Source organism: Streptomyces deccanensis (assembly GCF_022385335.1).
GTDB lineage: Bacteria > Actinomycetota > Actinomycetes > Streptomycetales > Streptomycetaceae > Streptomyces > Streptomyces deccanensis.
This window is the reverse complement of the sequence record NZ_CP092431.1, coordinates 9107204-9164874: the sequence shown is the minus strand read 5'-3', so window position 1 is coordinate 9164874 and position 57671 is coordinate 9107204. Positions and strand designations below refer to the sequence as shown.

Below are 57671 nucleotides of genomic sequence, written 5' to 3'. Positions count from 1 at the left end.
CTCGTTCACCAGCCGGTCCGCGCTGCTGCTGTGCGGGGGAAACGCCGGCGTGAACAGCAGGTGGGTGCCGTTCGCCGTGCCGGGCCGGACGTAGCTCTGGACCTGGCCCGGCCGGACCCACAACAGGGTGCCGGGGCGGCACGGGTAGGTGACGAAGTCGATCGCATGCTCCCCACTGCCCTCCGTGATCAGCGTGAGGGTGTGGAAGTCCACCCGGTGCACCAGGTCGGGCCGTCGGCCCCGCCGCCGCCGTCGATCGTGCAGCGTGGCGAGATCGATGATCTCGAAGCCCGGGACCCGCTCCTCGGGCGGGTGGAAGTCGAGCCGAAGAATGGCGCCACCGAAGGCGGGATCACCGTCGCCTAGGTCTGCAGGACGCATCGCGATCTCCAGATGTCCTCGAATTACCATCCTCCGTCCTCAGCGTATCTCGCCTGCCTGCGGTTTCACGGAGAGAGTGGAGGACGCCAAGGCGGCGCGAAGCCGCCCTCCACCTCAAGGAGATTCCCCATGAACGGCACGGTCACGGTCCTCGACAAGGGCGCGGTGCGCATCCACAGCTACATGTCGCCGGCGGACACCTTCCACACCACCACCCAGCTGATCGAGACCCCGGCCCGCGTCATCGCGATCGACGCCCAGCTGATCCCCGCCTACGCCGACGAGGCCGTCGCCTACGCCCAGGGCCTCGGCAAGCCGATCGACCGCCTCATCGTCACCCACGCGCACCCCGACCACTACAACGGCGCCGCCCGCTTCGGCGTGCCCGTCCACGCGCTGCCCCAGGTGCGCGAGCAGATCATCGCGCGCGGCGACAGCAACCTGCCCACCGGCCAGGTCATCCCCCTCAGCGACTTCACCCCGTCCGTGGACATCGCCCAGGGCACCGAGGTCATCGACGGCGTCCCGTTCGTCTTCGAGGCCGTCTCCGGCGGCGAGGCCACCGACGAACTGCTCATCAAGCTGCCCGAGCAGCGTGTTCTGGTCGCCCAGGACCTCGTCTACAACGACGTCCACCTCTACCTCGGCAACAACGACATCACCGGCTGGCAGCAGGCCGTCGACGCACTGGCCGCCGAGTCCGGCTACGACACGATCCTCGCCGGTCACGGCCTGCCCACCGGCCCAGAGGTCTACGAGGACGTCCGCCGCTACCTCAGCGACGCACGCGAACTGCTCGGTGATGACGGCGACGCCTACAAGAAGGCCATCGTCGACCGGTACCCCGCCCACATCGGCCCGTTCATCATCGACATCGCCAACCGCTCCCTCTTCCCCGTCGGCAGCTGAACGCCGTAGGCATGTGCCGCCCGCGCCGCGCGGATCCGGGGCAGTTCGCGCGGCCCGCCTCCCCTCTGCGCAACGCCCCGAGTTTGTTGATCACTTCCTCTTATTCGCTCACGCACTCGTGCACGGAGATCCGTCATGTCTCACACCCGCCTCCCCCGTTCCCGTGCCGCCGCCGCAGCGGTCGCCTCCCTCCTCGTCCTGGGTGGCGCCGCCCCGGCCCTGGCGGCCTCCAGCAGCGACCCGCACCATGCCGCCGCCTGGCATCACCGGGAACCGCTGCCGACCAGTTACACACTCCCCGGTGACAAGACCTATCCCGAGGGCATCGCCCGCCAGCAGGGCACGCCGTACTTCTATGTCGGCAGCACCACCGATGGCACCATCTACCGCGGCGACGTCCACCACAGTGCGACCAAGGTGTTCCTGCCCGGTGGCCAGGACGGACGTGCCTCCGTCGCCGGCATGAAGACGGACCGCGCCGGACGTCTCGTCGTCGCCGGCGGCGCCACCGGCAAGGTCTTCGTCTACGACACCCGAACCCGCGCCCTGCTGCACGTGTTCGACACCGGCCGCACCGACACCTTCCTCAACGACGTCGCCCTCGCCCCCAACGGCGACGCCTACATCTCCGACTCCATCCACCCCGCGCTGTGGCACATCACCGCCGCCGAGCTGAAGAGCAAGCAGGTCCAGCAACCGCTGCACGTGGGCGTCGACCTGACGCACTCCCCGATGGTCTACGACGACGGCTTCAACGGCAACGGCCTGGTGGTCACCGGCGACGGCCGCTACGTCCTGCTCTCCGACTACAACGACTACGCCTTCTACCGCGTCGACATCCGCACTCACCAGGTCGTCCCGATCGACCTCGGCGGCGCCCATGGCGTCTCCGGCGACGGCCTGCTGCTGAAGGGCGACACCCTCACCGCCGTCACCGAACTCGACCACCCCGAGGGCCAGATCAGCATCCTCAAGCTCAGCCACGACTGCACCAAGGCCAAGCTCATGCGCACGGTCCACGGCCGCGGCATGCACAGCCCCTCCACGGCCGCCGTCGACGGCCACGACCTGCTGATCGTCAACTTCCAGTTCCAGATCACCGACCCGAAGCTCCCGTTCAACGTGGTGCGGGTCCACGTCTGACAGCGGGCAAGCGCGGCAGGAAAGGACACCACTCCCATGCAGATCACCATCATCGGTGCCGGCAACATGGCCCGTGGCATCGCCACCCGCGCTCTGGCCGGCAGCCACTCGGTCACCATCACCGCCAAGGACCCCAGCAAGGCCGTACGACTCGTCGACGAACTGCGCGGGCAGGGACCCGGCGAGGGCCGGATAGCCGCCGCCGACGAATCCGCCGTGCAGAGCGCGGACATCGTGGTTCTCGCCGTCCCCTTCGACGCCGCCAAACAGCTCGCCGCGTCCTACGGCCCGCAGCTGAGCGGCAAGGTACTGATCGACATCAGCAACCCCGTCGACGCCTCCCTCGACTCGCTCGTCGTCGCCCCCGGCACCTCCGCCGCCGAGCAGATCGCCGAGGCGGCGGGACCGGACGTGCGGGTCGTGAAGGCCTTCAACACCACGTTCGCCACGACCCTGGTCACCGGAGCGGTGAACGGGACTCCGCTCGATGTCTTCGTCGCCAGCGACGACGAGGCCGCTCGCAAGCAGGTCGCGGACGTCGTCGCCTCCGGTGGACTGAACCCGGTCGACGTCGGCGCGCTCAAGCACGCCCGCGAACTGGAGGGCTTCCAGCTGCTGCACATGGCCCTGCAGATCAGCGAGGCGGGACACGGCTGGGCCAGCACGATCAAGATCGTCGCCCCCTGAGCGGCACGGACACGGCCCCACCGAGTCCCTGCCGGCCCGAAAGCCCCACGGGCCGGCAGGGGACCGTCAGCACCATCCCCACAGGAGATCCATCCATGCACATCCGCATCTTGTTGACCACGTTCGCAGCCGCCGCGGCCCTGCTGACCTCCGCGGCCACCGCCACCGCGGCGACCGAGCCCCTTTCCGCCCCGCACATCGCCAACCACTTCGACCTGGCGGCCTCGCAGCAGCCCGAGAACATCACGGTCGACCGCACCGGGGCGGCGTATCTGACCTTCTCCTTCGCCCGGCAGATCGTCCGGGTCACGCCGGGCGGCCGGCCGCACGTCCTCGCCACCCTGCCGGCACCCGCCACACCCAACACCCCCAACCTGGGCAAGGCGTTCGTCGGCGGCATCGCCCGCGCCGACGACGGCACCCTCTACGTCACCTACGCCACCGGCACCGCCGACCTCACCGGCATCTGGGTCGTCCGCCCCGGCGGCCACCCGCACCGCATCGCCGCCCTGCCCGCCGACGGGCTGCCCAACGGCCTCGCCCTGGACCAGCACGCCAAGAAGCTCTACGTCACCGACTCCGTGCACGGCGTCATCTATCGCCTGCCCGCACGCGGCGGGAAAACCACCGTCTGGGCCAAGGGCCAGAAACTCGAGCGCACCACCTTCGCCGGCGCCAACGGCCTGAAGCTGCACAACGGGGCCGTGTGGGCCACCAACCTGGACCGGGGCACCGTCCTGCGCATCCCGATCACCGCACGCGGCACCGCAGGAAAGACACAGGTCCACGCGACCGGCATGCCCTACATCGACGACTTCGCCTTCACCGGCCACGGCGACACCCTCCTCGCGGCCCGCGACGACAACCAGGTCGACCTCGTCCGCCCCGACGGCACCCACACCGCCGTCCTCACCGAGGCCGACGGCCTGCAGACCCCGACGTCCATCGCGGTCCACGGCAGCAAGGTGTACGTCCCCAGCGCCGCCTACATGACCGGCAAGGACCCCAACCTGCTCCTCGCCCACCTCGACCGCTGACGCGACCTCAAAGGGCGCACTCCATCAGGCCGGTGCCGCGCCGACCGCGCGGCACCGGCCCGTGCACGAACGGCAGACCAGCGGTCCGCACGCTCCTCTCTCCCCGACAGCCCTGGAACCGACATGTCCCCACCCTCCCTGACCGGATCCGCCGGGACAGCGGACACAACCCACCCCTCGTCCCCGGACCGCCGCCCACGCCGTCTCTTGCTCGTCCTGATCCTGGGCTCCCTGACCGCGCTCGGCCCGCTCACCATCGACCTCTACCTGCCGGCCCTCCCCCAGGTCAGCGCAGACCTGCACGTTTCCCAGGCCGTCACCCAGCTCACCCTGACCGCCTTCATGCTCGGCATAGCCCTGGGCCAGTTGGTCATCGGCCCGCTCAGCGACACCCTGGGCCGGCGCCGCCCCCTCCTGATCGGCCTGACGGTGTACGTCGCGGCGAGCGCCCTGTGCGCCCTCGCCCCGAACCCGGCGCTGCTCGTCTCCATGCGCCTGGCCCAAGGCCTGGCCGGCGCCGCCGGCATCGTCATCGCCCGGGCCGTCGTCCGCGACCTGTACGACGGGCTCGCCGCCGCCCGCCTGCTCTCCTCGCTGATGCTCGTCTCCGGTACGGCGCCGATCCTCGCCCCCGTGCTCGGCGCCCAACTGCTCCACCTGACCTCCTGGCGCGGCGTGTTCGCCACCCTCACCCTGCTCGGTCTGGCCGTCCTCGCCGCCACCGCCGCCCTGCTCCCCCAGACCCTCCCCACCGCACACCGTCGGCGCGGCGGCCTCCCCGACACTCTGCGCACCATGCGCGGCCTGATCAGCGACGGCCGCTTCTCGGGCTATCTGCTCACCGGCAGCCTCGGCTTCGCAGCGCTGTTCGCCTACATCGCCGGCTCTTCCTTCACCCTGCAGCAGGTCTACGGCGCCTCCCCGCAGACCTACAGCTTGCTCTTCGCCCTCAACTCGATCGGCCTGGTCGCCACCGGCCAGCTCAACGGCAAACTGCTCCTCGGCCGCTTGCCCTCGCACCACATTGTCGCGACCGGCCTGGCCGTTCTCGGCGCCGCGGGCACCGCCCTGGTCGTCCTGGCCACGACCACGCACGCGGGCCTGCCGTGGATCGCCTCCGCGCTCTTCTTCACGACCTATCCGGTCGGAATGATCCTGCCGACCACTACGGCTCTGTGCCTCCAGCGTGCCCCGCACGCGGCGGGCAGCGCCTCAGCGCTCCTGGGCACCACCCAGTTCCTCATGGGCGCCCTCGCACCGGCCCTGGCCGGCCTCGGCGGCCAGGACACCGCACTGCCCATGGCGCTGTCGGTCCTCGGCCTCGCGCTGGCCGCGACGGGCTGCTTCCTCCTCCTCTGCCGCCCGGAGCACCCCGCCCCGAACCCGCTGGCCCGGTGAGCCGCCACTCCAGGCCAAGCCAATCGCACTCGTTCGCGCACACGAACACATCACGAAACGAGTTTGCCCCATGCAAAACGCCCCCCTGTCGGCGGATATTCGGGCCTACGAGACCGTCGCACTGTTCGGCCGCCTGCTCGAGACGTCGGTGAACCGTGTTCTGCGGCAGCAATTTGATATCACCTGGGAGGAATACGCGTTCCTTTCCGCCCTCCACAGGTCTCCGCACCAATTCCTCCACATGACCGAGATGGCCACCGCACTCGGGTTCTCCAGAAGTCGCATGTCGCGCGCCGTCGCCCGCCAGGAACTCCGAGGGCGGGTCACCCGCTCGGCATGCCCCAGGGACGCACGCGCGACCCACGCGGCAGTCACCGTGCAGGGCACAGCCCTCCTCGACCGGATCAGCGACACCTACGAGACCGCCGTGCGCACCGGCTTCACCAGGCTCAGCATCGGAGTGGAGCAGGTGGAGCAGTTGGTGAAGCAACTCGAACCGCTTTCCGACCTACGTCTCCGGCCAGAATCCACCAACACTTGCGCGAGGCGCCGGTTCCCTGCCGCGCCCCCGTCATCACGATGATCACCCAGAGACGGGTTACCAGCGGGTCGCGTCACCGATTTACGACCGAGCGGACCTTTCTGACGGTTACACGCGTCACATTGGGGACTCGCTTTGTCGGTCGTCACCGCCCAAGTAAAGCCCCGGCCCGCTAGGTTGATGACCACGCCGCCGATACGCAAGCAGGCGGATCCCTCACCCTCACGGCGACGGCCCCACTTATGCCTTGACCAAGGCGTCGCCCAGATCTCCCGGAAGCCTCAGCCGCATGGTGCGCAACGTCGACCATGCTGCGCTATCCGGTATCCCCCTACAACTGGAAAGCGTACGCAAGTGATGAAATTGCTTCAGCGATTCAGCACCGGACTGGCAGTCTCCGCGATGGCAGTCGTGCTGAGCACGCCCGGACCGGCCTCAGCCGACGACACGGCCCGGAGCAGTGACTCCACGTACTACATCTCGCTCGGTGACTCCCTGGCGTCCGGCTATCAGCCGGATGTCGACAAGGACACCGGCATCGCCTACACCGACCAGCTCTACGCGCAGCTCAAGCAACACGACCCCGGGCTGAAGCACATACGCCTGGGCTGCACCGGCGAGACCACGACGTCGCTGCTCAAGGGCGGCACGTGCGACTACCCGCACGCCAAGTCCCAACTGGACGCCGCCCTGAAGACCCTGGCCCAGCACCACGGCAGGGTCGTCCATGTGACCCTCAGCGTGGGCGCCAACGACATCCAGGCATGCGTCGGGGCTGCCGGCACCCTCGACGGAGCGTGCCTGGACAAGGTGAGCCAGACGATGGGGCAGAACCTCGCCCGGATCGCGGGAGCGCTCCGCAAGGCGGGCACGAAGAACACCCAGTTCGTCGGCTCGACGTACTACAACCCGTTCCTGGCGACCTGGTTGCTGAGCGACGCGGGACAGCAGGCCGCCAAGGAGTCGGCTCCCCTCATCGACGCCGGCAACTCGGGCATCGCCCAGGTCTACAAGAGCGTCGGCTTCAAGGTCGCGAACGTGGCCGGGGCCTACCACTCGGACGACTTCGGCAACCCCGTCAACCTGCCCGGGGCGGGCGAGGTGCCTGCGAACGTCGCCGAGATCTGCAGGCTGACCTGGGCGTGCACGAGGCAGGACCCGCACCCCAACGCCGCCGGACACAAGGCCATCGCAGCCGCGTTCGCGGCGCAACTCTCAAAGATCCCGCAGGACCCCGCGCGTCCCACCCCGTCCCCCACACCCGGAGGCGCCGAGAACGCGGGGGCGAACAAGCCGACGACCAACGGGAACCTTGCCGAGACGGGCGCGCCGGGCAGCGCTCCCGTCCTCGCGGGTGCCGGTCTCGGGGTCGTGCTAGTCGGCACCGCCGCGGTCTACCTCGCGCGCAGGCGCCGTACATCGGCGCAGAGCTGACGGGGCAACAGCACCGCCATACCAGGAAGCGGGCCGCTCGCGATGTGTCGCGGGCAGCCCGCTCCTCTTGGAACCACAGTGCGGTCGGTCCTGCCCCTCAAGCCGCTCCCCAGCCCAACCTCACGGCGCGGTTGGCAGCCGCCAACCGGTGTTGCACGGCCTGCAACGAGACGATCTTCGTCCGGACCGAGCCCGCTCCCTGAGATGGAGACTGGTTCCCTGGTCACTCAGTGAATGTGGGATCCGCCATTGATGTCGTAGGTGGCCCCGGTGATGTACCCGGAGCCGGGCCGTGCCAGGAACGCGATGACGTCCGCCACGTCCTCGACGCCGCCGATCCGGCGCATGGGGATATCCGCTGTCATGGCGGCCTTGCGGGCCTCGTCCAGCTTGCCCTGCGTGATGTCGGTATCGATCAGACCGGGCGCGACGCAGTTCGCCGTCACCCCCGAAGGGCCCAGCTCGCGGGCGAGGGCACGGGCGAAGCCGAGGAGCGCGGCCTTGGCCGCCGAGTAGGCCACGCCACCGAAGACTCCTCCCCCACGCTCGGCGGAGACCGAGGAGAGGAACACGATGCGGCCGAACCCGCACTCGGCCATGCCCGCGGCGACGCGCTGGGTGACCAGGAAGCTGCCGCGGACGTTGACGTCGAAGATCTTGTCCCATTCGCCGGGGGTGACGTCGAGGAACGGCACGGGAGAGGTGATGCCCGCGTTGTTGACGAGGGCACCGATCGGCGGCAGCGCGGCTTCGGCCTGAGTGATCGCCGCGTCGACGGCGTCGGCGTCGGTGACGTCGGCGGCGAGGGCCAGGGTCTGCACTCCGTGACGGGCCGCGACCTGGCGGGCGGTGTCTTCGGCGGCTTCCTTGTCCAGGTCCAGGACGGCGATGTGGTAGCCGTCGGCGGCGAGCGCGTGGGCGGCGGCGCGGCCGATCCCGCGACGGGATCCGGCGCCGGTGACGAGAGCCGTGCGGGGGGTGTGCTGGGAGGCCATGCGAGCTCCGTATGTTGTGGGGCGGGTTGGTTCACAGCTCTCGGCGGACACGGTCCTTGATCGCCTCGACGGACAGGCCGTACCGGTCGTGCAGCGTGGGCAGCGCGCCCGCGGCGAGAAACTCGTCGGGAAGCCCTATGGGGACGATCCGTGCGGTGGTCCGGGCGAAAGCGAGGCTGGAGGCGACGCACTCGGCGAGGCCGCCGATGACGCTGTGGTTCTCCAGGGTGACGACCAGGCGTCCCTTGCCCGCCTCACGCACCACGGTCTCGCGGTCGAAGGGCTTGATGGTCGGCACGTGCAGTACCGCGACATCGATGTGGTCACGTTCGAGTTCCCGGGCCGCCGACAGCGCGCGAACGGTCATCAGACCGGTCGAGATGAACAACACGTCGCGCCCGCCGCGCAGTTCGGCGGCGCGCCCCAGCTGGAAGGTGTAGTCGTACTCGTCCAGCACCGTGGGCACCGCGCCGCGCAGCAGCCGGGTGTAGGTGGGGCCGGGATGCGAGGCCAGGACGGGCACGGCCTGCTCGATGTCGACCGCGTCCGCCGGGTCCACGATCGTCAGGCCGGGCATCCCGCGCAGGATCGCCAGATCCTCCGTGGCCTGGTGGCTGGGACCGTAGCCGGTGGTCAGGCCGGGCAGGGCACCGATGACGTTGACGTTGAGTCCGGGCTCGGCGATGTCCAGGCAGAGGAAGTCGTAGGCACGGCGGGTGGCGAAGACGGAGTAGGTGGAGGCGAACGGGGTGAGCCCGGACTCGGCGAGACCGGCGGCCGCGCCGAGCATGACCTGCTCCGCCATGCCCATCTGGAAGAACCGCTCGGGATGCACGTCACGGAAGACGTGCATGTCCGTGTACTTGGCCAGGTCGGCGGAGAGGCCGACGATGTCGGGGCGTTCCTCGGCGAGCCGGGCCAGAGCGTGACCGAAGGGCGCCTTGGTGGTGCGCTGGCCCTCCTCCGCGATGGACGCGATCATCGCCGAGGTGGTGAGCCTATGGCTGGGGGCGGTGGCGTTGGGGGCGGTGGCGCCGGCGGCGTTCATACGGTGTGCTCCTTGTCTGCGGTCGCTGCGGACCCACCGTTCGCGCTCGCTGCGGACCCGTCGCCCCGCCCGGCGCGAAAGCGCTCGGTCAGCTGGTCGCGGGCGATCTGCCACTCGTGCTCCTCGACCCGCATGAAGTGCGCCTTCTCGCGGCTCTCCAGCAGCGGCACACCGCGGCCGACGCGGGTGTCGCAGACGAGCACGGTGGGCGATCCCCGGTGGCCACGCAGGTCGTCGAAGGCGGTGACGAGCGCGTCGACGTCGTTGCCGTCGACCCGGATCGCGTGCCAGCCGAACGCCTCCCACTTGGCGGTGACCGGCTCGGTGCGCAGGACGCCCTGCGTCGGTCCGTCGGCCTGGAGGGCGTTGACGTCGACGATGGCGGTGACGTTGTCCAGACCGTGGTGGGCGCAGGCCAGGGCGGCCTCCCAGGTGGAGCCCTCGTCGAGTTCACCGTCTGAGAGGAGGTTGTACACCCGGGCCTCGCTGCCCTGGTGGCGCAGGCCGAGCGCGAGGCCGGTCGCGATGCCCAGGCCGTGTCCTAGGGAACCGCCGGAGATCTCCATGCCGGGGGTGTAGGAGGCCATGCCCGACATGGGCAGGCGCGAGTCGTCGCTGCCGTAGGTCTCGAGTTCGGCCAGGTCCAGGACGCCGGCTTCGGCGAGGGCCGCGTACAGGGCGATCGCGTAGTGACCGACCGAGAGAAGCAGCCGGTCCCGCTCGGGCCATCGCGGGTCTTGGGGGCGGTGGTTGAGGACGTCCTGGTAGACGACAGCGAGGATGTCGGCCACGCCGAGTGCCTGTCCGATGTAGCCCTGGCCCTGGACTTCGGCCATGTTCAGGGCGTTCAACCGAATGCGGTGGGCGGACTCCTTCAGGGCGCGCAGTCGCTGCGGCCGGGGCGGGGGTGGGCCGGTCCGCCGGTCGACGGCGAGGGCCGTGGTGGGGGTGGAGGTCACGTCGTTCCTTCTTCTCGGTGGTGCGTCAGTGGAGTTGGGCGGCCGGGACAGCGGTGCCTGCCGCGGTCTGTGCCGCGAGTTCGGCCTCCCGTCGCTCGGTCGGGCCCCACGTCTCCCGGGTCACCAGGGCGGCGACGAGGCCGAGGAGCCCGTAGAAGCTGAAGAGGAGGGCCGGGCCGGTCCACCCGACGGCGGAGTACAGGGCGGTGGCGATCATGGGTGTGAACCCGGAGACGACCGCCGAGAGCTGGTAGGCGAGCGAGGTTCCGGCGGTGCGGGTCCTGGTGGCGAACAGTTCGCAGAACCAGGCCCCTTGTACGCCTGCGAGCGAGTTCTGGCAGACCGCGTAGCTGATGACGAAGGCGAGCATCACGAGAGCGGCGGTCGCGGTGTTGACCAGCAGGAAGAGCGGGACGCCCCACAGCAGGGTCACGGCGCAGCCGAGCAGGTACACCGGTCGGCGTCCGATGCGGTCCGACAGCACGCCCCACCCGGCGGTGGCGAAGATGCCCAGCGCCGCGGCGGTCACCAGGGCGGTGAGGCTGACGGCGCTGGACACGTCGGGGGCATGATCGTCGTTCAGGTACGACAGGACGAACGTGACCGAGACGGCGTATCCGGCGGTCTCGGCGATCCGCAGGCAGAAGGCCCGCAGCACGCCGCGCCAGTCCTCGCGGAGTACCTCCCCCAGGGGGTTCTTCGCCACGTCGCCGGTCTCCTTCAGCTCCTCGAACTGGGGCGACTCGTCGATCTTGAGGCGGATGAAGATGCCGACCGCGATGAGGACGGCACTGAACAGGAAGGGCACGCGCCAGGCCCAGCTGTCGTCCAGGGTGTTCCGGCTCAGAAGGAAGGCGAGGTTGGCCAGCAGCAGACCGACCGGGAAGCCCGCCTGGGTGATACCGGTGTAGAGACCGCGTCGCTGCCAGGGGGCGTGCTCGAAGGTCATCAGAATGGCGCCGCCCCACTCGGCGCCGAAGGCGAGTCCCTGGACGACACGCACGGCCACGAGGAGTACGGGAGCCCACACGCCGACCATCTGGTACGTGGGCAGACAGCCGATCAGGACGGTGGCCACACCCATCAGCAGCAGTGAACCGACCAGAACCGGCTTCCGTCCGATGCGGTCGCCCAGGTGGCCGGCGATGATCCCGCCCAAGGGACGCGCGGCGAAACCGATGCCGAGCGTGGCGAAGGACAGCAGTGTGGCGGACAGAGGGTCGGAGTCGGGGAAGAACACGTCGCCGAAGTAGAGCGCGGCGGCTGTCCCGAAGCCGATGAAGTCGTACGTCTCGATGGTCGCGCCGACGCCACAGCCGACGGCGACTCTCAGCCGCTCGGGCGAGCCCTGAGCCGCCGACTGCCCCTGAGGTGGGGAAGCAGACATGTCGATCCTCCTTGATCGCTTACGGAGCGGTTCATCCCCACCACTCCCTGCTGTCTGTTGACTGTTAACAGTCGAGAGATGATGCTGGGGAGTGCGCGAACTCATGTCAACCCCTGGCGCCGAAAAAAAGATGGCCCACCGGGTCTCCCGGTGGGCCTGTGAGAAGGAGGGACGTGTCAGTCTTCGGCTGAAGCACCATCCGCCACGCCGAGCTGTTCGACGGCAGCGGCCATGTGAACGTGCAGCACGGCCTGCGCCGCCGCCGCGTCACCCCGCTCGATCGCCTCCACGACCGGCAGGTGAGCCGACGCCGCCATGGCCACCTCGCGACGGTCCGTCGAGGCGTTCATGATGACCACCCGGATGGGCCCTTCGAGCTGGCGCCAGGTACTGAGCAGGACCGAGTTGCCCGACAGCTCGCACAGCAGGAGGTGGAAAGCCAGGTCAGCGTCCACCTTGGCACTCAGATCGGCGCCCGACGCGACGGCCTCCCGCAACCGCGCCACGGCCTCCCGGAGCGCCCTGACGGCCTCCGGTCCACGCGAGGACTCGATGATCTGCCGGATCGCGAGACCCTCCAGGACCTCTCGGACCTGGAAGAGTTCACGGACCTCGACCGGCGACAACTGAGACACCCTCAGCATTCCCCGGGCTCCGGCGGTGACCAGCCCCTCCTGCTGGAGGTGCCGCAACGCCTCGCGCACAGTTCCGCGACTGACGGACAGTCGCTCCGCGATCTCCACCTCACCCAGATGATCACCTGGACGGTACTGACCACTGGTGATCGCCGATCGCAACGCCACGAGCGCCTGCTCACGCAGAGTCGTCGAACGGGCAAGACTGGAAAGCGCCGGACCAGTCACGGACGAGGCCTCCTTCGGGGCTCCAGGGAGACTCATCGTAACGGACCGCGTGTCATCTGTTGACAGTTGTCATTGGACTCCATGCACCGGACGAAACCCGTCCACGCGAGCGTTCGAACAGTCCCAGATCGGCCGGTTACCGGTGGAGTGGACCAAGATCCAGCGCAGCCGATGCACCGGGTCGCGTTCAGGCCGCCCGGTCATGCCGTGGACGTCCTACAAGCCCTCGTCGTCCAGCCCGCGTGGGCACTCGGCAGGGGGCAGGCAGAGCGCCCACGCGCCTCTCCAGCACGGGAGTCGGCTACACCCTCATCAACGAGCTGCGGCCGGTCGGGCAGCGGGCACATCGTCAGATCATCTGAACCTGCCGGGTGCGGAGCATGGGACCAGCTCATTCCGGGTCGCCCACCTTGAGCAGCAGTTTGCCGGGCTGTTTGCCGCTGAACATCGTCGGCAGCAGGGCAGGCGCGTTCTCGAAGCCCTCGACGACGTTTTCCGCGACGTACAGACGGCCCTCCTTCACCCACTGGCCGAGTTGCGCGGCCCCCTCGGCAAGGCGATCGGCGTAGTGGAACAGCAGGATGCCCCGTACGGTCAGCTGGTGGGTGGCGATTCGCATGTAGTTGGTGGGGCCCTGGAGTCTGACATCGGTGTAGCCGGACGACATGGCCCCGCAGATCAGCACCCGCCCCTGCGGTGCCATGCTCAGCAGCAGAGTGTCGAGCATGTCGCCGCCGACGTTGTCGAAGTAAGCGTCGACGCCGTCCGGGCACAGTTCCTGAAGCCGTTCGTCGAGCTTGTCGTTCTTGTAGTCGATGGCCGCGTCGTAGCCCGCCTTCTCGACCACCCAGCGGCACTTCTCGGGGCCGCCGGCGATGCCGATCACCTTCTTGGCGCCGAGCGCCTTGGCGATGCCGCCGGCCAGCGACCCGGTGGCACCGGTCGCTGCCGAGACCACGACGGTGTCGCCCGCTTTCACCCGCAGACCGTCGGTGACGCCGAAGTACGCGGTCAGTCCGCCGACCCCGAACACGCCGAGGTTCCAGGACACCGGGTGGTCGCCCGCGGGCAGGACCCGCAGGGGCATAGGGCCGTCGGCTCGTACGAGAACGTAGTCCTGCCAGCTCATGAAGCCCTCGACCAGGTCGCCGGGCTGATACGCCGGGTCGCGTGAGGTGATGACCTGGCCGATGCCCATGGTCCGCATCGGCTCACCCACCTGGATCGGCGGCATGTAGCCGCCGTCGTCGGTGAGCCAGATGCGCTGGCTGGCGTCGTAGCCGAAATACAGGGTGCGGACCAGTACGTCACCCTCTCCGGGTGTCGGCGGGTCCGACTCGGCGTGGCGGAAGTCCTCGGTGGTGACGGCGCCGACAGGGCGGCGGGCCAGCAGCCATTGACGGTTGACGGTGGGCAGAGCCATGGCTGGTTCTCCATCCGGGAAGTTGAGCACGGAAATTACAAGCCCAGGTCGCGACCGATGACCTCTTTCATGATCTCGTTGGACCCGGCCCAGATCTTCGTCACGCGGGCGTCCCGCCATGCGCGTGCGATGCGGTACTCGTTCATGTAGCCGTAGCCGCCGTGCAGTTGGACGCACTCGTCCAGTACGGCGTTCTGCGTCTCGGCGGCCCACCACTTGGCCTTGGCCGCGTCCACGTGGGTGAGTTCGCCCCGTGTGTGCGCGAGGACGCACTGGTCGACGTACGCCTGGGTCACCTCCACACGCGTGACCAGTTCCGCTATCCGGAACTTGTTGTGCTGGAAGGAGCCGATGGCCTCTCCGAACGCGCGGCGCTCCTTGGCGTACTCGATCGTTTCACCCAGGAGCCGCGTGACATGGCCGACGTTGGTGACGGCGGTCGACAGCCGTTCCTGCGGCAGGAGCCGCATCATCGAGACGAATCCCTGACCGACCTCCCCGAGGCGGTGGGTGTCCGGGACGCGGACGTCGGTGAAGAACAGTTCGGCGGTGTCGGCCTCCTCCTGTCCGACCTTGTCCAGCTTGCGGCCGCGTTCGAAGCCCGGCGTGCCGGCCTCGACGACGAACAGGCTGATGCCCTTGGCGCGCTCGCCAGGGCCGGTGCGGGCGGCCACGATGACGAGGTCCGCCTGGTGGCCGTTGGTGATGAAGGTCTTGGAGCCGTTGATCAGCCAGTCTCCGCCGTCCCGGACCGCGGTGGTCTTCAGCGCGGCGAGGTCGGAGCCGCCGGAGGGCTCGGTCATGGCGATGGCGCTGATCAGGTCCCCCGAGGCGATGCCGGGCAGCCAGCGCTGTTTCTGCTCCTCGGTGCCGAGTTCCACGAGGTAGGGCGGGCAGGTGTCGGTGTGCAGGGCGAGACTGGCCCCGACGCCGAAACTGAAACCGGCGAGTTCCTCGTCCGCGACGGCGTTGAAGCGGAAGTCGCCCGCGCCCGCTCCACCGTACTCTTCCGGGACGGACAGGCCGAGGATGCCCAGTGCGCCCGCCTCCTGCCAGATGTCCCGGGGAATGGACTTCTGCCTGAGCATCTCCTCGTGGCGGGGCGCGAGAACGCGTTCGGTGAACTGGCGGACGGCGGCACGGAAAGTGTCGTGGTCCTTGTCGAAAAGGCTGCGGTGCATGGGGTGCTCCGATCCTCAGATCTGCCGCTCGTGGCCGCGCCAGAAGGGTTCGCGGACGTCCTTCTTGAGGACCTTGCCGTTGGCGCTGCGCGGGAGTTCGGGCACGAACACGACCCGTTTCGGTGTCTTGATACCGCCGAGTCGTGGACGGCAGTAGGCGATGAGTTCCGTCTCGGTGAGTTCCTCGCCGTCGTTCAGTTCCACGACGGCGGTGACGGCCTCGCCCCAGTCCTGGTGCGGGATGCCGATGACGGCGCAGTCCTGCACGGCCGGGTGTTTCCAGACGACCTGTTCGACCTCGCTCGGGTAGACGTTGAAGCCACCCGAGATGATCATGTCCTTCTTGCGGTCGGTGATGTGCAGGAAGCCCTCGTCGTCGAGGAATCCGATGTCACCGGTGTGCAGCCATCCGTCGACGATGGTCTCGGCTGTCCTGGCGGGGTCCTTGTAGTAGCCCTTCATGACGAGATCGCCGCGTACACAGATCTCGCCGCTCTCGCCCGACGGCAGCTTCCGGCCCTCGCCGTCGAGCACCTCGACCTGTACGAGGGGGGCCGGGCGGCCGGCGGCCGACAGTCGGAAGTCACTGTCGTCGCCGGTCGTCAAGTGCTCCTCGGGGCGCAGGAACGCGATTCCCGAGGGCGCCTCCGTCTGGCCGTATCCCTGGAACATCACCGGTCCGAACACCTCGATCGCCCGACGCAGTTTCTCGGTCGACATGGGTGCGGAGCCGTACATGAGGTACTTGAGCGAGGAGAAGTCGCGTTGCTCGATGCCAGGGGTCTCCAGCAGGCGGTAGATGACGGTGGGCGGGAGGAAGAGTTCGGTGACCCTGTGCTTCTCGATCAGGTCGAGGAGCCGGAGGGGGTCGGGACGTGTCGTGACGACAACCGTGCCGCCGCGTGCGGTGCAGGGCAGCGTGAGGGTGCCGGCGGTGTGGGTCATGGGGGCGGCGAGCAGGTTCACGATCGGTTCGTCGGCCGAGTAGGGAGCGGCCAGCATCTGGTGGACCGCGCTCACGCTCAGGCCGCGGTGCGTGTTCATGACCCCTTTCGGGGCGCCCGTCGTGCCGCCGGTCGGCATGATGCCCGCCACCGCGTCGGGCCCCGGAACGTGGTCCGGAAGGTCGGTGGACGCGTCCTTGAGGAAGTCGTGGAGGGTGACGGCACCCGCCCGGGACGCCAGGCGAGGGTCCTCCCCCAGGGAGACCACGATGCGCAGCCCCTTCAGGTCGGCGCGTAGAGGCTCGACGAGAGGGAGTAGGACCTCGTGGCAGAAGAGCACCTCGCAGTCGAAACCGGCGAGGAGCCGGCCGATCTCGGCACGGGGGCCGGCCGGGTTGACCGGCACCCATGCGAGTCCGGCCCGCCATATCCCGAGTACGCAGGCCCAGCCGACGGGATCGTTGGTCGTCAGCACGGCGCCCTTCGCCTCGGGCTGGAGGCCCGAGGCGAAGAGAGCGTTGGCGACGCGGTGGGAAAGCTCTCCGATTTCCCGGTAGGTGAAGGTCCGCTCGTCCATGACGAAGGCGGTGCCCTCAGGCTGCGCACGCCATCCGCGGTCGAAGAAGTCAGTGATGGCCACAGCGATGTCCTTCCGTCCTGTGCGGGTCAGCCACGGAACCGGCCGTCCTGGTGCAGCAGGCTCGCCAGGTGCCCGAACTTCATGGTCAGCAGGTGGTTCTCGCCGTCCTCGATGCGCGCGGCACGGGCGTCGCGGAACAGCTTCTCGGCGGGGTACTCGCGGGTCAGCCCGTTGGCCCCCATGAGCTGCAGTGCCTCGTCGGCGACCTGGAACGCCAGGTCGGTGCACATGGCCTTGGACTGGGCGGTGTAGTAGGGGTGGCGTGCAGGGGTGAGCGCGGTGTACTCGGTGGCTCGGCGGGACACCGCGCGAATGGTCTCCACCTGGCTGCCCAGGCGGCCCAGCCGGTACTGGACGAGTTGGTGCTCGGCCAGCAGCGCACCGCCCTGACGGCGCTCGTGGACGTAGCCGAGTGCCATTTCGAAGGCGGCGCGGGCGAGCCCGGCCATCACCTGGCCCATCGCCGCACCGGCCGAGGACCAGGTCGCGGCGTGGCCGCGCCAGTAGCCGTCCCGGGCCGACAGGGCATAGCGCAGCGGTATCTTGACCGAGTCGAAGAAGATCTCCCCCTGGGGCAGGGCGCGCTTGCCGAGCTTCTCCAGCGGCTTGCCCCGACTGACTCCGGGCAGGTCCAGCGGAACGATCACCTCGATCCCGTGCGGGTGGCCTTCCTCGTCGTAGAAGCCCTCGCCGTAGTCGGCGCAGACGGACGCGAGGCCGACCTCGGCGACAGGACCGTTGGAGACCCAGGCCGAGCTCTGACCGTCGATGACGACTTCCCCGCCCCTCACCCTGGCGGTGAGGTTGCCCTTGTTGCCGTGCGTGGCGTGCGGGTGCCGCTCGTTCGGGTAGAGGCTCAGTCCGTCGGAGCCCCGGTCGGGCTGGCTTCCGATCCAACAGCCGAGCCGGCCCTCGCAGAGGTCGATGAGTTCGGCGTTGCCGGTGCGGCGGGCGAAGAGCGAGGGAAAGCCGCCAACGCCGAGGGAGACAGCCAGGCCCGCGTCGCCCCAGCCGAGTTCTTCGACGGCGATCGCCGTCATGCGGGCCCGTCTGTCCGGCGGCAGACTGTCGTCCTCCGCCTCGGGGCCCAGGCCGGACTTGGCGGCGATGGCGTGCACGTCCCAGAACGGGGAGCCCTGGCCGACGACCTCCTGGGCCGTCATGCCGTCCAAGGTGCGTCCGGCCGGCCGCAGGACGTCCACCGCGAAGGCGTGGACGGCCTGCTGCAGCGTCCGCTCCTCTCCGGTCAACTCCGGCTCGAAGCCGCTGAGTTCGGTATGCGGCAGGCCGGGACGCACGACCGACTCATTGCCCCGCAGGCTCATCAGGACACACCGGCGATCGTCGCCGGCAGATCCCGCTCGTGTTCGATGTCCTGGAGCTGTGCGAGCCTCTTCAGGCGTTCCATGACCGCAGGCACCGCAAGCAGGGTCCGCATGGCCTCGCTCTCGACGGCGAAGCCCGCGAACTGCGCGTCCGCGGCGCCGTCGAGGACTCGGGCCAGGACCTGGTTGACCGCCGCCACGGACTCAGCGGACCGGGCGGCGGACCGCTGGGCGAGCTCGTCGACGTAGGCGCGGATGTCGTCGGCGGGCAGGCAACGGTTGACGATGCCGTACGCGGCTGCCTCCTCGCCGGTGAAATCCCGTGCGCTGAAGATGACTTCACGGGTACGGGCGGGGCCGATCCGGAGCGCGAGGCGAGTGGTGCCGCCGCCGGCGGGCAGGAATCCGCCGCTGGACTCCGGGAGACAGAGCCTGCTCCGCGGGGTGGCGAAGCTCATGTGCGTGGCGAGCAGGAACTCCAGGCCGCCACCGCGCACGATGCCGTCGAGAACACCGATCGTCACCTGCGGCAGGGCTTCCCACATGGTGGTCAGCGCCTGGACGACGTTGATGTCCGGGTACTTGCTCTGCGGCACGTCCGGGTCGTTCATCGACCGGAACATGTCGTCGAGGTCGAAGTGGGCGAGGAAGAAATCGGGGTTGGCGCTGCCGAGGACGACGACGCCCGTGTCCCGGTCGAAGACCAGCTTCCCGGCGAGGTCGAAGAGTTCACCGACCATCTGGATCGTCATCAGGTTCAGCGGGCCGTTGTCGAAGTCGACGTACAGGATCCGGCCGTCGCGGCGGAGGGAGAGGTTCTGGTAACTCATCAAAGCTCCAAGAGGGTTGTTCAGGCACCGAGCAGGGTGACGGCTGCGACGGCTTCCTCGCCGGCGTACATGCCGCCGCCGTTCTCGGCGAGCGCGATCCGGGCGCCGGGCACCTGGCGGGTGCCGCACTCGCCCCGCAGCTGCCGGACGAGCTCATGGACCTGGGCGAGACCGGAGGCGCCCATGGGGTGGCCCTTGGACTCCAGGCCACCGGAGGGGTTGACCGGCAGTCGTCCGCCGAGGGTGGTGGCGCCGGAGTCGGCGAACTCGCCGCCCGCGCCGATCGGGCAGAAGCCCATCAGTTCGGTCTGGAGGAGCTCACCGAAGGCGGCGGCGTCGTGGACCTCGGCCACCGAGACGTCGTCGGGGCCGACCCCGGCCTCCTCGTACGCTCTCTGGGCTGTGAGGCGGCTGACGGAGGTCGCCCAGTCGGTCGGCTCGCGCAGGGTGCCGGTGCCGAGCACGCAGGCGAGCACACGCACCGCCCGCGCCCCGGTGAGGCGGCGCAGTCCGGCTGTGCTGACCACGACCGCCGCCGCCGCGCCGTCGGTGAGCGGGGCGCACATGGGCACGGTGAGCGGGTCGTTGACCGTGCGGGCGGCCAGGATGTCGTCGGCCGTCATGGCGGTGCGGTAGTGGGCGAGCGGGTTGTCGACCGCGTGAGCGTGGTTCTTGGCCGAGATCCGGGCCAGTTGCTCCCGGGTGGTCCCGAAGTCCCGCATGTGGGCGCGGGCGAGTGCCGCGTAGATGTCCATGAACCGGCTGCGCGGGACCGTGTTGTCCGGCACCTCGCCACCCAGTTCACGCAGGACCGCGTCGACGCCCTCGGGGTCGTGGACATCCATGCCGCCGTCGAAGAGGGAGAGCATGCGCTGCTTGTCGCCGGTGTTGGTCTTCTCGACGCCGACGGCCAGCACGGTGTCCGCCGCGCCCGAGCGGACATGCAGCACGGCCTGGTGCAAAGCGGTGGTAGCGGTGGCGCAGGCGTTCTCGACGTTGATCACGGGGATCCGCTCGAAACCCATGGAGCGCAGCGCCATCTGGCCGCCCACGACGTTCTGGCCCTCCAGGACGTCCTGGCAGGTGTTGCCGAAGTACGCCGCCTGTACGTCGCCGAGTTCGGCACCCGCGTCCTTGAGCGCCTCGGTGACGGCCTCACGGGTGAGTTCCTTGACCGATGTGTCGCGGCGCACGCCGAACGAGGTCATGCCCGTGCCGACGATCCACACCGGCTCGGCCGCGCTCATGCCCGGGACTCCTCGGTGATGCGGGCGAAGCCGTAGGACTCCAGGGCGCCCATCAGCTCACGGTGGCCGAGGAGCTCGGCGGGCGAGCGGAAACCAGTGCCGTGGTAGGTGTTGCCGAGCAGGCGCATGGCCGCGTACGCCTGGATCAGTCCTGTCATCTGGTAACCGGTGGTGCCGTGGATGACGACCCGGGCGGTGGCGGTGTTGCCGCGGGCGGTGCACCAGTCGATGGACCGCTGGTGCTGGCGGTTCTCGCGCGGCGGGCTGTCCGCCGTCATGCCGGACGCCATCTTGTCGAGGACGGGATAGAGGGCTTCCTCCGGCAGCCACTGGAGGGAGACCTTGAAGAGCCGTTCCAGGTCGACCACCCGTCGCCAGATGGTCTGGTTGCGCATGGCCACGAACATCCGGCAGTCCCGCACCCGGCGGTCGTCCCGGAAGAACACCGGGAGGGCGGTGCCGCCCCAGTTGGTGCCGGTGAGCACCATGCCCGAGCCCGGTACGACCACGTCCTGAACCACGACGCCGTCGTACTTCTTCAGCAGGCCGTCCTCCAGGTAGAAGGCGTCGGCCCGGATCACGTCGAAGATCGACTGGGTGGAGCCCACGGTGGGGATGGCGTTGGCGTACGACCCCAGCTCGAGCGTGTCGACTCCAGGTGTCTCGAGACAGATACGGGCGGCGATGTCGTGGACCGCGTACTGGACGGACATGGCGCTGGACGCGGCCCGGCCGACGGCGGCGAACCGGGGCCCCCACTCGTCGAGGAAACGCAGCATGTGTGTCTGCTCGCCGGCGGTGTCGATGTAGTGGCACCCGGCCGCGATGGCCGCCTCCACGACGGGGGGCGCATAGCGAAGGAACGGCCCCACCGTGTTGCAGACCACCGAGCGGCCCTCGAAGAGGCGAGTCAGGGACTCGACCGAGCCGTCCGTCTCGGCGATCTCGTAGTCGGCGGTCTCGATGCCCGGTACTCGGTCCATCACCTCCTGCAGCCGCGCCTTGTTCCGGCCCGCGGCGACGAAGGGAATGTCGTACTCGCGCAGATACTCGGCCACCAGTCGGCCAGTGGAACCGCTGGCTCCGTAGATGACGACCGGACGCAGGTCGGTCACGGCTGCTCCCTTCCGTGGTGTGCCGGGAGACCTGCCCCAAGGAGGCGACTCCGGCTGCTGTGACGGTGAGGAGAACAGTGCGTCACGCGGGGCCGTGGTGCTTGCACGGCAGCGCAACCGGCGTTGTTCATTCGTGCAAGGGGCGAGCCACGACGCTCGCCGACGGGTGGACCTGACACCGTTCATTGCGCGGAACCGGCCACTTGCGTTAACTAGGCTGCCTGGAGGTGGTGCGCGTGAACGCCACGGTCACATGGTCGACGCGGGGGCTGCCGTCGACATCGGTCCGGGACGCGTGGAGCGAGAAGATGGCCGAAGTCCATCTGCCGTGGAACCTGTCCTTCTCCCGGCGGGACCACCTCGACGCCACCGTCCGCTACCGGCAGCTCGACGCTCTGATCGTCTCGGAGTTCCGCGGCGGGGGGTACTCCGGGTACCGAAGTACCGAGACGGACGCCCGGCGCGGCGGCCCGCGGATCGGCATCATGATCAATCTCAGTGGTCGGCTGGTCTGCCGCCAGGGGGACGACACGCTGATCCTCGGTCCTGACCAGCTGCTGCTGTGGGACAGCGAAACGGCCGAGGGCTTCGAGGCAGTCGAACCTCGCCGCGAGCTGTCGCTGCTGCTCCCCCGGGAGCAAGCACCCCGCGCGCTGGCAGAGGCGGCGACGAGCGGTCGCGGAGCGGTGTCCGTCGCCGCGGGATCCGGACTGGCCTCGATAGCCGCCGACCAACTGCGCGCCATCACCCGCGAACTCGACCACCTCAGCGACGCCGGGCTCGCGATCGCGTGTCAGAGCCTCTTCGACACCCTGGACACCGCCCTGGCCCCGGCAGGCACCCGCCCAGCCGTCCGCGAAGCCCTCCTGGTGCGTCTGCGCCGGTACATCGAGGACAATCTCGACGACCCCGACCTGTGCGCCTCCTCCGTCGCCGAGGCCCACGACATCTCCGTACGCACGCTGCACCTGGCGTTCGCGGACACCGGCACCACGGTCAGCCGATGGATCCGCGCACGGCGGCTGCGGGCCGCCTACCGGCACCTCACCCGGCCCGGCAGCACGGCCACGGTCACGGACGTGGCGTTCCGGTGGGGCTTCAACGACGTGGCGCACTTCAGCCGTGTCTTCAAGCAGGCGTACGGCGCTACGCCCAGCAGTGTCCGGAGGGGCTCTGCCCGGTAGTGAGGTTCCCCTCGTGGCGCGGAGTCCATGACAGCAGGGGACGTTGGTTGTCACGGCGGAGAAGCGTCGCAGGTTCACGGCGGAGTTTCGTGAGGGGGCGGCACGCAAGGCCGAGAGGACCACGCCAAAGGACAGAGCGCGATGCCCTCAAACGCCGCATGGTCCAGTGGATGAGACAGCTGCGACGGACCCGGCCACCGTGGCCGGGATGATCAGCGACGACAGGACCGAGCACGGCATCCCGCACAAGGTCTCGTGCCGTGCCCCGGGCGTGAGCGAGTCATGGTTCCACAAGTGGCGCGAAGCCCACCCACTAGCTAACCCCGGGTCGTAGCACAAGGGGGTCGAGGAAGCGGGTGGCGAGGCGCTCGGTGAACCAACCTCGGAGGCGTAGTGGGAGCGTGAGTTGGTGTGCAGGCCGACCGCCGCCGCGGACACCCGCCGGGCGCGTTTGCGAGTGTCCGGTGGGCCGTCTGCGAACGGCCCACCGTCGGTCTTCACTTCTGCCTGTCGGCCCGTGTCTCCTCCCGAGAAGGAGGCATCGGCGCAGCCGTGCGTCGGCGTCAGGTGGAGGATGCCTGCCCTGCGGGTGCGAACAGACGCTCGTACTCCTCGCGTTGCGGGCGCTTGTGGAAGCGGCCGCCCTGCATGATGTGGGTGATCCGGTCGCGGTCGCGCAGGAGGGAGATGTCCTGGAGCGGGTCGCCGTCGACCAGCAGCAGGTCGGCGAGGTAGCCCTCGCGGATCAGGCCGAGTTCGTCACCCATGCCCATCAGTTGGCCGCCGTACATGGTGGCCGCGGTGAGCGCCTCGGCCGGGGTGAAGCCGTACAGTTCGACGAAGTACTGCAGGTCGCGTGCGTTGGCGCCGTTGGGGTTCCACAGGAAGCCGTAGTCCCCGCCGGGCAGCACGCGGATGCCCCGACGCCGCATCTCGGGAATGACCTTGCTCCAGCGTTCGAGTGTCTCCAGCAGTCCCTTCTCGGCGGCGGCCTCCTGGGTGACGCCGAACTGCTGGGCCTCGTGGGCGCCGGTGTAGATGACGCCGACCGCCGGTGCCACGAAGATGCGGTCCTTCGCCTCTTCGAGCAGGTCGAGGGCTTCCTCGTCGGCGTGCGTGCAGTGGTAGATGATGCGGAAGCCGCTGTTCACGGCCTGCTTGATCGAACCGGCGGCGTGTGCGTGGCAGGCGAGCCAGACGCCCGACTCCCTGGCCTGCTCCCCGGCCGCCTTGACCTCGTCGTCGGTGTAGAGGAGCTGCTGGGAGCCTCCGGGAACGAACGCGTCGTCGCTGGACAGCAGGAACTTGATCGTGTCCACGCCGTTGGCGGCCCACTTGCGGACGAAGTCGCGTACGGCCTCGGGGCCGCGGCGGTGGTCGTCCGCGTCGTGCACGTCCGGCACCGCGGTGTCGCCCTCCGGCGCCCGCTCGATGCACGAGGCGCGGAGCCTGGGTCCCGGCAGCCACCCGCCGTTGATCTCCTCACGCAGCGCGATCTCGAACCGCGGTCCGAGGGAACCGGCAGAGTAGGCGCTGGTGAACCCGGCGTCCAGCAGGATTCTGGCGTTGCGGGCGGTGATCAGCAGATGCTCCTCCACGGGCAGTTCCATCGTGGGGATCGGCCGGTCCACCGCAGACGGCCAGGAAATGTGCGCGTGCGCCTCGATGAGGCCCGGCAGCAGGGTCTTCCCGGCGGCGTCGACGACGTCGGCACCCTCCCGGCTGACCTGCCCCCAGTCGGCGGCCAGTTGGGTGATCCGGTCGCCCTCGACGCGCACTTCCCCTTCGAAGGCGTCGCTTCCGCTGCCGTCGAAGATCCTCGCGTTGGTGAACACGGTGGTCATCGGTTTCCTCCTGAAGGTGTGCCTGCGTACAGGCGCCGTCCGGCGAATTCGAGAGCAGAGGCGACGAGCGGCCCGGTGTCGTCCATGCCGAACCACCCGTGCTCGGCGCCGGGCACCGCGATCAGTTCGGCTTCGGCCCCGGCCCGGGTCAGTGCCTCGGCCAGCGTCCGGCTCTGTTCGAGGGGCACGAGTGAGTCCTCGGTGCCGTGCATGATGAGGAACGGCGGGGCGTCCGGGTGAGCGTGGGTGACCGGGCTGGCCGCGCGGGCCTCGGCGGCGCGTTCTCCTAGCGGGCCGCCCACCAGCAGGGCCTCACGTGTGTGCGGGTCGGCCGGGTCACCCATCGCCGACAGGTCGGCCGGGCCGAACCAGTCGACGACTCCCGCGATCGTCAGGCCCGTCGCCTGGGCGGGGGCGTCCTGTCCGGCGGGCGCGCCCAGGCCGGCCAAGGCCGCGAGGTGAGCGCCCGCCGACTCGCCCCAGAGCACGGCACCGGAGACGTCGAGGTCGAGTTCGGGGTCCTCGCCACGGGCGGCGAGCCAGCGCAGTCCGGCCTGGACATCGGCCAGCTGGGCAGGGAAGAGGGCCTCGCCGCTCAGCCGGTAGTCGAGGCACGCGAGCGCGAACCCGGACGCGGTGATCTCGGCCACCGGCAGCGAGTGTCTGCGCCGCGAACCCCGCGTCCACCCGCCTCCGTGCAGATAGACGAGGAGCCCGGCGGGGCCCGGGGGAGCCGGACGGTGCACGTCCAGCAGCAGCGGCCGGTAGCCCTCCGGGGCCTCGAACTCGATGTCACAGTAGGAGCGAGTTCCCGGGTACAGCGTCCGCGCGGCCGGGAGGGGCTGGCCGAGCGGGTCGGGCTGGACCGCCTCACGCAGTGCCGCGAGCAGTGCCGGAGTGATCACGACCGGCCTCCCCGAGCGTGGACGGCGTCTGCCATGACCGGCGCCTCCTGGCTGACACCGTCCGCCGCGTCGGTGTCCGTCATGGTGTGGGCCATTTCGCCCACACCCTCGATGCGGCTGACCAGCCGGTCACCGGGCCGCAGAAAGCGCCGCGGGGTGCGGCCGAGGCCCACGCCCGCGGGTGTTCCGGTGAACAGGAGGTCCCCGGGCAGCAACGGCAGCACTCGGGACAGGCGGGCGATGAGCTCTCCGACGCCGAAGAGCATTGAGGAGGTGCGGTCCCGCTGCATCACCTCGCCGTTGACGGAGCACTCGAGGGCGAGATCGTCGGGGTGGGGGACGTCGCCCGTGCCGACCACGTACGGCCCCACCGGGCTGAATCCGGGCGCGGACTTGGCCAGGCTGAACTGCGGGGGCGAGTCGGTGAATTGGCGTTCCCGGTCGGACAGGTCCTGGCCGACCGTCAGGCCGGCCACGTACTCCCAGGCCCGCTCCGCGGGAACCGACCGGGCGGTGCGTCCGATCACCACGACCAGTTCGATCTCCCAGTCCACCGACGTGCTGGTCAGGGCGACGGAGCCGGTCGGGCCTGTGAGACTGGAGGCGTATTTGGTGAAGACCATCGGTTCCTTCGGCGGTTCCACTTCTGCCTCGTCCGCGTGCGCCCGGTAGTTGAGGCCGATGGCGAAGACTTGCCGGGGCATGGGCACCGGGGTCAGCAACTCCTCGGTCCGGAAAGGCCGCCCGTCGCCGAGGTCGCGTCCGGCGGTCCAGTCGGTCAGCTCGTCCCAGCGGGCGTAGAGGGCCTGCGGATCCGGTGAGAAGCGGCCGGCACTGGCCTGTTCGAGGTCGAAGCAGAGTCCGGCGGCGATCAGGTGCGCCCGCCCGCCGATGTTGGCGAACTTCATGTGCTTGGGTCCTTTGCTCCTTGGGGGCCTTTGGCGGTATACGGCGAGGAGGTGGGCCTCCGGTCGGCGTGGTGCCGCGACGGAGGCCGCGGGTTCGTCACGAAGGGTTCAGTGGCCGACCGCAGCGGTGGCCGGCTCGCCGGGGGACGGTGCCAGCGGGTCGTTCTGGCGGCGCAGGCCCAGCAGCACCGTCGCCGCGAGCAGGGCTGCCAGGACCGCCAGGACGGCCAGAGCCGGCCGGAGGCCTCCGGCCGCGGCACTCAGCCCCGCGACGACCAGAGGGCTGAAGAACTGCCCGAGGGTCAGCGCGCCGCTCCACCAGCCCGTGCCCCGGCCCCGCTGGGAGTGGCTCAGCCGATGGACGGCCCACACCAGCAGAGTCGGCAGCAGGACCCCGGTGCTGAATCCGGTGATCACCGCGCCGACCACGACCACGGGCAGCGCCCCGGTCGCGAAAACGGTGGCCAGGCCGATGGCCACACCAGCGAACTCAAGGGGAACGAGTACCCGCGCCGGTCTGCCGGCCAGCCGGGGGAAGAGTGCCGAACCGGCGGCCGTGGCCAGCGCCATGACAGCGGAGACGGTACCGACGGTGGCGCTGGAGCGGATGCCGATCCCATCCAGGACGAACGGCAGTTCCACGACCAGGACAAAGAAGTACACTCCGCCGACCAGCGAGATGAGGCACGGAACCAGGACCAGACGGCGCGGCAGCGGCTCCAGACGCGTCTTGACACCCGGGGCACCGGTGCGGGGCGGCTGCCACAGCAGTCTGGCCATCGGCACCAGCAACAGCAGCGGCAGCACGTACATCCAGAACGGGGTCCGCCAGCCCGACACCCCGAGAAGCCCGCCGATGGCCAGGAAGACCGTCGCGGCGAGCGAGGTGGCCAGCGTCGATATGGACAGGTACCTCGCCCGCCGCGCCCCCGTCCAGTAGTCGCCGATCAAAGACGTGCAACAGATCAGGATCACTCCCTCGCAGGCCCCCAGCAGGACCCTGCTGATGTTTATCGCCATCAGCGAGTCCAGGAGGAGCGGGGCGCTGCCGACCACGGCATAGAGGGCCATGGCGATCAGCAGGAGTGTTTTGCGGTTGGTTCGGTCGGCGACGAAACCGAGGAGCGGGGCGAACAGGGCGAGGAACAGTCCCGGCAGGGCGACCACCATGGGGACCATGACATCGCTGCCCGGTGTGTCATGGAAATGCCGTTGCATCTGCGGCAGCACGGGCGCGATCAGGGCGGAGCCGAGCACCGGCATGCAGATCCCCGTCACCAGCAGCGCCAACTGGGCACGTCCTGCTGAGCGTCCGGCCGGCATGTGGACCGCCTGGTCCGGTGCGGTCGCCTGGTCCGGTGCGGTCGCCTGGTCCGGTGAGGTCGGCGACAGCTCGGTCTGCGGCCGGTCACGGTCGATGGCGTCGGTCATGATGACACACCTCCTTGTGATGTCACGAGCGGGGGACGTGGGGGGGCTGTTCGGTGGCGGCCGTCACCGGCAGGCCGGCGACGGCCGTCGGGGACAGTGGCTCAGAGCTTCGCCACCGGAAGGTCGTCCGGAACGAACTCGGGTTCCTGCGCCCGCGGGTCGGACGCGGCACGCAGGATCGGGAAGACCTCCGCCCGCATCTCCGCCTCGTACGCGGCGATCGCCTCCAGCAACGGCGTCTCCCCGCGGGCGACCCGGCTCAGGGTCTCGGTCAGGGCGGCGGCATCGCGCAGGGTGGTGTTGGCGCCGGTGCCGTAGGTGGGCGGCATGCCGTGGATGGCGTCGCCGAGCAGGGTGACCCGGCTGGTGGGCCAGGGATCGGCCGGCTCCAGGTGCCGCACCGCCACGGGGAAGACGGTCGACCGGTCGGCGCGCTCCACCAGGGCGGACAGGCCGGGATGCCAGTCCTTCACGACATCGCACATCAGCGCGTGGCGGGCCTCACTCGTGGCCTGACGCAGTTCCTCGTCGCCGAGGAAGAGATCTCCGTGCGGCGGAGCGAACAGACCGGCCATCACATACGGTCCCACGGGGTCCACAGCCGCGCCGGGCGCCAGCTCGGCCACGGCCTCGGCGATCGGCCTGCGCGGCTGGTAGACGCCGGCCACGAGCACCACCCCGTTCGGGGCGGAGGCCATGGAGAACCCGTCGAAGACTCCTTCGGGCAGCGCCGCCGCCAGCGCGTCGGTGAGCGGGGCGATGGCGTACAGGCCCCGCAGGCCGGAGTCCACGACCGGTACCTCGGGAAGCAGTTGTCCGCGTACGACGGAGTTGATGCCGTCGGCGGCGACGAGCACGTCTCCGGTGGCGGACGAGCCGTCCTCGAACAACAGCCGTACGCCGTCTTCGTCGGCCTCGAACCCGGTTGCCGTGTGGCCGAAGTGGAGCACGTCCTCCAGGCCGACCGCCATGATCTGGCGCAACGTTCGCCGGTTCACCGCCGTGTGGGGGCGCACGGGGTCGTTGGGCGGGTCGATGTGGGGGCGGGTGCCCACTTCGTTGCCCAGGTGGTCGAAGTGGACCATGAGCGGGCGGCGAGGGGCGACGCGCGAGGTCTGGGCGTACAGCTCGTACAGCGGCTCGGGCAGGCACCGCTGCAGGGCCCGGCCGCCGTCACTGTTCATGTGCAGGCGGTACCCGGTTTGCACGATGTCCGGAGCGCTCTCGTACACGGCGCAGCTGACACCGGCCTTGCGCAGGCCCTGGGCCAGGCACAGGCCACCGATGCCGCCTCCGGCGACGATGACGTGGAACGACGGCATGGACAGCTCCTCGGCAGATGGGTGGGCCGCGCGGGTCCGCTGCCCGGTCGGCCTGATCGTCCTCAGGACGCGGAAAACGCGGACCAACCGCACCGGCGGGTGACATCACGAGGGGGGCGGTCCAGAGGGTTTTCAGCGGCTCACGCACAGTTCTAGCCGCGAGCCGCGGTATCGGGGAATATGCAATCGCCGATGGCGGTCATCGGTGAAACCGATAACGCCGCGGAGGCCGCACGCCATGAGTCTGGACCTGAACCTGCTGGTGTCGCTCAACGCCCTGCTGCAGGAGCGCAGCGTGACCCGGGCGGCTCTCAGGCTCGGCCTGAGCCAGCCCACGCTGAGTACCGCGCTCGCCCGGCTGCGCCGCCACTACGGCGACGACCTGCTCACCCGGGTCGGGAACTCCTATGAACTGACACCACTGGCCGTGCGCCTGTCCGAACGCACGGCGCAGGCGCTCGCGCTGGCCGACCGGGTCTTCCAGACCGGCCCCGGCTTTGATCCCGCCCACGCCGAGCACCAGTTCACCCTGGTGGGTACCGACGCCCACCTGGCCCTCTTCGGCCGAACGCTGACCGGCCTGATGCGCGAGGTCGCGCCGGGAGTGCGGGTGCACTTCCAGCACCTCACCTCGCAGATCGTCCGACGGGCCCAGGAAGACCTGCGCAACGTCGACGGCATACTGCTCCCGCAGGGCCTGCTGGCCACCGTCCCTGCCATCGACCTGTACGAGGACCGCTGGGTCTGCGTCCTCTCCTCGAACTCGTCGCGACCGACGACCCCCGCGGAACTCGCCGCGCGTCCCTGGGTGATGCCGTACAACGCGCCGGGGTACGCCCTTCCGCCGCTGAACTGGCTGCGCGCCCGAGGAATGGAGCCGCTGCTGGAACTGACCAGCGAGAGTTTCCTGACCGTGCCCCACCTGGTCGCCGGGACCGACCGGGTGGGCGTGGTCCCGGAACGCGCCGCCCGCCTGTTTCCCGATGGCGCCGGCACGGTCATCATCGACCTGCCCTTCGAGGCGGGGCCACTGGTGGAGTCCCTGTGGTGGCATCCCCTGCACGAGCGTGAACCCGCGCACATGTGGCTGCGGAATATCGCCTCCGAGGCGGGACAGTTGGTTGCCGCGAGGTGACATCGCATGGGAGACGCACTCGGCCTGGTCCGCGAGGGATACGTGGGCGCCGGTGTAGATGACGCCGATCGCCGGCGCCACGTGGTGATCGGCCGTGGCGAACTGACCGACCAGATCGAAACCGTCGGCAGTGCCCGTGAGGTACTGGAGAGCGCGCTGGACGTCTTGGGACGGGGTCAACCCGTCGCTCTGTGACCGGCGTTCGAGGGGCCCGTACCGCGGTGCGGGCACCTCGACATGTCCTGGTGGGAGGTCAGCCGAACAGGCGACGCTGGATCTCCCGCCGGTAATCCTCCAGCGTCCGGTCGAGGTGTACGGCCGTGGCCTCGGCGGCTTCGTCGGGCCGGCCGTCGCGAATGGCGCGGTAGATCGCCTCGTGCTCCTCCACCGCGGCCGCGGTGCCCTCTCCGAAGGTGTTGTGTATGCCGATCGCGCTGGACTGGCGCTGCAGCCGGCGGGCGTCACGGACTGCGCTGCCGAGGAAGGTGTTGTGCGAGGCCGCGGCCAGTGCCGCGTGGAAGTCGTCGTCCGCCTGGTTGAAGACGTCGACCTCACCGTGGAGGTACCCGTGCCGGCACTGCTGCATGGCGACCTCGATGGTGCGCAGTTCGGCGGGCGTGGCACGGGTGGCCGCCAGTCTGCTGGCGGCCATCTCCTGAACCCTGCGGAACTCGAACAGCATGAGCACGTGATCGAGGTCCACGGGCCGGAAGAAGCCCCCCCAGCGGCTGGTGATCAGCATGCCGTCGTCGTCCGCGACGAACAGCCCGCGCCCCTTGTGCGCACGGACCCGGCCGAGCGCCGAGAGGATCTTCACGGCCTCCCTGACGACTGCGCGGCTGGTGTCCAGCTGCTGGGCCAGGTCGTTCTCCGTGGGCATCCGGTCGCCGGCGACCAGGCGCGACTCCGCGATGAACTCGAGGATCCGCTCCGCCACGACCTCGTAACCGGGCCGGTAGTCGCGCCGCTCGTCCGCGCCGTTCACCACTGCCGTCACGGCGGGCGTGTCCTTCATGTGTCCTGCCTCCGGGTGACTGCGACGACGGTGACCGATCGGCCCTGAAGCCGTGCCCATCGTACCCCAGGCCCTAATGAGTCGTACTCATTAGGCAGACCTTGATCACGAATCCATAGGCAGGTTCGGAGGGTAAATGACAGTTTCCATAGATTTATGACCTACAACTGTCGCCTTGACATGCACGCCACGCCTCAGAGAAAGACCTACACACCCTCTTGACTCACCCTTCGATATGGCGGCTAATTTCATCCGCAGCGGTAACGCCAGAGCCGTCAGAAGCCCTCACGCACACCCAGTGGAGTCGCTCATGTCCGTCTACAAGCCTTCGGCCGCCCAGGAGACAGGGACCAGCAGGAGACGTGCCGCGTTGCTGGCCGGCTGCGCCGCCACCGTGCTGTTCACCGTGGCCGCCTGTGGCAGCGGCGGCGGTACCGCCAGTACGACCACCAAGGACGGTTTTGCCCAGGCGCCGCAGAAGGACGGAGCGTTGACCGTCTGGGTGGACGCGACCCGCATGGACGCCGCGAAGCAGTACCAGCAGCTGCACCCGGGCGTGAAGATGAACATCGTCAGCTACGACGGCAACGCCAACGGCTCCAACTACCTCCAGACGAAGGTGCAGCTGTTCAACCGCACGGGCAAGGGCTGGCCGGACGTCGTCTTCAGCTCCCAGAACAACGAGGCGAGTTGGGCAGTCGACGCCGGCTTCGCGGCGCCGCTGAACAAGGGGCTGATCCCGGACGCGACCCTCGGCGGGTTCGCGAAGGGCGCCAATGACGTCTGCACGGTCGACGGGACCCTGTACTGCCTGCGCAACGACCTCTCCCAGGCGGTGCTCTGGTACAACGCGCCGCTGATGAAGAAGTTCGGCTACACGGTCCCGACGACCTGGGAGGAGTACCAGAAGCTCGGCGAGAAGGTCGCCAAGGAGCACCCCGGCTACCTCGTGGGCGACGCCGGCGACTCCTTCACCCCCGAGATCTACCTGTGGGCGAGCAAGTGCGGCGCCAACGACATCACCGGCCCCAAGTCCGTGTCGGTCAACACCACCAGCGAGGCCTGCACCAAGATGGCCAAGCTGCTGGACGTGCTGATCAAGAACAAGTCGATGTCGATCAGCGGCGTCTTCAGCACCGACTTCGCCAAGAACGAGGCCGACAAGGTCCTGCTCATGCCCGGTCCGGCCTGGTTCGGCGGCGCGGTGTTCAAGGACGGCCTCAAGACCCCGGCCAAGCAGATCGCGGTGGCACCCATCCCGCAGTGGAAGGGCGAGACCTCGCCGTCCACCGGCAACGTCGGCGGCGGTACCTGGCTGCTGTCCAAGCACTCCGCTCACATCAAGGCGGCCACCGACTTCCTGAAGTGGGTCACCACCGACGACGCCTACCAGGGTGAGAAGGCCCCCGGCTTCCCTGCGTACGCGCCCGCCGCCGAGAACTGGCTGAAGGCGCAGGCCGCCTCCGGGTACTTCGCCGGTGATCTCACCGCCCTCAAGGACGCCTCCTCACAGGTGTGGTCCGGCTGGGGCTCGGGCCAGTTCAGCCAGGAGGCGATCTGGGCCGCCACCGTCAAGCCCGGCATGACGCAGGGAAAGACCATCGAATCGCTGCTGCCCGCCTGGCAGGACTCGATCGTCAAGTACGCCAAGTCCAACGGATACAAGGTCTCCCAGTGACCGTCGCGCACTCCTCGGCCGGCTCTGTCCGGGGGCGCCCTCGCGGCACCTCCCGGGAGAGCCGGGCCGGCGTGGCATTCGTCGCCGGCTACGTACTGCTGCTGATCGCCTTCGGCGTCCTTCCGACCTGTTACGCCATCTACTTCGCGTTCACCAACGCCGGAGGCGCGTTCACCGGGTTCACCAACTTCGTCACCACGGCACAGGACTTCCGCTTCATCGACTCCCTGGGCCACGTGGCGCTGTACCTGGTCTTCTGGCTCCTGTCGCTCGTGGTGTTCGTGGTGGTCCTGGCGCTGCTCCTGCACCGGCTGTCCTCCGGGCCGGTCAGCCAGGCACTGCGCTTCCTCTACTACATCCCCGGAGCCCTCGCCGGCGCCGCGAGCGTCCTGGTGTGGCTGTTCATGCTCGACCCGACGGTCAGCCCGGTCAGCTCCCTGCTGGAGACGCTCGGCTTCCACACCTTCGGTGAGGTCATCGCCCCCGGGAACCTGGCGCTGCTGTTCACGATCATCGCGTTCTGGACCGGCGCGGGCGGCTGGATCGTCGTCATGTACGGCGCGCTCAACAACATCCCCAAGGACGTCATGGAGGCCGCCCGCATCGACGGCGCGAACGGCTGGCAGACCGCCTGGCGGGTGCAGATCCCGATGCTCCGCAAGTGGATCGTGTACATGGTGATCCTGGCCTTCGCGGGCGGCGCGCAGCTCTTCGTCGAGCCTCAGCTGCTCTCCCTCGCCAGCACGGGCGTGGCCGGCCGGGACTACTCGCTCAACCAGCTGACGTACGACTTCGCCTTCCAGATGAACAACATCAACGGGGCCGCCGCGGTCTCGGTGGAGCTCCTGGTCATCAGCATGTCGGTCGCCGGTGTCTTCGTCGCACGGTCGGGGTTCTTCGATGCCGACTGAGACACGGCCGACTGAGAGTCGACCCACTGCCCTTGCCAACGTCCCACGTACGGAACGGGATCCGAACGTCATGAGCCGAACCCGACACGGGGATCCACGGCAGCGCAGGCTGCCCCCGCGGCACATGGCGTCCCGGCTGCTGGCGGGCTCGGTGCTCACCGTGTTCGTGGTGTTCTTCGTGCTGCCGGTGCTGTGGCTGCTGCTCGCGGCGACCAAGACCGACCAGCAGCTGGTCCACGACAACCCCCTGTCCTTCGGGTCCTGGGACGCGCTCACGGCCAACTGGCACGCGCTCACGGCCTTCCAGGACAACGCCATCCTGGTGTGGCTGCGCAACTCCGCCGTCTATGCCTCGATCTCGCTGGTCATCACGCTCTGCCTGGCCATTCCGGCCGGATACGCGCTGGCGATGACCGAGTTCCGCGGCCGGCGCACGCTGCTGATCGCGACCCTCGTCGTGATGCTGATGCCGAACGCCACGCTGGTGGTGCCGCTGTTCCTGGAGATCAACGCGGTGCACCTGATCGGCACGATGTGGTCGATCATCCTGCCGTACTCGTTCTACCCGTTCGGGGTGTACCTGACGTACATCTACTTCACCACCGCCGTGCCCAAGGACCTCCTGGCCGCGGCACGGATCGACGGCTGCTCCGAGTTCGGCGTCTTCCGCCATGTGGCCCTGCCGCTGGCGACCCCCGTCATCGCACTGGTCGGGTTCTTCAGCTTCGTCGCCAACTGGACGAACTACTTCCTGCCGTACGTGATGCTCCCCGAGAGCGACCAGATGCCGATCCAGGTGGGCGTCGGCAGCCTGCTCAGCAATGTGCCGTCGTTCAACCCGACCGTCGGTTCCCTCGCGATCGAACGCCCGCAATTGGCACTGGCGACGCTGGTGGCCATCACACCGGTGCTCGTCGTGTTCCTGTTCGCCCAGCGCTTCCTGGTCAGCGGAATGCTCGCCGGCGCCACCAAGGAGTGACAGCCCTCATGCCCTTCAGCCCTGAGCCCCACGTTTCCGGCGACGACACCCCGGACGCCGACCGGCCTGCAACCGCGCCAGATGTCCAGGCCACGGTGCCGCTCCTCGAACCCCCCGGCTGGGCGGTCGCCCAGCGCTCGCTGTTTGAGCTGCTCGACCACGCCTGGCGCCGCTTCGAGCACAGCTTCACCGGCCCCGACGGACGGCTGAACTACAACGACCGGCTCACCAGCCGCGACGGTGTGGACGACTTCTACGAGGTCTTCTTCAACTGGCCCCAGCTGTACCTCCTCGGCGGCGCCGACGACCTCCTGCCCGCCAGCGAGCGGCACTGGGAGGGCGTCACCCGGCAGCTGACCGAACTGGACATGCTGCGCGACGAGTACGAGCGCGGTTACGACTGGTTCCACCAGGGCGAGAGCCTGCTGCTGCTCTACTTCCTGTGCATGGCCGCCCCGGACCGCTGGGCCGAACGCGCGCTGCGCTTCGCCGAGTTGTACGTCGACCCCGCCAAGGGCAACTACGACCCCGAGCACCGCATCATCACTCGCCCGCACAACGGCAGCGACCCCGAGCGCACCGGCCTGTTCGACGCAGACGTGTACCCCTGGCTACAGAAGGAGGCCGAGACCTACGGCTTCCCGCTCGACTGGCTGCCCGAGGCCGCCGACGGACCCTTCCCGCTGTCGGCGGACCCGCGGCTCGGTGACCAGATGCGGGACCGGATGGGCGTCGGCGACACCGCGCTCAACCTCGCGGCGGCCGGACTGGTGCTCAACGCCTGGATCCTGACCGGCGAGGAGCGCTACCGCGACTGGATCGTCGAGTACGTGGGCGCCTGGCGCGAGCGCACCCGGGAACAGGGCGGACTGATCCCGGACAACGTCGGCCCGGACGGGGTCGTCGGCAGTCTGCTGGAAGGCCGCTGGTACGGGGGCCACTACGGCTGGTCCTGGCCGCACGGCTGGCACAGCGTCGGCCACGCGGCCTGTGTGGCGGCGCTCGCGGCGGCGACGGTCACCGGGGACGACGACTACCTCTCCATGGTCGCGACTTCGCTCGACGCCCTGATCGACCGCGGCAAGGTCATGCCCAACACGGAGGCGGACTCCAGCCTGCCCTCCAAGTGGGTGGCGGAACTCGGCCCGGACCGCGACACGCCCACGCTCCACCTGCCGTTCCGGCACAACGACTCGGGCTGGTTCGACTACAACCCGGCCACGCCCCCCGTTCCGGTTGCCCTGTGGCACCACACCTCCTCGGAGGCCGACCGCGCCCGGCTGGAGCGGCTGCGCGAGGCCGACGGCATCGACTGGCGCACCGTACGGCCGTTCCGTGCCAAGGAGGAGTCCGGTCACGAGAAGGCGTGGTTCGCCTTCCTCGCCGGTGACGACCCCGGCTATCCGGAGCGGATCCTCGCGGCGGCCCAGGCCCAGGTCCGGCACCGGCTGCGGCGCATCGACCGCTACGGCGACCTGGACGTGCCGGAGGCGGACATCCACGTGTGGCAGCAGTGCAACCCGGTGGCCACCGAGGCCCTGGTGCAGCTGACCTGGGGAGGCCCGCAGGTCCTGTACAACGGGGGCCTGCAGCAGGCGAGGCTGCGCTACCACGACGCCGACGCCCGCCGGGCGGGTCTGCCGACGGACGTCGCCGCCCTGGTCACCTCCATCGATCCCGAGGCGACCACCGTCGAGCTGGTCAATCTCTCCCCCGGCACCGACCGCACGGTCGTCGTCCAGGCCGGCGCCTTCGCCGAGCACACCATCACCGGCGTCCGGTACACGACCTGCGCGGACGACGGCTGGATCGGAGACCTGTACGACTACGGACACACCGAGCCGGTGATCTCCGAGGCCACTGTCCCGTGTGACAGTGCGTTCCTGACGGTCCATCTGCCCGCCTCCACGCGTATTCGGCTCACCCTGCGGCTGGGGTTGCGCACGCGCACTCCCAGCTATCGCACGCCGTTCGACGCTGCGGCCGACCGGCCCTCCGCGGGCTCGCACTCCACCGAGACGAAAGGGGAATCGGCGTGAAGCGCATCGCCCAGACCATCAGGCTCCGCCCCGAACACCGCGAGGAGTACCTCCGGCTCCACTCGGCCGTATGGCCCGGAGTCGAAGCCGCTCTGCGCCGGGCGAACATCCGTAACTACAGCATCTACCTCCACGGTGACGTGCTGTTCGCCTACATGGAGTACCACGGCGAGGACTTCGAGGCGGACATGGCGTCCATCGACGCGGACCCCGAGACCCAGCGCTGGTGGACGCTCACCGACCCGTGCCAGGAGCCCTTCCCCGACCGGGGCGAGGGACGCCAGTGGACCGAGCTCCCCGAGGTCTGGCACCTCAGCTCGCTCGACGACGACGCCACCGCCTGACCCGGCCCGCACCAGCCCGACCCGACTTGGATCACCTCGTGAACGCACCCGTGCTTGTCGACGCGCACCACCACCTCTGGGACCTCGCACACCGTCCGCAGCCCTGGCTGGACGACCCCGGCGTGGCATCGATCCGCCGCACTTTCACCCCCGATGACCTGCGCTCCACGGCCACCCGCCCGATCGCGGGCCGGCGGCTGCACGGCACCGTTGTCGTCCAGTGCATCGCGGAGGTCGCCGAGACCGAGGACCTGCTCGAACTCGCCGAGCGGGAGGCTCTGATCCAGGCCGTGGTCGGCTGGGCCGACCTCACGTCCCCGGCCATCGGTGGCGTGCTCGACCAGCTGCTCGCCGGGCCGGGTGGCGGGTACCTGCGCTCCCTGCGGCACCTCGTCCAGGGCGAGACCGACCCCGACTGGCTGCAACGCCCGGACGTGGAACGCGGGTTGGAGGCGGTCCGGGATCGAGGACTGCGCTACGACGTGCTCGTCCGCGACCACCAGCTCGACCAGGCGGCCCGGCTCGCGGAACGCTTCCCCGAGCTGCCCCAGGTACTCGACCACGCGGGCAAGCCGGACATCGCCCGGCAGGACATCGCGGACTGGGAACGCGGAATGCGGCAACTGGCCGCACACCCGCAGGTGGTCTGCAAGGTCTCGGGGCTGATCACCGAGGCCGACCACGCCCACTGGACCACCGCCGACATCCGCCCCGCCTGGGACGTACTGGTCTCCGCCTTCGGGCCCGAGCGGCTGATGTTCGGCTCGGACTGGCCGGTCGCCAACCTCGCCGGCGGCTGGAACCGGTGGGCCGCCACCGTGGACGAACTACTCACCGGCTGGAGCGACAGCGAAGTCCACGCGCTCCTCGCCGGCACCGCGACCGCGTTCTACGGCCTTCCTACCGGCGCCGGAGAGGGCGACACCGCCACCCGGGCGATCTGATCAGCTCCCCTCCCGCGGCTGGAGCCACCGCCGCGGAACGACACTCCACCGCACGAAACCAGCGCGGGACACACAGCCACGGATGCCGAGCCACTCGGCATCCACCGGCACCGATCCGCGCCGAAGGGACCCTGACCCCCATGACGCTAGCCGCCCGTTATCTGTCCGCCCGCACCCTGGACACGGCCCCTGCCCTCAGCGCGCCGCCGGGACCCGGTGAGGTGGAGTTGGCCCCCGCCTACGTCGGTATCTGCGGTACCGACCTGCACATCTTCCACGGCGACATGGACGCCCGCGTCACCGCGCCCGCCGTCCTCGGGCACGAGATGTCCGGACGGGTGGTCCGGGTGGGCCCGGACGTCGAGGGCTGGGCACCCGGTGACGCGGTCACCGTGATGCCGTTGCGCTGGGACGACACCTGCCCGGCCTGCCAGGGCGGCCACCAGCACATCTGCCAGCACCTGGACTTCATCGGCATCGACTCCCCCGGTGCCATGCAGCAGCGCTGGACCGTGCCCGCCTCCACTCTCATACGGCTGCCCGAGTCGCTCCCGCTGGACCGGGCCGCGCTCGTCGAGCCCACCGCGGTCGCGGTGCACGACGTCGGCCGCGCCGGGGTGGGCGAGGGCGAGCGGGTCGTCGTGGTCGGCGGTGGCCCGGTCGGCGTCCTGATCGCGCTGGTCGCGCAGGCCGCCGGCGGGGACGTGCGGGTGGTGGAGCTGAGCGCCCATCGGCGGCTGCTCGCCCGGGAGTTGGGGCTGACCGTGTGGGACCCGGCCGCCAAGGACCTGGCCGAGCTGGTCGGTGAGTGGACCGGCGACGCGGGCGCGGACGTCGCCTTCGAGGTGTCCGGCGCCGCGGGAGGCATGGACACCGCGGTCGAGGTGCTCGGCGTGCGCGGCCGGCTGTGCCTGGTCGCGATCCACTCCCGCTTCCGCGAGGTGAACCTGCACCGCTTCTTCTGGCGCGAACTCACCCTCGTCGGGGCCCGGTTGTACGACCGCTCCGACTTTGAGAAGGCGGTGGCGTTGGTGGCCGACGGCACCATTCCCGCCGACCGGCTGATCAGCAAGGTCGTGCCGCTCACCCAGGCACCGGCCGCCTTCGAGGCGCTGGAGGGCGGCGGCAACGTGATGAAGATCCTGGTGGACTGCACCGACGAGGCTCAGGAGGCCGCCGTATGAACGCCTTCGACCTCACCGGACGGCTCGCCGTCGTCACCGGCGCCCGGCGCGGGATCGGGCGGGCCATGGCTCACGCGCTCGCCGAGGCCGGCGCCGACGTCATCGGGGTGAGCGCCTCGCTGGAGGAGTCCGGCAGCGCGGTGGAGAAGGACGTCACCGCCGCCGGCCGTACCTTCGAGGCGATTCGTACCGACTTCGCCGACCCCGAGGCCGTCCGGGCCCTGGGCGCCGACCTCGCGGGCCGGGAGCGCCCGGTGGACATCCTCGTCAACAACGCCGGCACGATCCGCCGGGCCCCCGCGGCACAACACCCAGACGCGGACTGGGACCTGGTCCTCCAGGTCAATCTGAGCGCCCAGTTCACGCTGGCCCGCGCGGTCGGCGCGTCGATGGTGGCGCGTGGCCGGGGGAAGGTCATCTTCACGGCCTCCCTCCTGAGCTTCCAGGGCGGCATCACCGTCCCCGGCTACACCGCCGCCAAGCACGGCGTCGCCGGTCTCACCAAGGCGCTGGCCAACGAGTGGGCGCCGCACGGCGTCAACGTCAACGCCATCGCGCCGGGTTACATCGCCACCGACAACACCCAGGCTCTGCAGGACGACCCGGCGCGCAGCAAGGCGATCCTGGACCGGATCCCGGCCGCGCGTTGGGGCAGCGCCGACGACCTCGGCGGCGCCACCGTGTTCCTCGCCTCGGACGCGGCCGCCTACGTCCACGGCACCGTCCTCCCGGTCGACGGCGGATGGCTGGGCCGATGACCGCCCACCTCACCGACCTGCTCGCCGAGGCGCTGATCGTGCCGGTCCTGACCGTGCCCGACCCCACCACGGCCGCCCCGCTGGCCCGCGCGCTGTCCGCGGGCGGCGCCCGCTGCGCGGAGGTCACCTTCCGCACCCCGGACGCCGAGCAGGTAGTGAAGGCGATGGCCGCCGAAGGCGGTCTGATCGTCGGCGCCGGTACGGTGCTGACCGCCGAGCAGGCGGAGCGGGCCGTTGCGGCCGGGGCACGCTTCCTCGTCTCGCCCGGCCTCGACGACGAAGTCATCGACGCGGCAAGGGCGTTGGGCATCCCGGTCGCGCCAGGCGTGGCAACCGCCACCGAGTTGATGCGCGCGGTCAAGGCGGGCATCGACACGGTCAAGCTGTTCCCCGCCGAACCGCTCGGCGGCCGGGCGATGCTGCGGGCACTCGCCGCGCCCTTCCCCGGGGTGCGGTTCATGCCGACCGGCGGGATCGACGCCGCCGCTCTGCCCGGCTACCTCTCCGAACCGGCGGTCCTCGCCGTTGGCGGCAGCTGGATGGCCACACCCGACCTCCTCAAGAGCGGCGACTACGCGGAGATCCGCCGGCTGACCGCCGAAGCCGTGGAGCGGAGCATGCCATGGCCGACGTGATCGCCCTCGGCGAGGTCATGCTGCGCCTCGACCCCGGTGAGGGCCGCATCCGCACCGCCCGCAGCTTCCAGGTGTGGGAGGGCGGCGGCGAGTACAACGTCGTACGAGGCCTGCGCCGCTGCTTCGGACATCGCACCGCCGTCGTCACCGCGCTGGCGGACAACGCGGTCGGACGCCTCGTGGAGGACCTGATCCTCCAGGGCGGGGTCGACGCCTCGATGATCTGCTGGATGCCCGACGACGGCATCGGCCGCACCGCCCGCAACGGTCTCAACTTCGTCGAGCGCGGCTATGGCATCCGCGGCGCGCTCGGCGTCAGCGACCGCGCCCACACCGCCGTCTCCCAGCTACGCAAGGGCGACGTGGACTGGGACACGGTGTTCTCGGCCGGGGCACGCTGGTTCCACACCGGTGGGATCTTCGCGGGCCTGTCGGAGACCACGGTCGACGTCGCCGACGAGGCCATGGCGGCCGCGCGCCGGCACGGTGTCACCGTCTCCTACGACCCCAACTACCGCTCCAGCCTCTGGGCCGACCGCGGCGGACCGGAGCGGGCCCGCGAGGTCGACCTGCGCCTGGCCCGGCACGCCGAGGTAGTAGTGGGTGCCCTCGGCCTCGCGGGCGAGCATCCGGGCGCCGTGCGGTTCGCGGCCGACGAGGTGCCGGACGCGCTTGCCGCGGTCGCCGACCTGCTGCCCGGTGCGGGGGTGCTCGCGACGACCCTGCGCGAGGTTCCCTCGGCGGGTGTGAACGACTGGAGCTCGGCCGCCTGGTCCGCCGAGACGGGCTACGTGCCCGGTCCCCGCATGCCCGGACTGCACGTCCTGGACCGCATCGGCTCCGGCGACGGCTTCGCCGCCGGACTGATCCACGGCCTGCTCGCCGGTCACTCCCTGGAACGTGCCCTCGCCTACGGCACGGCCCACGGTGCTCTGGTCATGACCACTCCCGGCGATGTCTCCATGGCCACCCTGTCCGAGGTCGAAGCGCTCATCGACGGCGGCTCGGCCCACGTCCGACGCTGACCGGTGTCCCCCACCCCTGTCCCCAGGAGCACGTCTTGCACCACCGGAAGATCCACCACACGCCGGTCGCCGTCACCGAGCTCGGCTTCGGCGCCTCGGTGATCGGCAACCTGTACCGGGTGACCGCCCCGCAGGCCGCGTCGGCCGCGATCGACGCCGCCTGGGACGCGGGCGTCCGCTACTTCGACACCGCTCCCCACTACGGCCTCGGCCTCTCCGAACGCCGGCTCGGCGCCGCCCTGCGCGAGCGGCCCCGCGACGAGTACGTCGTCTCGTCCAAGGTGGGCCGGCTCCTCGTCCCCAACGAACACCCCACCGGGGTCGACAGCGACGGGTTCGTAGTCCGGGACGACCTGCGCCGCCAGTGGGACTTCAGCCGCGACGGCGTACTGCGCTCCATGGAGGAGACGCTGGAGCGCACCGGCCTGGACCGCCTCGACATCGTCTACCTCCACGACCCCGACGACCACTGGCAACAGGCCGCCGACGAGGCCATGCCCGCCCTGGCCGAACTGCGCGACCAGGGAGTGATCGGCGCGATCGGCGCCGGCATGAACCAGTCCGCCATGCTCGCCCGCTTCCTGCGCGAGACCGCCGCCGACGTGGTGATGCTGGCCGGGCGCTACACGCTGCTCGACCAGTCCGCCCTCGACGACGTCCTGCCCGCCGCGCAGGCCCACGGCAAGAGCGTCGTCGCGGTCGGCGTCTTCAACTCCGGCCTGCTCTCCCAGGACAGGCCAGCCGAGGGTATGAAATACGACTACCAGGACGCCCCGAGCGACCTCGTGCAGCGGGCCCTGGCCATCGCCGAGGTCTGCGAGCGGTACGGCACCACGCTGCCGGCCGCCGCCATCGCCTTCCCCTTCGCACACCCCGCCGTCGTCAACGTCACCCTGGGCATGCGTTCCCCGGAACAGGTCCGGCGCAACGTCGAACTGCACGCCCAGCGCATCCCCGACGGACTGTGGGACGAACTGCGTGCACAGGCCCTGATCAGGGCCGACGTGCCCACTGCGGGCGGCGACGGTCGCCCGCCCCGAAACCCTCAGAGCCTAAGCGCTGAGTGATCCGACCAACCCGTGACAACAACTCCCTGGACCGCATCAACCGAACACCAGCACCCCCGTGGAGCCGCCCCATGTACACCAGTCCGAGCACCAGAACCACCAGGAGAGGCAGACACCCCGCCTCCTCCGTCCGCCGTCTCCTGCCGGCGACACTCGCGGCGGCGGTCTCCGCCGCTCTGCTGACCTCCCTCACCACGCCGACCCCGGCCGCGGCCGCCACCCAGGCGACGTACTACGTCTCCCCCAGCGGCAGCGACACCAACTCCGGGACGATCTCGGCGCCGTTCAAGACCCTGCAGCACGCCCGGGACGTCGTGCGCACGGTCAACGACGACATGACCGGAGACATCAACGTCTATCTCCGGGGCGGCACCTACCCGGTGAGCAGCACCATCAACTTCACCTCGGCCGACTCCGGAACGAACGGGTACCGAGTCGTCTACGCCGCCTATCAGAGCGAGAAGCCGGTCCTGGACGGAGGCGTTCCGGTCACCGGCTGGACACAGCACAGCGGGAACATCTGGAAGGCCACTCTCAACCGCGACAACAAGCTCCGCGCTCTCTACGTCAACGGCAAGCGCGCCGAGATGGCCTCGAAGACGATCAGCTCGGCCGGATGTTACGGGGAGAACTACAAGGTCCAGACCCCCTTGCCCTCCTGGGCCTGGGAGACGGGTGAGGCGTGCGACGCGGCCAAGTACAGCCTCTCCGCGCTGCCGGCCATCGCGTCCAACCAGGACGACGTGGAGATCAAGACGGCGACGACCTGGACCACGGCGATCGTGGGCGTCAGGGAGGTCACCACCAGCTCGGACGGGGCCAACCGCGTGGCCAAGTTCCAGCAGCCGGGCGCGGCGATAGCCCAGTTCGCGTTCAACGGCGACTTCCAGGCCACCGGTACCCAGACGTTCATGAACGCATACGAGTTCCTGGACCAGCCGGGCGAGTTCTACTTCAACAAGACCACCGACACGGTGTACTACTACAAGTCCAGCTCCGAGGACATGACGACGGCGGACGTCTTCGCGCCGAACAACGTGTCCACCGTCCTCAAGATCGCCGGCGCGTCCAGGACCGACCACGCGCGGAACATCACGTTCTCGGGGCTCACGGTCGAGCACTCCGACTGGAACCTGGTCCAGGTGGGGGACTCCGTCTTCCGGCAGGGCCAGCAGGGCAACGTCAGCGCGAACGTGTTCGCGGATGACAACTTCCACGCCTTCACGTACCGCAACGTCGACCTGCACCCGGCGATGATCCAGATCGAGAACGCCGACGGGATCAGCCTGCAGCGCAACACAGTGCAGCACACCGGTGCCGACGGGATCACCCTGGCCAACGACGTGACCGACTCGCAGTTGACCGGTAATTACGTCAATGACATCGCCGGGTCCGCCATCACCGTGGGTCACCCGCAGCACGTGTACATCGGGGACCACACCTCGACCAACCACGAGAAGTACCCGGTGAACGTCGAGGGTGTCTGCAAGAACATCACCGTCAGGAACAACTACATCTACGACAGCGCGGTGTTGTTCAACGGCTCCAACCCCGTGTCGGCGTACTTCGTCGAATCACTGGCCGTGGAGCACAACCGGATCGAGAAGTCCCCGTGGGCGGGCATCTCGCTCGGCTGGGGCTGGTGGAACTTCAACGGAGACTCGGACTCGGTCGTGCCCGGCACGCCGACCACCACGGCGAAGAACAACTCCATCAGGTACAACGAGATCGTCGACACGATGCAGACGCTCGCCGACGCAGGTCCCATCTACACGCTGGGCAAGCAGCCGGGAACGGAGATCAGCGGCAACTACATGCAGGGTGTTCCGGCCGGCCACAAGTACGGCATCCACCCCGATGAAGGCTCCGCCGGCATCAACTTCCACGACAACGTGCTCGACGTGGACCCGGGTCTCACGTCCACCATCCACTCCGGCGAATGGGGCCGCCAGAAGGACCTGACGATCACCAACACCTACGGCACCGTCAACAAGATCTTCGACCAGACCGTCACGTCCAGCACCATCCAGGACGTGCGCGCGTACTCGGACAACGTGTGGCCCTCCGAGGCGTACGGCATCGCCCTGGACGCGGGCCTGGAAGACGCATACAAGGATCTCGTCCCCCGGAGCAGGGTGGCCCTGCAGGACTACGTGCTGCCCGCCAGTACCTTCGCCGGCAAGGGTGTGTCGTCCGTTCCCGTCCGCGGCACGGGTGACTCGACCAAGACCCTCTGGCTCGCTCCGTCCGGTACGACCACGTTCGCTGTCGGTCCCACGATGACCAAGGCGAGCGGAACCGCGACGGCTATCGCCGTTCCCGGGACGGCCGGTGACTACCGCCTCTACGTCGTGGACGCACAGGGCAACGCGTCCGCCGCGTCGAAGGCGCTGGTGCGGCAACGCTGGGCCTACGTCGACGACAAGGCCGCGAGCGTGACCTACTCGGCCGGCTGGTCGAACTGGAACGACACGCAGGACTTCGGCGGGTCCGAGAAGTTCACGAGCGCCTCGGGCAACTCCGCCGAGTACTCCTTCACCGGCACGGGCATCCGCTACCTCGGCATGAAGCAGCCGAACATGGGCAAGGTGGACGTCTACCTCGACGGCGCCCTCGCACAGGCGGGTATCGACGCCTACGCCTCGACGGTGACGAAGCAGGTGCCACTGTTCGAGAAGACGGATCTCGCCGCCGGCCCCCACACGATCAAGATCGTGTGCACCGGAACGAAGAACGCGTCCTCTTCCAACACCGTCTGCGCACTGGACGCGTTCGCCCACATCTCCTTCCCCGCCAAGAACGCCTTCTACAAGATGCTCAACAAGAGCAGCGGCAAGGCGGTCGACATCAACGGCGGATCCAACGCCGACGGAGCGAACATCATCCACTGGAGCGACAACGGAGCCCAGAACCAGCGCTGGCGGTACGTCCCGGTGGGTGACGGCAGTTACGAGATCGTCAGCCAGGACACCGGCAAACTGCTGGACGTCAAGGACGGGCTCACCACGGACGGCGCCGGCATCGTCCAGTGGACCGACAACAACGGTGTGAACCAGCACTGGACACTGGTCGCCGCCGGCAACGGGTACTACAAGATCAAGAACATGAACAGCAGCAAGCTGCTCACCGTGTCCTCCGGAGGGACTCAGCTCGTCCAGTCCACGGACACGAACGCCGACAGCCAGCTGTGGAAGATGGTGAACGTGGACTGACACCTCCACCGGAACCACTCGGCGGCCGCACCGTGAACGGTGCGGCCGCCGAGTGGTTCCGGTGGAGGTGTTCAGCGGGCCGGCAGCCACGCATCAATGACGGCCGCGAGTTCATCCTGGCGCTGGAAGACGTGCCCGTTCAGGCCGACCGCCTGTGCCGCGTGGACGTTCTCCTCGCGGTCGTCGACGAAGAGGAAGTCTGCGGGCGCGGACTGTAGGGCGACGACGCAGTACTGGAAGGCGGCCGGGTCGGGCTTGGCCGCCCCGATCTTCCCTGAGAACGCCACGTGGTCGAGGTCGTGCAGCCAGGACTGGGCGGCGAGGAAGGCGTCCGCGTGGTCCGCCGGGATGTTGGACAGCAGGGCGACCCGGGCGCGGTCCCGCAGGTCCCGTACGTAGGAGACCATGCGGTCGTCGACGCGGGACCAGCTGTCGATGTCGGTGAGCCGCAGCTCCTCGATCGTGTCGGCGTCGGCGGGCCGGGACAGCGCGGACAGCACGTCGGTCCAGTACGCGGACGCGGTCCGCCGGCCGGCGTCGTAGGGCGGGCGGTGGGTCCAGTAGGCCGTGGTGAAGGCGTCGGCGGAGGCCTGGCAGCGGGCGGCCATCTTCTCCAGGGCGCCCGGGCGCTGGTGGCGGGCGATGACCCCGAAGAGGTCGAAGAGCACGATGCGGCGGCGGTCGGTGGACATGAGGGTCGGTTCCCTTGCGGTCGCGGGGCGTTCGGGTCAGTGCCGGTGGGGCAGGGCGCGGGCGAGCGAGTCCAGTGCGGCCAGGCGGTCGGGGCCCGCCGGGGCGAGAACGACGCTGGTCGCGCCGGCGGCGTGGCGCGCATCGATCGCCGCGCGGGCCTGGGCCGGGGTGCCGGCGATGCTCAACGCGCGGATCCAGTCGGCGGGCATCGTCCGGGCGAAGTGCTGGGCGTCGGGGCTGGCGGCGCGGTGCGCGCGCAGTTCCTCGGCGAAGGGCAGGGGGTCGATGTGCGCGGCCCACTGCGGCTCACCGACCGATTCCAGGACGGTGCGGACACGGGCCAGGGCGGCTTCTTCGGCGTCGTCCACGGCCGCGGCGTCGTAGACGACGATCTCCGGGGCGTTCGCGGAGGCGGAGGCACCCAGGTTGCGCAGCGACGCTTTGATGTAGCCGGGTGCGGCGGGCTCGGCCAGGAGGAGACCGTCGGCGACCTCGCCCGCGACGGCCTGCGACTTGGGGCCGCGGACGCCGAGAATCACCGGGGGGACGATGTCCGGGATCTCGGTCAGGACCACGCCCTCGCAGCGTACGTACCGGCCGTTCGCGGGAACCGGCTTGCCGGCGATGAGCAGGCGGAGTGCTCTCGCGTACTCCTTGATGAGCGTCAGGGGGCTGGCGGGCCAGGACCCGACCTGGCGCATCCAGGCGGGCATGCCGTGGCCGATGCCCGCGATGAGCCGGCCGGGGTGGAGCTGGGCGAGGGTGGCCAGCTCCATCGCGGCGAAGGCCACGTTGCGGGCGCCGGCGGGCATGATGCCGATCCCGACGGTGAGGTTCGTCGTGGAGGCCAGGATCGTTGCGGCCTGGGCCACACCGCCGCGCCAGCCGAGGTCCTCCACGACCCAGACCTGGTCGAACCCCAGCTCCTCGGCACGCCGGACATAGGGCAGCACCTCGCCGACGGGGAGGTCGAGCGGCAGCATGACACCGACACGGCCGCGGGCGGGCACTGCGGGGGACTCGGACATCGGGGCTCCTTCGGTCAGGCTGAGGGCTTTTCCCGGCCCTGGTGACCGGGGAGGGAAGGGCTTGTGCGGCACGGTTGTCAGGGACCGTGCCGCACAAGCGGTCATGGGCTGCTGGCTGACGTCTCGCGCTCGCGGGTGCGGTCGGCCTCCCTCTCGCCCTGACGGACGAGGACGGGGTCGGTGCGCAGGACGCGGGCGCCCACGGCGGTCGTCACGCACAGCAGGGTCAACAGGACGAAGGCGTGGTTGAGGGCGACGAGGTGGGTCAGCCAGCCGATGACGGCAGGGCCGGCGAGCATGCCGACGTAGCCGAGTCCGGCGACGCGGGAGACGTTGGCACCGGCCGCCGAGGGGTCGGCGTGCCCGGCCGCGCTGAACAGTTGCGGTACACACCCGGACAGGCCCAGGCCGAACAGTGCCCAGCCGGTGAACGCGGTCCACATCCACGGGCCGAGGGCCACGAGTGTGCTGCCGACGGCGGCCATGGCCGCGCCGTAGCGCAGGATCGCCACGGAACCGAGCCGGGTGACGAGGCGGTCGGTGAGCAGCCGGCCGATGGTCATGGCCGCGGCGAAGGTGCCGTACGCGAAGGCCGCCGTGCCGGCGGACGCGCCCAGGACGTCCTTCAGGTGCAGGACGCTCCAGTCGTGGGCGGCGCCTTCGCACAGCATGGCCATCAGCGCCAGGACGGCCAGCAACCAGACCCGGCCCGTGGTGCCGCTGTGCTCGACGGCCGGTGACGTCCCCGTCTCCTCCGTGGAGCTGGGGCTGTCGACGGCGGGAGCGGCAGGCAGCAGGGAACGGGCCGAGGTCAGGGTGATCACGACGCCCAAGGCCCCGATGGCGGCCATGCTCGCGGCCGGGTGCAGGCCGGCGCTCGCGGCGCCCGCTCCGGCGAGTGCGGCGAGGACACCGCCGACGGAGAACGTGGCGTGGAAGCCGGACATGACGGGGCGGCCGTACGCCTTCTCCACGTGCACGGCGTGGGCGTTCATGCTCACGTCGAGGCAGCCGTTGCAGAGGCCGAAGACCAGCAGGGCGGCGGCCAGCGTCCACGGATCGTGGGCGAGACCGGGCAGGAACAGGGTCGTGCCGCAGAGGACACCGCCGGCGGGCACCACGACACGGGTGCCGAGGCGGTCGGTCAGCGGACCCGCCACCTGCATCCCTACGAAAGCCCCGAGCCCGAGCACCACCAGCAGGCCGCCGAGCGCGGCGTGGCTGATGCCGACGCGTTCCTCGATCGCGGGGATGTGCACCACCCAGGTGCCCAGCAGGGTGCCGTACAGGACGAAGTAGACATAGGTCGCCACGCGGGCGGCTCGCAGGGAACGTTCCATGCCGACCAGCGTAACGAACATTTCTAGTGTTCGTGAATTGCCGTTATGAACAAAATTATTGTTCATATCACAGGTGGTGTTCAATCGCGGTATGAGCAACGCAGACCGCCATGGGCTGATCGCGAAGGTCGTCAGGGACTCGGGACGGGCCACGGTCCAGGAGCTGGCGGAGCTGACCGGCGCCTCGGAGATGACCATCCGGCGCGACCTCGACGTCCTCGCCGCCCAGGGTGTCCTCGAACGCGTCCGCGGCGGGGCGCGCACCCTGCTGCTCCGGGGCGAGGAGCCCCCCTTCGCGCTGCGCGCCCACGAGGCGGTCGACGCCAAACGCCGGATCGCCTCCGAGATCTCCGCGCTCATCGCCGACGGCGAGAGCGTCCTGCTGGACAGCGGCACCACCTGCCTGGAGGTCGCCCGCCTCCTGCGCGAGCGGCCCGTCACCGTGATGCCGCTGTCCCTGCAGGCCATCCACCTGTTCGGCGAGACACCCGGCCCGGCCACCCTGGTCGTACCCGGCGGCCAGCCTCGCGCCGCCGAGGGAGCCCTCATCGGCCCCCTCACCCTCGCCTCCCTGGCCGCCCTGCGCTTCGACACCGCCGTCATCGGCTGCTGCGGGCTGACCGCGGCGGACGGTCTCACCGCGTACGACCTCGACGACGCGGCGGTGAAGAAGGCGAGCATCGCCTCCTCCCGCCGCGTGATCGCCGCCGCCGACGCCGGCAAACTCGGCCACACCGCCTACGCCTACGTCGGCCCGGCGGCCGTCCTGCACACCCTCGTCACCGACACCACGGCGGATGTCGGCGAAGTCGCCGCACTGGAAGCCGGCGGCACCGTCGTCCGGACCGTGTGACGGACTCGCGCACACCGCCCGACGGGCCTCCGTGCCTCGTACCGGTCCGGTGACGGCGGCTGGGGCGAGCGGGAGCGCCGGCTTCACCCGGCCGACGCCCGGATGAACGCGGCGGCCCTCTCCCCGATCATGATGGCGGGAGCGTTGGTGTTCCCGGTGACGAGGGTCGGCATGATCGACGTGTCCGCCACGCGGACGTTCTCGAGTCCCCGCACGCGGAGTTCATGGTCGACGACCTTGCCCATCATGCAGGTGCCCGACGGGTGGTAGAACGAGAACGACTGCGTGCGAATGAAGTCGTCGATGTCCTGGTCGCGGTCCGAGACGGGGGCGAGTCCGACATCGGCGGCCGCACGCAGGTCCGCCTGCAGCAGGGAGGTCAGCCGCTGCTCGCGCGCGATGCGCATACACAGCCGGACGCCCTCCCGCAGCCGTCGGCGGTCGTCGGGGTCGGCGAGGTAGTTGTGGAAGATGCGCGGCTTGGCGTAGGGGTGGGAGTGCCGCAGCCGCACCGCGCCGCGGCTCGCGGGCCGCGCCACGTACGGACCGAAGGACATTCCGGGCTCCAACGGGGCGGCAAGCCCCTCGTCACGGACGATGCCCAGTGCGGCATGCACCTGGATGTCGGGCGCGGGGACGTCGTCGCTGGAGCTGAAGAAGCCGCCGGTCTCGTTCCAGGCCATCGGTCCCATGCCTTCCCGACGCAGGAGTTCCTCCTCTCGCGAGGTGTCCGGGCCGAGCAGCGGCTCCGTCTCGCTGAAGAAGCTGATGAAGCACCCGGTGTGGTCCTGCATGTTCCGGCCCACGTCCGGCAGGTCGTGCAGCGGGGTGATCCCTCCCGCGGTCAGCTCGTCGGCCGGTCCGACACCGGACTGGAGGAGCAGGTGGGGCGAGTTGTACGCCCCGAGGGACAGCACGATCTCACGGTCGACCCGGATCGTCCGGACGGTACCGAGGTGGTCGACCTCCAGGCCGCCGGCCCGTGAGCCGTCGAAGCTCAGGCGCAGAGCGGTCGTCGAGGGCAGGACGGTGAGGTTCGGGCGCCCCGCGGCCGGCTCCAGGAACGCTCGCGCGCTGCTGCAGCGCAGACCGTTCCGCTGGGTGACCTGGTGGTAGCCGACGCCCTCCTGCTCGGCTCCGTTGAAGTCCGCGTTGTACTTGTGGCCCGCGTCCTGGGCGGCCTCGACCCATGCCGTGAGCAGCGGATGGACGGAGTGGGGGTTGCTGACGGTGAGAGGGCCGCCGACGCCGTGGAAGTCGTCCGCCCCGCGCTCGTTGTCCTCGGACTTCTTGAAGAACGGCAGGACGTCGTCGTACCCCCAGCCCGGGTTGCCGAGCCGCTCCCAGGTGTCGTAGTCGTAGCGGTGACCGCGGACGTAGAGCATCGTGTTCATCGAGCTGGTGCCGCCGACCACCCGGCCGCGGGGCAGGTAGGCACGGCGCCCGCCGAGCTGCGGCTCGGGGTCCGTCTCGAAGTCCCAGTCGTACGCCGTCTTGAGCTGCTGCGAGAACAGCGCGGGGATCTCGAAGAGGCGGCCCCGGGCCGGCGGTCCCGCCTCGATCAGCGCCACCGTGACGTCCGGATCCTCGGACAGACGGCCCGCGATCGCGCAGCCGGACGAGCCCGCCCCGACGACAACATAGTCATACGATTCGCTGGTCATTGCGCCTCCCTGGAGTCCGGCGGCCCTGATCGGCGCCGTGGCTCCTGGAGACGCTAGGGACGCCCGGGACACCCGGCACATGCACGACGTGAGCAAAGTACGGCCGGGTCCCTACACACCATGAGCGCCTGAGACCGGTGACAGGGCCGACGGGACGGACGATCCGCGGAGCCGGCGACCGTGCCCGAGGGCTGGTGCACACACTGTGTGCCTCGGTCCGCCGTCATTACCCATCTCGTGCATGGGACGAATCCCTACCGCTGCCTAGGCTCACGGAGAACCATGGCGACAGGAGCTCGTTTTCTCGCCTCCCGAGCCCGTACCCGAACCTCCAAGGGGATGCCGACCCATGTCCGACCCGGTCCGTCAGGATTACACACCCCCGGAGCTCCGGCCCGAAGCCCTCGTCTCACCCGGCACCGCAGCCGAGATCAGCACCGACGTCCTGATCGTCGGCTCCGGCATGGGCGGATCCTCGCTGGCCTGGGCGCTGAAGGACTCCGGACTCGACGTCCTCGTCGTGGAACGGGGCCGCTTCCTTCCCCGCGAACCCGAGAACTCGCAGCCCGCCGAGATGTACATGAAGGGCCGGTACAAGAACGCCGGCTACTGGTACGACGGCAGCAACGGCGAGCCGTTCGCGCCCGGCGTGTACTACTGGGTGGGCGGAAACACGCGCTTCTACGGCGCCATGCTGCCCCGCTTCCGCCGCAGCGACTTCACCGAGGTCGAACACCACGAAGGCGTCTCGCGGGCCTGGCCCTTCGACTACGACGACCTGGAGCCCTTCTACACCGCGATGGAGGAGTTGCTCCAGGTGCACGGGCAGACCGGCGAGGATCCGACGGAGCCACCCCGCTCCAAGCCCTACCCGTACCCGGCGCTCCAGCACGAGCCGGAGATCGAGCGGTTCGCCCGGTCGCTGCGCCGACAGGGCCTGCACCCTTTTCACACCCCGAACGCCCTGAACATCGAGACGCAGGCCGACCGCGCCGCCGTGACCACCGCCGACGGCTGCCCGGACGAGACGGGCATGAAGTCCGACGCCGAGAACCGGATCCTGCTCCCCGCGCTGCGCGACGGCGTGCGGATCCTCACCGGCGCGGAGATCACCCGTCTCATCACCTCTGCCGACGGCCGGAGAATCGTCGCCGCCGAGGCACGGTACGCGGGCCGGACCCTCCGTATCAACGCCAAGTCCTTCGCCCTGGCCGGAGGCGCCGTCAACTCGGCCGCCCTGCTGCTCCGTTCGGCCGACGACGCGCATCCCCAAGGACTCGCCAACTCCTCGGGCCTGCTCGGCCGCAACTACATGGTCCACAACAGCACGTTCTTCGTCGGGGTGAACCCCCTGCGGACCAACCCCACGAAGTGGCAGAAGACGCTCGGCCTGAACGACTTCTACGAGGCCGGACCGGGAACCCGCTTCCCGCTCGGGAACCTCCAGATGCTGGGCAAGCTGCAGGCCCCCATGCTCAAGCCCGCGCGTCCGTGGGCGCCGACGTGGGTCCTGGAGCTCATGGCGGCCAGAAGTCTCGACATCTACCTGACCACCGAGGACCTGCCGTCCCGGAACAACCGGGTACGCGTGGACGGAGACCGCATCCTCATCGACTGGAAGCCGACCAACCTGGCGCCCCACCACGAACTCGTGCGCCGGGTGACCCGGGCCGTCCGCAAGGCCGGCTATCCGCTGATCTTCACCCAGCGCATGGGGATCGAGACCAACTCCCACATGTGCGGAACGGCCGTGGCGGGTCACGACCCGGCCGAGAGCGTGCTCGATCCCCTGTGCCGCAGCCATGACATCGACAACCTCTGGGTGACCGATTCGTCGTTCTTCCCGTCCTCCGCGGCACTCAATCCGGCACTGACGATCGGGGCGAACGCCCTGCGCATCGCCCCGTCCCTGGCCCGGGCCACGAAGAGCTGACAGCGTGGAGGGCTGGGCCTGCGGGAACAAGCCCGTCCCGCAGGCCCGGCGGTCGGCCCCGCGGGTCAGGTCCGGCCCACCGGTCAGGTCCGCCGCAGTGTCGGCTTGCGCAGCAGATCGTGTCCGCGGACGGCCAGTTGCAGCCGCTGCTGGTTGCTGACCTGCGAGAGGTCCAGGCCGAGGATCTCGGAGAGCCTGTCGAGGCGGTGGTAGAGGGTACGCCGCTGGATGAAGAGTTCCTCCGCGGCCCGCGCCTTGTTGCCACCGCAGTCGAGGAACGTCCGCAGGGTGGGCAGCAGAGGGTTCTTCGCCAGCGCGTCGTGCTCCAGCAGCGACCCGAGCTCGTCCTCCACGTACCGCCGGAGCTCGGGCCCCTCGGAGAGGGCGACGAGCAGGCGCAGCGCCCCCAGATCGTCGAAGTGACGCACCTCCGCGGTCGAGGCCGCGGCGGCGACGGACGCCGCACTGCGGCTCTGGCGCAGCGCCAGGGGCAGCACCGGCGGCTCCACGATCCGGCTGATGCCGCCCCGTACCCCGTGATCGGCCAGCAGGGTGCGCACATGGCCGGCGTCGGCGCGGGTGGGCAGGCCCACGACCGCCACGTCGAAGTCCCCGGTGTCGCCCACGACGGCCGGCCAGCCCGCCTCCTGCAGCAGGTGTGCGAGGAGGTGGTCCTTGGTGGGCTCCTCGTCCCCGGCCCAGGCCGTGACGACGACCAGGTCCCGCCCGCGCAGGTCCTGGCCGAGCGCCAGTGCGAGGGTCACGAACCGTTCTCCCGTGATGTCGCCGAGCAGCAGCCGGTTGAGCAGGGCCGTCTGGCGCTGGGACGCGCGGGCGCCGCTCTCCCGCTCGCTCAGCAGCGAGATCGCGATGGCCGCGGCGGCCCGCTCCAGCGTGCGCAGTTCGGGCGGGCTCGGCCGTGCTCCCTCGTGCAGCAGATGGAGCCACCCCCATGACTCGCCCCGCAGCACCACCGGCTGGCGGGCGCACGGGGCGACCTCGCGGAACGACGCCGCCGGCGCGGTCGGAACCCCGGGACCCTGCGCCGAGACCGTGGGGTGGCGCTCATGGATCGCCCGGGAGTGCGCACTCCACTCGTCCACGATCCGGTCGGCCTTCGCCGTCGCGCCGCCGTACGCCAGCATCTGATGGGCGACGTCCTCCAGCACGACCGGGTGCCCCGTGCGGCGGGCCAGTTCCCTGACGACCCCGACGTAGTCCTCGTCCGCCAGCAGCAGATCCATGAACGCCTGGCTGGTGGCCTCCTCGGCGATCAGCTGCTTGACGCGCATGCCGACGAGCACCTCGTGGACCTGGGCCGACGTCTCGACGAAGGGAATCTCGTCGGCGAGTCCCACCAGGGGCAGGCCGACCGCCTCGGCCTCCTCGATGGCGGCCTCCGGCATGGAGTCGAACATACGCCCGGCCAGTTCCACCACGAGGACGGCCGCGTGGGCGTCCGCGAGCCGCCGGATGAAGGCGCGCTGCTCATGGTGTGTCACGCCCATGCCGAGGCCGGCAGTCAGGAGCATCTCCTGCCCGGTGAGAAAGCGGTGGATGTCCGGGATCTCGCCGGTGTGCACCCAGCGCACCGGGCGGTCCAGATTCCTCTCCCCGGCGTACACCCGCACCGTGGTGCGCGTGAACACCTCCAGCTCCAGAGCGGCGCGGACAGTCAGGACTTCAGCCATGAGCCACTACCTCGGTGTGTGCAGTATCCACGGCCAATATTGCACACCCTGCGCCTGTCGTCCCACCTCCCGTTTCTCCAGACTTCAGGTCAAGCCCGCAGGCAAGACCCCTGCAAGGAGTGCAGAGTGTCAGCAACACACCAGACCATCAAGGCTCCTGCCGCCGCGAAGACCCCGCGGACCAGTCGGCCGGAAATCATCGAGACCGTCGCGGACGTGATCGCCGACGTACGCGCCAACGGCGACGCTGCCGTGCGTCGCTGGTCGCAGAAGTTCGACGACTGGAGCCCGGAGTCCTACCGACTGGGGCCCGACCAGATCGCCTCCGTCGTCTCCTCCGTCCCCGAGACGGTCCTCGACGACCTGCGCTTCGTCCAGACGCAGGTCCGCGGCTTCGCCCAGGCGCAGCGCGACTCGCTCACCGACTTCGAAGTGGAGACACTGCCCGGAGTGTTCCTGGGGCAGCGCAACATCCCCATCGGCGCCGCCGGCGCCTATGTGCCCGGCGGGCGCTACCCCCTCACCGCGTCGGCGCACATGACCGTCCTGACCGCCAAGGTCGCGGGCGTCGAACGGGTCGCCGCGACGACCCCGCCCGACCGAGGAGCTCCGCCGCCCGTCAGCATCGCCGCGATGCACCTGGCCGGCGCCGACGAGATCTACGTCATGGGCGGTGTCCAGGCCGTGGCCGCGCTGGCGCTGGGCACCGAGACGATCGACGCAGTCGACATGCTCGCCGGCCCCGGCAACGCCTATGTGGCGGAGGCCAAGCGCCAGCTCTTCGGCGAGGTCGGGATCGACCTCTTCGCCGGTCCGACGGAGGTGCTGATCGTCGCGGACGGGACCGCGGACCCGTTCGTGGTCGCGACGGACCTGCTGTCCCAGGCCGAGCACGGACCCGACTCCCCGGTCGTGCTCATCACCACCTCGCACGACGTGGCCACCGGGACCATCGCCTGGGTGGACAAGCTGCTGCCGGACCTGTCCACCGGAGAGGTCGCCGGGCGCGCCTGGCGCGACCACGGCGAGGTGATCGTGGTCCCCGACCTGGACGCCGCCTACGCCCTCGCCGACGAGTACGCCAGCGAGCACGTCCAGATCCTGACCGCCGAGCCCCGCGAGGCCCTGCACCGGATGCGCAACTACGGCGCCCTCTTCCTCGGGGACAAGACCTGCGTCGCGTACGGCGACAAGGTCATCGGCACCAACCACGTACTGCCCACCCTGGGAGCGGCCCGCTACACCGGCGGTCTCTGGGTCGGCAAGTACCTCAAGACCGTGACCTACCAGGAGATCGGCGACGCCGGGTCCAGCGCCCGCCTCGGCGAGATCTGCGGCAGGGCCTCACGCATCGAGAACTTCGAAGGACACGCGCGCTCGGGAGACGTCCGCGCGGCGCGCTACGGATCGGCCCGCCTCGACTGGACCGACCACACCTTCGAGCAGAGCTGATCCGCGGTGACGGATCGAGCCTTACGCCGGACCGCCCTCGCGGCACGGCAGCCGTTCGACAAGGAGCACGTCCCCCTCGACCCACGGAGATCGTCATGTCAGCTACGGACAACGAGGCGCACGCGGCGCCCACATCCACCCCCGGCGGCCCCTCGGGCGGGGCCGCGGGTCCCGTCTCGTCGGCCGCGGACGCGGAAATGCTCGCCGTACTCGGCTACGAGCAGAAGTTCGACCGCAAGGTCAGCCTGTGGGGCAACTTCGCCCTGGGCTTCGTCTACCTCTCGCCCCTCGTGGGTGTCGTGGCCCTCTTCGCGGTCGGTCTGGCGACCGCCGGCGGGCCGTCCGTCTTCTGGATCGGCATCGTCGGGGCCGGGCAGTTCCTGGTCGCGCTGACCTTCGGCGAGGTCGTCTCGCAGTTCCCGCTCGCGGGCGGGCTCTACCAATGGGTCAGACGCCTGTGGAACGGGCGCTACGCCTGGTTCAACGCGTGGACCTACATCTGTTGCATCACCATCGGCATCACCAGCACCGCACTCTTCAGCTCGGACTTCGTGGCCAGCCTCTTCGCCGGAACCGCCGACGCGCCCGCCATCAGCTCCACCCCCGCCCAGCGGCTGTGGATCGCCATCGGCATGGCCCTCGTCTGCCTGATCTGCAACTGCTTCGGTACCAGGACACTGGCCCTGATCTCGAAGATCGGACTCGCGGCGGAACTGATCGGCATCGTCGTCGTGGGCCTGTACCTGCTGATCTTCGAGCGGCACAACTCGTTCTCGATCTTCTTCGAGGCCAGCAGCGCCCACCACGACAGCTACCTGATGGCCTTCATCTTCGCCTCGCTCGTCGGGCTCTTCCTCTTCTACGGCTTCGAGGCGTGCGGCGAGATCGCGGAGGAGGTCCCCAACCCCTCCCGCAGCATCCCGCGGGCCATGCAGCTGACCGTGGCCGTCGGCGGAGTGGCCGCCCTGCTCGCGTTCGTCGGCTACGCCCTCGCGGCCCCGGACCTCGCC

The 57671-nt window shown here is 69.8% G+C and carries 50 protein-coding genes (2 of these 50 running past the window's edge); 26 read left to right on the top strand and 24 right to left on the bottom strand.

Annotation, left to right across the window (positions count from 1 at the left end; all coding sequences use genetic code 11):
- On the bottom strand, positions 1 to 381 hold the beginning of the coding sequence (locus tag L3078_RS40295; RefSeq protein WP_239759175.1) for an AraC family transcriptional regulator. The gene continues 528 nt to the left of window position 1, outside the view; the window shows 381 of its 909 coding nt (coding positions 1–381); it begins with the start codon at positions 379 to 381; its stop codon lies beyond the left edge, outside the window.
- 129 nt (positions 382 to 510) lie between these two features.
- Between L3078_RS40295 and L3078_RS40290 the strand changes: the two genes are divergently transcribed.
- From L3078_RS40290 to L3078_RS40260, 7 genes are all read left to right on the top strand, one after another.
- Positions 511 to 1290, top strand: a complete 780-nt coding sequence (locus L3078_RS40290) for an MBL fold metallo-hydrolase (protein WP_239759174.1) — start codon at positions 511 to 513, stop codon at positions 1288 to 1290.
- Positions 1291 to 1425: 135 nt separating this feature from the next.
- Positions 1426 to 2433 (top strand): SMP-30/gluconolactonase/LRE family protein, encoded by a 1008-nt coding sequence (locus tag L3078_RS40285; RefSeq protein ID WP_239759173.1) that lies wholly within the window; start codon positions 1426 to 1428, stop codon positions 2431 to 2433.
- Between the two features lie 36 nt (positions 2434 to 2469).
- On the top strand, positions 2470 to 3120 hold the full coding sequence (locus L3078_RS40280) for an NADPH-dependent F420 reductase (protein ID WP_239759172.1): 651 nt from the start codon (positions 2470 to 2472) through the stop codon (positions 3118 to 3120).
- A 95-nt stretch (positions 3121 to 3215) separates the two neighbouring features.
- Positions 3216 to 4157, top strand: a complete 942-nt coding sequence (locus L3078_RS40275; protein ID WP_239759171.1) for an SMP-30/gluconolactonase/LRE family protein — start codon at positions 3216 to 3218, stop codon at positions 4155 to 4157.
- Positions 4158 to 4280: 123 nt separating this feature from the next.
- Complete coding sequence (locus tag L3078_RS40270) at positions 4281 to 5555, top strand: multidrug effflux MFS transporter (protein ID WP_239759170.1); 1275 nt, start codon at positions 4281 to 4283, stop codon at positions 5553 to 5555.
- Between the two features lie 70 nt (positions 5556 to 5625).
- Positions 5626 to 6138 (top strand): MarR family winged helix-turn-helix transcriptional regulator, encoded by a 513-nt coding sequence (locus L3078_RS40265; RefSeq protein ID WP_239759169.1) that lies wholly within the window; start codon positions 5626 to 5628, stop codon positions 6136 to 6138.
- Between the two features lie 360 nt (positions 6139 to 6498).
- A complete protein-coding gene (locus L3078_RS40260) occupies positions 6499 to 7530 on the top strand; it encodes an SGNH/GDSL hydrolase family protein (protein WP_239759168.1) in 1032 nt (343 codons plus the stop codon).
- 227 nt (positions 7531 to 7757) lie between these two features.
- Here the strand turns inward: L3078_RS40260 and L3078_RS40255 are convergent, their stop codons facing one another.
- The 12 genes from L3078_RS40255 to L3078_RS40200 all read right to left on the bottom strand — a co-directional run bounded on the left by L3078_RS40255 (position 7758) and on the right by L3078_RS40200 (position 21487).
- On the bottom strand, positions 7758 to 8525 hold the full coding sequence (locus L3078_RS40255; protein WP_239759167.1) for an SDR family NAD(P)-dependent oxidoreductase: 768 nt from the start codon (positions 8523 to 8525) through the stop codon (positions 7758 to 7760).
- Between the two features lie 31 nt (positions 8526 to 8556).
- Positions 8557 to 9573 (bottom strand): transketolase family protein, encoded by a 1017-nt coding sequence (locus L3078_RS40250; RefSeq protein WP_239759166.1) that lies wholly within the window; start codon positions 9571 to 9573, stop codon positions 8557 to 8559.
- Entirely contained in the window at positions 9570 to 10532 is a 963-nt protein-coding gene (locus L3078_RS40245) for a transketolase (RefSeq protein WP_239759165.1), read from the bottom strand. The genes L3078_RS40250 and L3078_RS40245 overlap by 4 nt, the downstream gene beginning before the upstream one ends.
- 25 nt (positions 10533 to 10557) lie before the next feature.
- Complete coding sequence (locus tag L3078_RS40240; protein ID WP_239759164.1) at positions 10558 to 11919, bottom strand: MFS transporter; 1362 nt, start codon at positions 11917 to 11919, stop codon at positions 10558 to 10560.
- Between the two features lie 176 nt (positions 11920 to 12095).
- A complete protein-coding gene (locus tag L3078_RS40235; RefSeq protein ID WP_239759163.1) occupies positions 12096 to 12782 on the bottom strand; it encodes a GntR family transcriptional regulator in 687 nt (228 codons plus the stop codon).
- A 391-nt stretch (positions 12783 to 13173) separates the two neighbouring features.
- A complete protein-coding gene (locus L3078_RS40230) occupies positions 13174 to 14205 on the bottom strand; it encodes an NADP-dependent oxidoreductase (RefSeq protein ID WP_239759162.1) in 1032 nt (343 codons plus the stop codon).
- Positions 14206 to 14240: 35 nt separating this feature from the next.
- A complete protein-coding gene (locus L3078_RS40225; protein WP_239759161.1) occupies positions 14241 to 15386 on the bottom strand; it encodes an acyl-CoA dehydrogenase family protein in 1146 nt (381 codons plus the stop codon).
- 15 nt (positions 15387 to 15401) lie between these two features.
- Positions 15402 to 16970: an AMP-binding protein gene (locus tag L3078_RS40220; protein ID WP_239759160.1), complete on the bottom strand. Its 1569-nt coding sequence runs from the start codon at positions 16968 to 16970 to the stop codon at positions 15402 to 15404.
- A 26-nt stretch (positions 16971 to 16996) separates the two neighbouring features.
- Entirely contained in the window at positions 16997 to 18268 is a 1272-nt protein-coding gene (locus tag L3078_RS40215; RefSeq protein ID WP_239759159.1) for an acyl-CoA dehydrogenase family protein, read from the bottom strand.
- Positions 18269 to 18294: 26 nt separating this feature from the next.
- The gene (locus tag L3078_RS40210) at positions 18295 to 19125 is read right to left on the bottom strand and encodes an enoyl-CoA hydratase/isomerase family protein (protein WP_239759158.1); all 831 of its coding nucleotides are present in this window, start codon (positions 19123 to 19125) and stop codon (positions 18295 to 18297) included.
- Positions 19126 to 19145: 20 nt separating this feature from the next.
- On the bottom strand, positions 19146 to 20372 hold the full coding sequence (locus L3078_RS40205; RefSeq protein ID WP_239759157.1) for a thiolase family protein: 1227 nt from the start codon (positions 20370 to 20372) through the stop codon (positions 19146 to 19148).
- Positions 20369 to 21487: a saccharopine dehydrogenase family protein gene (locus tag L3078_RS40200; protein WP_239759156.1), complete on the bottom strand. Its 1119-nt coding sequence runs from the start codon at positions 21485 to 21487 to the stop codon at positions 20369 to 20371. Before L3078_RS40200 ends, L3078_RS40205 begins: the two co-directional genes overlap by 4 nt.
- Before the next feature lie 236 nt (positions 21488 to 21723).
- Here L3078_RS40200 and L3078_RS40195 point away from each other — a divergent pair, with 236 nt between their 5' ends.
- Positions 21724 to 22671 (top strand): helix-turn-helix domain-containing protein, encoded by a 948-nt coding sequence (locus L3078_RS40195; RefSeq protein WP_239759155.1) that lies wholly within the window; start codon positions 21724 to 21726, stop codon positions 22669 to 22671.
- Between the two features lie 563 nt (positions 22672 to 23234).
- Here L3078_RS40195 and L3078_RS40190 read toward each other — a convergent pair.
- The 5 genes from L3078_RS40190 to L3078_RS40170 all read right to left on the bottom strand — a co-directional run bounded on the left by L3078_RS40190 (position 23235) and on the right by L3078_RS40170 (position 29081).
- Entirely contained in the window at positions 23235 to 24515 is a 1281-nt protein-coding gene (locus tag L3078_RS40190; protein WP_239759154.1) for an amidohydrolase family protein, read from the bottom strand.
- Complete coding sequence (locus L3078_RS40185; RefSeq protein ID WP_239759153.1) at positions 24512 to 25420, bottom strand: alpha/beta hydrolase; 909 nt, start codon at positions 25418 to 25420, stop codon at positions 24512 to 24514. Before L3078_RS40185 ends, L3078_RS40190 begins: the two co-directional genes overlap by 4 nt.
- Entirely contained in the window at positions 25417 to 26328 is a 912-nt protein-coding gene (locus tag L3078_RS40180; RefSeq protein ID WP_239759152.1) for a fumarylacetoacetate hydrolase family protein, read from the bottom strand. Before L3078_RS40180 ends, L3078_RS40185 begins: the two co-directional genes overlap by 4 nt.
- A 108-nt stretch (positions 26329 to 26436) precedes the next feature.
- Positions 26437 to 27759 (bottom strand): MFS transporter, encoded by a 1323-nt coding sequence (locus L3078_RS40175; RefSeq protein ID WP_239759151.1) that lies wholly within the window; start codon positions 27757 to 27759, stop codon positions 26437 to 26439.
- A gap of 101 nt (positions 27760 to 27860) precedes the next feature.
- Complete coding sequence (locus L3078_RS40170) at positions 27861 to 29081, bottom strand: FAD-dependent oxidoreductase (protein WP_239759150.1); 1221 nt, start codon at positions 29079 to 29081, stop codon at positions 27861 to 27863.
- Between the two features lie 238 nt (positions 29082 to 29319).
- Here L3078_RS40170 and L3078_RS40165 point away from each other — a divergent pair, with 238 nt between their 5' ends.
- Together L3078_RS40165 and L3078_RS40160 are read left to right on the top strand one after the other, a co-directional pair.
- Complete coding sequence (locus L3078_RS40165; RefSeq protein WP_239759149.1) at positions 29320 to 30216, top strand: LysR family transcriptional regulator; 897 nt, start codon at positions 29320 to 29322, stop codon at positions 30214 to 30216.
- Between the two features lie 6 nt (positions 30217 to 30222).
- Positions 30223 to 30411, top strand: coding sequence for a hypothetical protein (locus L3078_RS40160; RefSeq protein WP_239759148.1), 189 nt, complete (start codon positions 30223 to 30225; stop codon positions 30409 to 30411).
- Positions 30412 to 30469: 58 nt separating this feature from the next.
- Here L3078_RS40160 and L3078_RS40155 read toward each other — a convergent pair whose 3' ends face one another.
- On the bottom strand, positions 30470 to 31231 hold the full coding sequence (locus L3078_RS40155) for a FadR/GntR family transcriptional regulator (RefSeq protein WP_239759147.1): 762 nt from the start codon (positions 31229 to 31231) through the stop codon (positions 30470 to 30472).
- 310 nt (positions 31232 to 31541) lie between these two features.
- On the opposite strand from L3078_RS40155, the gene L3078_RS40150 reads away from it, so the two are divergent.
- The 12 genes from L3078_RS40150 to L3078_RS40095 all read left to right on the top strand — a co-directional run bounded on the left by L3078_RS40150 (position 31542) and on the right by L3078_RS40095 (position 46007).
- A complete protein-coding gene (locus L3078_RS40150; protein ID WP_239759146.1) occupies positions 31542 to 32909 on the top strand; it encodes an ABC transporter substrate-binding protein in 1368 nt (455 codons plus the stop codon).
- Positions 32906 to 33820, top strand: coding sequence for a carbohydrate ABC transporter permease (locus L3078_RS40145; protein ID WP_239759145.1), 915 nt, complete (start codon positions 32906 to 32908; stop codon positions 33818 to 33820). Before L3078_RS40150 ends, L3078_RS40145 begins: the two co-directional genes overlap by 4 nt.
- A gap of 124 nt (positions 33821 to 33944) precedes the next feature.
- A complete protein-coding gene (locus tag L3078_RS40140; RefSeq protein ID WP_239760673.1) occupies positions 33945 to 34799 on the top strand; it encodes a carbohydrate ABC transporter permease in 855 nt (284 codons plus the stop codon).
- A gap of 8 nt (positions 34800 to 34807) precedes the next feature.
- Positions 34808 to 36838: a DUF8034 domain-containing protein gene (locus tag L3078_RS40135; protein WP_239759144.1), complete on the top strand. Its 2031-nt coding sequence runs from the start codon at positions 34808 to 34810 to the stop codon at positions 36836 to 36838.
- A complete protein-coding gene (locus L3078_RS40130) occupies positions 36835 to 37182 on the top strand; it encodes an L-rhamnose mutarotase (RefSeq protein WP_239759143.1) in 348 nt (115 codons plus the stop codon). The genes L3078_RS40135 and L3078_RS40130 overlap by 4 nt, the downstream gene beginning before the upstream one ends.
- A gap of 38 nt (positions 37183 to 37220) precedes the next feature.
- Positions 37221 to 38126 carry an amidohydrolase family protein gene (locus L3078_RS40125; RefSeq protein ID WP_239759142.1) on the top strand — a complete coding sequence of 302 codons (906 nt, stop codon included), beginning with the start codon at positions 37221 to 37223 and terminating at the stop codon, positions 38124 to 38126.
- A gap of 140 nt (positions 38127 to 38266) precedes the next feature.
- On the top strand, positions 38267 to 39310 hold the full coding sequence (locus L3078_RS40120) for a zinc-dependent alcohol dehydrogenase (protein ID WP_239759141.1): 1044 nt from the start codon (positions 38267 to 38269) through the stop codon (positions 39308 to 39310).
- A complete protein-coding gene (locus L3078_RS40115; RefSeq protein ID WP_239759140.1) occupies positions 39307 to 40068 on the top strand; it encodes an SDR family oxidoreductase in 762 nt (253 codons plus the stop codon). Before L3078_RS40120 ends, L3078_RS40115 begins: the two co-directional genes overlap by 4 nt.
- Positions 40065 to 40703: a bifunctional 4-hydroxy-2-oxoglutarate aldolase/2-dehydro-3-deoxy-phosphogluconate aldolase gene (locus L3078_RS40110; protein ID WP_239759139.1), complete on the top strand. Its 639-nt coding sequence runs from the start codon at positions 40065 to 40067 to the stop codon at positions 40701 to 40703. Before L3078_RS40115 ends, L3078_RS40110 begins: the two co-directional genes overlap by 4 nt.
- Positions 40691 to 41728, top strand: coding sequence for a sugar kinase (locus L3078_RS40105; protein ID WP_239759138.1), 1038 nt, complete (start codon positions 40691 to 40693; stop codon positions 41726 to 41728). The genes L3078_RS40110 and L3078_RS40105 overlap by 13 nt, the downstream gene beginning before the upstream one ends.
- A gap of 35 nt (positions 41729 to 41763) precedes the next feature.
- Complete coding sequence (locus L3078_RS40100) at positions 41764 to 42795, top strand: aldo/keto reductase (RefSeq protein ID WP_239759137.1); 1032 nt, start codon at positions 41764 to 41766, stop codon at positions 42793 to 42795.
- 71 nt (positions 42796 to 42866) lie between these two features.
- Positions 42867 to 46007 carry an RICIN domain-containing protein gene (locus L3078_RS40095; RefSeq protein ID WP_239759136.1) on the top strand — a complete coding sequence of 1047 codons (3141 nt, stop codon included), beginning with the start codon at positions 42867 to 42869 and terminating at the stop codon, positions 46005 to 46007.
- A 71-nt stretch (positions 46008 to 46078) separates the two neighbouring features.
- On the opposite strand, the gene L3078_RS40090 is transcribed toward L3078_RS40095, so the two are convergent.
- The 3 genes from L3078_RS40090 to L3078_RS40080 form a co-directional block, all read right to left on the bottom strand.
- Positions 46079 to 46699 (bottom strand): HAD family hydrolase, encoded by a 621-nt coding sequence (locus L3078_RS40090; protein WP_239759135.1) that lies wholly within the window; start codon positions 46697 to 46699, stop codon positions 46079 to 46081.
- Between the two features lie 36 nt (positions 46700 to 46735).
- Positions 46736 to 47728: an LLM class flavin-dependent oxidoreductase gene (locus L3078_RS40085; protein ID WP_239759134.1), complete on the bottom strand. Its 993-nt coding sequence runs from the start codon at positions 47726 to 47728 to the stop codon at positions 46736 to 46738.
- 101 nt (positions 47729 to 47829) lie between these two features.
- A complete protein-coding gene (locus L3078_RS40080) occupies positions 47830 to 49068 on the bottom strand; it encodes an MFS transporter (RefSeq protein WP_239759133.1) in 1239 nt (412 codons plus the stop codon).
- Between the two features lie 91 nt (positions 49069 to 49159).
- On the opposite strand from L3078_RS40080, the gene L3078_RS40075 reads away from it, so the two are divergent.
- A complete protein-coding gene (locus tag L3078_RS40075; RefSeq protein ID WP_239759132.1) occupies positions 49160 to 49921 on the top strand; it encodes a DeoR/GlpR family DNA-binding transcription regulator in 762 nt (253 codons plus the stop codon).
- A gap of 83 nt (positions 49922 to 50004) precedes the next feature.
- Here the strand turns inward: L3078_RS40075 and L3078_RS40070 are convergent, their stop codons facing one another.
- Complete coding sequence (locus tag L3078_RS40070) at positions 50005 to 51585, bottom strand: GMC family oxidoreductase (RefSeq protein ID WP_239759131.1); 1581 nt, start codon at positions 51583 to 51585, stop codon at positions 50005 to 50007.
- Positions 51586 to 51934: 349 nt separating this feature from the next.
- On the opposite strand from L3078_RS40070, the gene L3078_RS40065 reads away from it, so the two are divergent.
- A complete protein-coding gene (locus tag L3078_RS40065; protein ID WP_239759130.1) occupies positions 51935 to 53518 on the top strand; it encodes a GMC oxidoreductase in 1584 nt (527 codons plus the stop codon).
- An 83-nt stretch (positions 53519 to 53601) separates the two neighbouring features.
- Here L3078_RS40065 and L3078_RS40060 read toward each other — a convergent pair whose 3' ends face one another.
- Positions 53602 to 55209, bottom strand: coding sequence for a PucR family transcriptional regulator (locus L3078_RS40060; RefSeq protein ID WP_239759129.1), 1608 nt, complete (start codon positions 55207 to 55209; stop codon positions 53602 to 53604).
- Positions 55210 to 55335: 126 nt separating this feature from the next.
- On the opposite strand from L3078_RS40060, the gene hisD reads away from it, so the two are divergent.
- Positions 55336 to 56661, top strand: coding sequence for a histidinol dehydrogenase (gene hisD, locus L3078_RS40055; RefSeq protein WP_239759128.1), 1326 nt, complete (start codon positions 55336 to 55338; stop codon positions 56659 to 56661).
- A 95-nt stretch (positions 56662 to 56756) separates the two neighbouring features.
- On the top strand, positions 56757 to 57671 hold the 5' portion of the coding sequence (locus tag L3078_RS40050; RefSeq protein ID WP_239759127.1) for an APC family permease. 696 nt of this gene lie beyond the right edge of the window; only the first 915 of its 1611 coding nucleotides appear in the window; its start codon is at positions 56757 to 56759; its stop codon lies off the right edge, out of view.

Excerpts from the sequence above, each read along its gene's own strand:
- L3078_RS40290 (WP_239759174.1), top strand. The coding sequence starts at position 511 with ATGAACGGCACGGTCACGGTCCTCGACAAGGGCGCGGTGCGCATCCAC.
- L3078_RS40285 (WP_239759173.1), top strand. The coding sequence starts at position 1,426 with ATGTCTCACACCCGCCTCCCCCGTTCCCGTGCCGCCGCCGCAGCGGTC.
- L3078_RS40280 (WP_239759172.1), top strand. The coding sequence starts at position 2,470 with ATGCAGATCACCATCATCGGTGCCGGCAACATGGCCCGTGGCATCGCC.
- L3078_RS40275 (WP_239759171.1), top strand. The coding sequence starts at position 3,216 with ATGCACATCCGCATCTTGTTGACCACGTTCGCAGCCGCCGCGGCCCTG.
- L3078_RS40270 (WP_239759170.1), top strand. The coding sequence starts at position 4,281 with ATGTCCCCACCCTCCCTGACCGGATCCGCCGGGACAGCGGACACAACC.
- L3078_RS40265 (WP_239759169.1), top strand. The coding sequence starts at position 5,626 with ATGCAAAACGCCCCCCTGTCGGCGGATATTCGGGCCTACGAGACCGTC.
- L3078_RS40260 (WP_239759168.1), top strand. The coding sequence starts at position 6,499 with ATGGCAGTCGTGCTGAGCACGCCCGGACCGGCCTCAGCCGACGACACG.
- L3078_RS40255 (WP_239759167.1), bottom strand. The coding sequence starts at position 8,525 with ATGGCCTCCCAGCACACCCCCCGCACGGCTCTCGTCACCGGCGCCGGA.
- L3078_RS40250 (WP_239759166.1), bottom strand. The coding sequence starts at position 9,573 with ATGAACGCCGCCGGCGCCACCGCCCCCAACGCCACCGCCCCCAGCCAT.
- L3078_RS40240 (WP_239759164.1), bottom strand. The coding sequence starts at position 11,919 with ATGTCTGCTTCCCCACCTCAGGGGCAGTCGGCGGCTCAGGGCTCGCCC.
- L3078_RS40230 (WP_239759162.1), bottom strand. The coding sequence starts at position 14,205 with ATGGCTCTGCCCACCGTCAACCGTCAATGGCTGCTGGCCCGCCGCCCT.
- L3078_RS40225 (WP_239759161.1), bottom strand. The coding sequence starts at position 15,386 with ATGCACCGCAGCCTTTTCGACAAGGACCACGACACTTTCCGTGCCGCC.
- L3078_RS40210 (WP_239759158.1), bottom strand. The coding sequence starts at position 19,125 with ATGAGTTACCAGAACCTCTCCCTCCGCCGCGACGGCCGGATCCTGTAC.
- L3078_RS40205 (WP_239759157.1), bottom strand. The coding sequence starts at position 20,372 with ATGAGCGCGGCCGAGCCGGTGTGGATCGTCGGCACGGGCATGACCTCG.
- L3078_RS40190 (WP_239759154.1), bottom strand. The coding sequence starts at position 24,515 with ATGACCACCGTGTTCACCAACGCGAGGATCTTCGACGGCAGCGGAAGC.
- L3078_RS40180 (WP_239759152.1), bottom strand. The coding sequence starts at position 26,328 with ATGAAGTTCGCCAACATCGGCGGGCGGGCGCACCTGATCGCCGCCGGA.
- L3078_RS40175 (WP_239759151.1), bottom strand. The coding sequence starts at position 27,759 with ATGACCGACGCCATCGACCGTGACCGGCCGCAGACCGAGCTGTCGCCG.
- L3078_RS40170 (WP_239759150.1), bottom strand. The coding sequence starts at position 29,081 with ATGCCGTCGTTCCACGTCATCGTCGCCGGAGGCGGCATCGGTGGCCTG.
- L3078_RS40165 (WP_239759149.1), top strand. The coding sequence starts at position 29,320 with ATGAGTCTGGACCTGAACCTGCTGGTGTCGCTCAACGCCCTGCTGCAG.
- L3078_RS40160 (WP_239759148.1), top strand. The coding sequence starts at position 30,223 with ATGGGAGACGCACTCGGCCTGGTCCGCGAGGGATACGTGGGCGCCGGT.
- L3078_RS40155 (WP_239759147.1), bottom strand. The coding sequence starts at position 31,231 with ATGAAGGACACGCCCGCCGTGACGGCAGTGGTGAACGGCGCGGACGAG.
- L3078_RS40150 (WP_239759146.1), top strand. The coding sequence starts at position 31,542 with ATGTCCGTCTACAAGCCTTCGGCCGCCCAGGAGACAGGGACCAGCAGG.
- L3078_RS40140 (WP_239760673.1), top strand. The coding sequence starts at position 33,945 with ATGGCGTCCCGGCTGCTGGCGGGCTCGGTGCTCACCGTGTTCGTGGTG.
- L3078_RS40135 (WP_239759144.1), top strand. The coding sequence starts at position 34,808 with ATGCCCTTCAGCCCTGAGCCCCACGTTTCCGGCGACGACACCCCGGAC.
- L3078_RS40120 (WP_239759141.1), top strand. The coding sequence starts at position 38,267 with ATGACGCTAGCCGCCCGTTATCTGTCCGCCCGCACCCTGGACACGGCC.
- L3078_RS40115 (WP_239759140.1), top strand. The coding sequence starts at position 39,307 with ATGAACGCCTTCGACCTCACCGGACGGCTCGCCGTCGTCACCGGCGCC.
- L3078_RS40110 (WP_239759139.1), top strand. The coding sequence starts at position 40,065 with ATGACCGCCCACCTCACCGACCTGCTCGCCGAGGCGCTGATCGTGCCG.
- L3078_RS40105 (WP_239759138.1), top strand. The coding sequence starts at position 40,691 with ATGGCCGACGTGATCGCCCTCGGCGAGGTCATGCTGCGCCTCGACCCC.
- L3078_RS40095 (WP_239759136.1), top strand. The coding sequence starts at position 42,867 with ATGTACACCAGTCCGAGCACCAGAACCACCAGGAGAGGCAGACACCCC.
- L3078_RS40090 (WP_239759135.1), bottom strand. The coding sequence starts at position 46,699 with ATGTCCACCGACCGCCGCCGCATCGTGCTCTTCGACCTCTTCGGGGTC.
- L3078_RS40085 (WP_239759134.1), bottom strand. The coding sequence starts at position 47,728 with ATGTCCGAGTCCCCCGCAGTGCCCGCCCGCGGCCGTGTCGGTGTCATG.
- L3078_RS40080 (WP_239759133.1), bottom strand. The coding sequence starts at position 49,068 with ATGGAACGTTCCCTGCGAGCCGCCCGCGTGGCGACCTATGTCTACTTC.
- L3078_RS40075 (WP_239759132.1), top strand. The coding sequence starts at position 49,160 with ATGAGCAACGCAGACCGCCATGGGCTGATCGCGAAGGTCGTCAGGGAC.
- L3078_RS40070 (WP_239759131.1), bottom strand. The coding sequence starts at position 51,585 with ATGACCAGCGAATCGTATGACTATGTTGTCGTCGGGGCGGGCTCGTCC.
- L3078_RS40065 (WP_239759130.1), top strand. The coding sequence starts at position 51,935 with ATGTCCGACCCGGTCCGTCAGGATTACACACCCCCGGAGCTCCGGCCC.
- L3078_RS40060 (WP_239759129.1), bottom strand. The coding sequence starts at position 55,209 with ATGGCTGAAGTCCTGACTGTCCGCGCCGCTCTGGAGCTGGAGGTGTTC.